Source organism: Trinickia dabaoshanensis (genome assembly GCF_002879885.1).
In the GTDB taxonomy this organism is placed as follows: domain Bacteria; phylum Pseudomonadota; class Gammaproteobacteria; order Burkholderiales; family Burkholderiaceae; genus Trinickia; species Trinickia dabaoshanensis.
Window position 1 is genome coordinate 1 of the sequence record NZ_PNYA01000014.1, and the last position, 57,671, is coordinate 57,671.

The 57,671-nt window shown below is 63.0% G+C and carries 51 protein-coding genes, 1 pseudogene and 1 riboswitch (1 of these 53 running past the window's edge); of the genes and pseudogenes, 21 read left to right on the plus strand and 31 right to left on the minus strand.

What is annotated here, in order from left to right; genetic code table 11:
- The first annotated feature begins 144 nt into the window (after positions 1–144).
- Entirely contained in the window at positions 145–531 is a 387-nt protein-coding gene (locus C0Z18_RS16235; protein ID WP_233217346.1) for an ASCH domain-containing protein, read from the plus strand.
- A 134-nt stretch (positions 532–665) separates the two neighbouring features.
- Here the strand turns inward: C0Z18_RS16235 and C0Z18_RS16240 are convergent, their stop codons facing one another.
- The 4 genes from C0Z18_RS16240 to C0Z18_RS16255 form a co-directional block, all read right to left on the minus strand.
- The gene (locus C0Z18_RS16240; RefSeq protein WP_102646451.1) at positions 666–2,015 is read right to left on the minus strand and encodes a dicarboxylate/amino acid:cation symporter; all 1,350 of its coding nucleotides are present in this window, start codon (positions 2,013–2,015) and stop codon (positions 666–668) included.
- A 108-nt stretch (positions 2,016–2,123) separates the two neighbouring features.
- Positions 2,124–2,738: a 3-isopropylmalate dehydratase small subunit gene (leuD, locus tag C0Z18_RS16245; protein ID WP_102646452.1), complete on the minus strand. Its 615-nt coding sequence runs from the start codon at positions 2,736–2,738 to the stop codon at positions 2,124–2,126.
- Entirely contained in the window at positions 2,735–4,153 is a 1,419-nt protein-coding gene (gene leuC, locus C0Z18_RS16250) for a 3-isopropylmalate dehydratase large subunit (protein WP_102646453.1), read from the minus strand. The genes leuD and leuC overlap by 4 nt, the downstream gene beginning before the upstream one ends.
- Before the next feature lie 4 nt (positions 4,154–4,157).
- A complete protein-coding gene (locus tag C0Z18_RS16255) occupies positions 4,158–5,036 on the minus strand; it encodes an alpha/beta fold hydrolase (RefSeq protein WP_102646454.1) in 879 nt (292 codons plus the stop codon).
- 116 nt (positions 5,037–5,152) lie between these two features.
- Between C0Z18_RS16255 and C0Z18_RS16260 the strand changes: the two genes are divergently transcribed.
- Positions 5,153–6,055, plus strand: coding sequence for a LysR family transcriptional regulator (locus C0Z18_RS16260; RefSeq protein WP_102646455.1), 903 nt, complete (start codon positions 5,153–5,155; stop codon positions 6,053–6,055).
- A gap of 324 nt (positions 6,056–6,379) precedes the next feature.
- A complete protein-coding gene (locus tag C0Z18_RS16265) occupies positions 6,380–6,946 on the plus strand; it encodes a GNAT family N-acetyltransferase (RefSeq protein WP_102646456.1) in 567 nt (188 codons plus the stop codon).
- 181 nt (positions 6,947–7,127) lie between these two features.
- On the opposite strand, the gene C0Z18_RS16270 is transcribed toward C0Z18_RS16265, so the two are convergent.
- Entirely contained in the window at positions 7,128–8,048 is a 921-nt protein-coding gene (locus C0Z18_RS16270) for a LysR family transcriptional regulator (RefSeq protein ID WP_102646457.1), read from the minus strand.
- Between the two features lie 81 nt (positions 8,049–8,129).
- On the opposite strand from C0Z18_RS16270, the gene C0Z18_RS16275 reads away from it, so the two are divergent.
- From C0Z18_RS16275 to aroE, 5 genes are read left to right on the plus strand one after another with little or no spacing between them, the layout of a single operon-like run.
- Positions 8,130–9,080, plus strand: a complete 951-nt coding sequence (locus C0Z18_RS16275) for a ketopantoate reductase family protein (RefSeq protein ID WP_102646569.1) — start codon at positions 8,130–8,132, stop codon at positions 9,078–9,080.
- Positions 9,077–9,469, plus strand: a complete 393-nt coding sequence (locus C0Z18_RS16280; RefSeq protein ID WP_102646458.1) for a VOC family protein — start codon at positions 9,077–9,079, stop codon at positions 9,467–9,469. The genes C0Z18_RS16275 and C0Z18_RS16280 overlap by 4 nt, the downstream gene beginning before the upstream one ends.
- Positions 9,470–9,471: 2 nt before the next feature.
- On the plus strand, positions 9,472–9,930 hold the full coding sequence (locus tag C0Z18_RS16285) for a MaoC family dehydratase (RefSeq protein ID WP_102646459.1): 459 nt from the start codon (positions 9,472–9,474) through the stop codon (positions 9,928–9,930).
- Positions 9,930–11,153, plus strand: coding sequence for a CaiB/BaiF CoA transferase family protein (locus C0Z18_RS16290; RefSeq protein WP_102646460.1), 1,224 nt, complete (start codon positions 9,930–9,932; stop codon positions 11,151–11,153). The genes C0Z18_RS16285 and C0Z18_RS16290 overlap by 1 nt, the downstream gene beginning before the upstream one ends.
- Complete coding sequence (gene aroE, locus C0Z18_RS16295; RefSeq protein ID WP_102646461.1) at positions 11,150–11,983, plus strand: shikimate dehydrogenase; 834 nt, start codon at positions 11,150–11,152, stop codon at positions 11,981–11,983. Before C0Z18_RS16290 ends, aroE begins: the two co-directional genes overlap by 4 nt.
- Before the next feature lie 25 nt (positions 11,984–12,008).
- On the opposite strand, the gene C0Z18_RS16300 is transcribed toward aroE, so the two are convergent.
- The gene (locus C0Z18_RS16300; RefSeq protein ID WP_102646462.1) at positions 12,009–12,920 is read right to left on the minus strand and encodes a LysR family transcriptional regulator; all 912 of its coding nucleotides are present in this window, start codon (positions 12,918–12,920) and stop codon (positions 12,009–12,011) included.
- A 122-nt stretch (positions 12,921–13,042) separates the two neighbouring features.
- Here C0Z18_RS16300 and C0Z18_RS16305 point away from each other — a divergent pair, with 122 nt between their 5' ends.
- Together C0Z18_RS16305 and C0Z18_RS16310 are read left to right on the plus strand one after the other, a co-directional pair.
- Entirely contained in the window at positions 13,043–14,494 is a 1,452-nt protein-coding gene (locus C0Z18_RS16305) for a M20 family metallopeptidase (RefSeq protein WP_102646463.1), read from the plus strand.
- Positions 14,495–14,578: 84 nt separating this feature from the next.
- On the plus strand, positions 14,579–15,880 hold the full coding sequence (locus C0Z18_RS16310; protein ID WP_102646464.1) for an MFS transporter: 1,302 nt from the start codon (positions 14,579–14,581) through the stop codon (positions 15,878–15,880).
- A 47-nt stretch (positions 15,881–15,927) separates the two neighbouring features.
- On the opposite strand, the gene C0Z18_RS16315 is transcribed toward C0Z18_RS16310, so the two are convergent.
- Complete coding sequence (locus C0Z18_RS16315) at positions 15,928–17,313, minus strand: TIGR00366 family protein (protein ID WP_102646465.1); 1,386 nt, start codon at positions 17,311–17,313, stop codon at positions 15,928–15,930.
- Positions 17,314–17,577: 264 nt separating this feature from the next.
- Here C0Z18_RS16315 and C0Z18_RS16320 point away from each other — a divergent pair, with 264 nt between their 5' ends.
- Positions 17,578–18,504: a choline sulfate utilization transcriptional regulator gene (locus C0Z18_RS16320; RefSeq protein ID WP_102646466.1), complete on the plus strand. Its 927-nt coding sequence runs from the start codon at positions 17,578–17,580 to the stop codon at positions 18,502–18,504.
- Positions 18,505–18,693: 189 nt separating this feature from the next.
- Here C0Z18_RS16320 and C0Z18_RS16325 read toward each other — a convergent pair whose 3' ends face one another.
- Positions 18,694–19,626: a LysR family transcriptional regulator gene (locus C0Z18_RS16325; protein WP_102646467.1), complete on the minus strand. Its 933-nt coding sequence runs from the start codon at positions 19,624–19,626 to the stop codon at positions 18,694–18,696.
- Positions 19,623–21,200 carry a methyl-accepting chemotaxis protein gene (locus C0Z18_RS16330; protein WP_102646570.1) on the minus strand — a complete coding sequence of 526 codons (1,578 nt, stop codon included), beginning with the start codon at positions 21,198–21,200 and terminating at the stop codon, positions 19,623–19,625. The genes C0Z18_RS16325 and C0Z18_RS16330 overlap by 4 nt, the downstream gene beginning before the upstream one ends.
- A 393-nt stretch (positions 21,201–21,593) precedes the next feature.
- Between C0Z18_RS16330 and C0Z18_RS16335 the strand changes: the two genes are divergently transcribed.
- Both C0Z18_RS16335 and C0Z18_RS16340 read left to right on the plus strand, forming a co-directional pair.
- Positions 21,594–22,364, plus strand: a complete 771-nt coding sequence (locus C0Z18_RS16335; protein ID WP_102646468.1) for a putative hydro-lyase — start codon at positions 21,594–21,596, stop codon at positions 22,362–22,364.
- 43 nt (positions 22,365–22,407) lie between these two features.
- The gene (locus tag C0Z18_RS16340; RefSeq protein WP_102646469.1) at positions 22,408–23,718 is read left to right on the plus strand and encodes an MFS transporter; all 1,311 of its coding nucleotides are present in this window, start codon (positions 22,408–22,410) and stop codon (positions 23,716–23,718) included.
- A 47-nt stretch (positions 23,719–23,765) separates the two neighbouring features.
- Here C0Z18_RS16340 and C0Z18_RS16345 read toward each other — a convergent pair whose 3' ends face one another.
- Both C0Z18_RS16345 and C0Z18_RS16350 read right to left on the minus strand, forming a co-directional pair.
- Positions 23,766–25,049: a D-amino acid dehydrogenase gene (locus C0Z18_RS16345; RefSeq protein WP_102646470.1), complete on the minus strand. Its 1,284-nt coding sequence runs from the start codon at positions 25,047–25,049 to the stop codon at positions 23,766–23,768.
- Between the two features lie 142 nt (positions 25,050–25,191).
- Positions 25,192–25,282, minus strand: a riboswitch (glycine riboswitch).
- Positions 25,283–25,342: 60 nt separating this feature from the next.
- A complete protein-coding gene (locus C0Z18_RS16350) occupies positions 25,343–26,389 on the minus strand; it encodes a saccharopine dehydrogenase family protein (protein ID WP_102646471.1) in 1,047 nt (348 codons plus the stop codon).
- Between the two features lie 170 nt (positions 26,390–26,559).
- Here C0Z18_RS16350 and C0Z18_RS16355 point away from each other — a divergent pair, with 170 nt between their 5' ends.
- Entirely contained in the window at positions 26,560–27,153 is a 594-nt protein-coding gene (locus C0Z18_RS16355; RefSeq protein WP_102646472.1) for a TetR/AcrR family transcriptional regulator, read from the plus strand.
- Positions 27,154–27,186: 33 nt separating this feature from the next.
- Here C0Z18_RS16355 and C0Z18_RS16360 read toward each other — a convergent pair whose 3' ends face one another.
- A complete protein-coding gene (locus tag C0Z18_RS16360; protein ID WP_102646473.1) occupies positions 27,187–27,924 on the minus strand; it encodes an SDR family oxidoreductase in 738 nt (245 codons plus the stop codon).
- A gap of 105 nt (positions 27,925–28,029) precedes the next feature.
- Between C0Z18_RS16360 and C0Z18_RS16365 the strand changes: the two genes are divergently transcribed.
- Entirely contained in the window at positions 28,030–28,941 is a 912-nt protein-coding gene (locus C0Z18_RS16365; RefSeq protein WP_102646474.1) for an AraC family transcriptional regulator, read from the plus strand.
- 34 nt (positions 28,942–28,975) lie between these two features.
- Here the strand turns inward: C0Z18_RS16365 and C0Z18_RS16370 are convergent, their stop codons facing one another.
- Positions 28,976–29,884 carry an NAD(P)/FAD-dependent oxidoreductase gene (locus C0Z18_RS16370; RefSeq protein WP_102646475.1) on the minus strand — a complete coding sequence of 303 codons (909 nt, stop codon included), beginning with the start codon at positions 29,882–29,884 and terminating at the stop codon, positions 28,976–28,978.
- A 141-nt stretch (positions 29,885–30,025) separates the two neighbouring features.
- Here C0Z18_RS16370 and C0Z18_RS16375 point away from each other — a divergent pair, with 141 nt between their 5' ends.
- The gene (locus C0Z18_RS16375) at positions 30,026–30,469 is read left to right on the plus strand and encodes an RrF2 family transcriptional regulator (RefSeq protein ID WP_102646571.1); all 444 of its coding nucleotides are present in this window, start codon (positions 30,026–30,028) and stop codon (positions 30,467–30,469) included.
- 41 nt (positions 30,470–30,510) lie between these two features.
- Here C0Z18_RS16375 and C0Z18_RS16380 read toward each other — a convergent pair whose 3' ends face one another.
- Both C0Z18_RS16380 and C0Z18_RS16385 read right to left on the minus strand, forming a co-directional pair.
- Positions 30,511–31,191: a YceH family protein gene (locus C0Z18_RS16380; RefSeq protein WP_102646476.1), complete on the minus strand. Its 681-nt coding sequence runs from the start codon at positions 31,189–31,191 to the stop codon at positions 30,511–30,513.
- Between the two features lie 91 nt (positions 31,192–31,282).
- Complete coding sequence (locus tag C0Z18_RS16385) at positions 31,283–32,581, minus strand: dienelactone hydrolase family protein (RefSeq protein WP_102646477.1); 1,299 nt, start codon at positions 32,579–32,581, stop codon at positions 31,283–31,285.
- 299 nt (positions 32,582–32,880) lie between these two features.
- Here C0Z18_RS16385 and C0Z18_RS16390 point away from each other — a divergent pair.
- A pseudogene (locus C0Z18_RS16390) lies at positions 32,881–33,049 on the plus strand (nuclear transport factor 2 family protein); the annotation flags it as partial.
- 35 nt (positions 33,050–33,084) lie between these two features.
- Complete coding sequence (locus C0Z18_RS16395) at positions 33,085–34,254, plus strand: acyltransferase family protein (RefSeq protein WP_233217334.1); 1,170 nt, start codon at positions 33,085–33,087, stop codon at positions 34,252–34,254.
- Positions 34,255–34,327: 73 nt separating this feature from the next.
- Here C0Z18_RS16395 and C0Z18_RS16400 read toward each other — a convergent pair whose 3' ends face one another.
- A complete protein-coding gene (locus tag C0Z18_RS16400) occupies positions 34,328–35,947 on the minus strand; it encodes an MFS transporter (protein ID WP_102646478.1) in 1,620 nt (539 codons plus the stop codon).
- 103 nt (positions 35,948–36,050) lie between these two features.
- On the opposite strand from C0Z18_RS16400, the gene C0Z18_RS16405 reads away from it, so the two are divergent.
- Positions 36,051–36,938 (plus strand): LysR family transcriptional regulator, encoded by an 888-nt coding sequence (locus C0Z18_RS16405; RefSeq protein ID WP_408647021.1) that lies wholly within the window; start codon positions 36,051–36,053, stop codon positions 36,936–36,938.
- Positions 36,939–36,949: 11 nt separating this feature from the next.
- Here the strand turns inward: C0Z18_RS16405 and C0Z18_RS16410 are convergent, their stop codons facing one another.
- Entirely contained in the window at positions 36,950–37,603 is a 654-nt protein-coding gene (locus C0Z18_RS16410) for a nucleoside/nucleotide kinase family protein (RefSeq protein WP_233217335.1), read from the minus strand.
- Positions 37,604–37,838: 235 nt separating this feature from the next.
- Between C0Z18_RS16410 and C0Z18_RS16415 the strand changes: the two genes are divergently transcribed.
- Positions 37,839–38,330, plus strand: a complete 492-nt coding sequence (locus C0Z18_RS16415; RefSeq protein WP_102646480.1) for an Lrp/AsnC family transcriptional regulator — start codon at positions 37,839–37,841, stop codon at positions 38,328–38,330.
- 46 nt (positions 38,331–38,376) lie between these two features.
- On the opposite strand, the gene C0Z18_RS16420 is transcribed toward C0Z18_RS16415, so the two are convergent.
- The 10 genes from C0Z18_RS16420 to C0Z18_RS16465 all read right to left on the minus strand — a co-directional run bounded on the left by C0Z18_RS16420 (position 38,377) and on the right by C0Z18_RS16465 (position 51,018).
- A complete protein-coding gene (locus C0Z18_RS16420) occupies positions 38,377–39,750 on the minus strand; it encodes a sensor domain-containing diguanylate cyclase (protein WP_146014023.1) in 1,374 nt (457 codons plus the stop codon).
- Between the two features lie 123 nt (positions 39,751–39,873).
- Complete coding sequence (locus C0Z18_RS16425; protein ID WP_102646482.1) at positions 39,874–40,986, minus strand: Rieske 2Fe-2S domain-containing protein; 1,113 nt, start codon at positions 40,984–40,986, stop codon at positions 39,874–39,876.
- Positions 40,987–41,010: 24 nt separating this feature from the next.
- The gene (locus C0Z18_RS16430) at positions 41,011–42,711 is read right to left on the minus strand and encodes an NAD(P)/FAD-dependent oxidoreductase (protein ID WP_102646483.1); all 1,701 of its coding nucleotides are present in this window, start codon (positions 42,709–42,711) and stop codon (positions 41,011–41,013) included.
- 50 nt (positions 42,712–42,761) lie between these two features.
- Positions 42,762–43,796 (minus strand): monodechloroaminopyrrolnitrin synthase PrnB family protein, encoded by a 1,035-nt coding sequence (locus C0Z18_RS16435; protein ID WP_199189473.1) that lies wholly within the window; start codon positions 43,794–43,796, stop codon positions 42,762–42,764.
- 50 nt (positions 43,797–43,846) lie between these two features.
- Positions 43,847–45,463, minus strand: a complete 1,617-nt coding sequence (locus C0Z18_RS16440; RefSeq protein ID WP_102646485.1) for a tryptophan halogenase family protein — start codon at positions 45,461–45,463, stop codon at positions 43,847–43,849.
- Between the two features lie 51 nt (positions 45,464–45,514).
- The gene (locus tag C0Z18_RS16445; RefSeq protein WP_102646486.1) at positions 45,515–46,555 is read right to left on the minus strand and encodes an oxygenase; all 1,041 of its coding nucleotides are present in this window, start codon (positions 46,553–46,555) and stop codon (positions 45,515–45,517) included.
- Positions 46,536–47,579 (minus strand): Rieske (2Fe-2S) protein, encoded by a 1,044-nt coding sequence (locus tag C0Z18_RS16450; protein WP_102646487.1) that lies wholly within the window; start codon positions 47,577–47,579, stop codon positions 46,536–46,538. Before C0Z18_RS16450 ends, C0Z18_RS16445 begins: the two co-directional genes overlap by 20 nt.
- Before the next feature lie 65 nt (positions 47,580–47,644).
- On the minus strand, positions 47,645–49,000 hold the full coding sequence (locus C0Z18_RS16455) for a cation:proton antiporter (RefSeq protein ID WP_102646488.1): 1,356 nt from the start codon (positions 48,998–49,000) through the stop codon (positions 47,645–47,647).
- Complete coding sequence (locus tag C0Z18_RS16460; RefSeq protein WP_102646489.1) at positions 48,913–50,358, minus strand: NAD(P)/FAD-dependent oxidoreductase; 1,446 nt, start codon at positions 50,356–50,358, stop codon at positions 48,913–48,915. Before C0Z18_RS16460 ends, C0Z18_RS16455 begins: the two co-directional genes overlap by 88 nt.
- 51 nt (positions 50,359–50,409) lie before the next feature.
- On the minus strand, positions 50,410–51,018 hold the full coding sequence (locus C0Z18_RS16465; RefSeq protein ID WP_102646574.1) for a hypothetical protein: 609 nt from the start codon (positions 51,016–51,018) through the stop codon (positions 50,410–50,412).
- An 855-nt stretch (positions 51,019–51,873) separates the two neighbouring features.
- On the opposite strand from C0Z18_RS16465, the gene C0Z18_RS16470 reads away from it, so the two are divergent.
- Positions 51,874–52,386: a hypothetical protein gene (locus C0Z18_RS16470; RefSeq protein WP_102646490.1), complete on the plus strand. Its 513-nt coding sequence runs from the start codon at positions 51,874–51,876 to the stop codon at positions 52,384–52,386.
- A gap of 52 nt (positions 52,387–52,438) precedes the next feature.
- On the opposite strand, the gene C0Z18_RS16475 is transcribed toward C0Z18_RS16470, so the two are convergent.
- From C0Z18_RS16475 to C0Z18_RS16490, 4 genes are all read right to left on the minus strand, one after another.
- A complete protein-coding gene (locus C0Z18_RS16475) occupies positions 52,439–53,626 on the minus strand; it encodes a Fic family protein (protein ID WP_102646491.1) in 1,188 nt (395 codons plus the stop codon).
- Positions 53,627–53,786: 160 nt separating this feature from the next.
- Positions 53,787–55,649: a dihydroxy-acid dehydratase gene (gene ilvD, locus C0Z18_RS16480; RefSeq protein WP_102646575.1), complete on the minus strand. Its 1,863-nt coding sequence runs from the start codon at positions 55,647–55,649 to the stop codon at positions 53,787–53,789.
- A gap of 187 nt (positions 55,650–55,836) precedes the next feature.
- Entirely contained in the window at positions 55,837–57,147 is a 1,311-nt protein-coding gene (locus C0Z18_RS16485; RefSeq protein ID WP_102646492.1) for an MFS transporter, read from the minus strand.
- Positions 57,148–57,211: 64 nt separating this feature from the next.
- A protein-coding gene (locus C0Z18_RS16490) for an ABC transporter substrate-binding protein (RefSeq protein WP_102646493.1) crosses the window boundary here: on the minus strand, positions 57,212–57,671 show its end. 593 nt of this gene lie beyond the right edge of the window; 460 of the gene's 1,053 nt are visible here — the last part of the coding sequence; its start codon lies off the right edge, out of view; the stop codon is at positions 57,212–57,214.

Below are 57,671 nucleotides of genomic sequence, written 5' to 3' on the forward strand. Positions count from 1 at the left end.
TACTCGTCCCGATGCTCTCGCACCATGCGCACAGCACGCTCGCGGACTTCAGCAGAAAACTTGTTCGACTTGTTCATGGCTCCATTCTCTCAAGAGTTGGAGCCTCCACCAAGTCCGGGGCGGTTCACAGGGGCCCATGTTCGAATGGGTAGCTATGGCGACTCGGAACAATCCTCTGCCCTGCTCATTTCGTTGATAAAGGCCGAGGTAAAGCGCGCCACGTGCAGCCTCCTGTGGTCGTGGGAAGTCGACGGCGAACGCCTGCCTCAGGAAGGGGACATCGAAATTGTTCTGGACTTCAGCAGTCGCCCCGTTCTCCTTCTACAGACGACGAAGGTAGAGATAGCCCCTTTCTCGAACGTCTCTAGCGAGTTCGCGGCGGCCGAAGGAGAAGGTGACCTTTCGCTCGAATACTGGCGCGCGGAGCACTGGAAATTCTTTGGCAGGGAGTGTCAGCGCATAGGCCGGCAGCCCGCAGCAACGATGCCGCTCGTTTGCGAAACGTTCCGTTTGATGGCCGATTTGGGCTAAGCGCTCGATTCGGCTGTTGCCGGCCTTTATGCAGTCGTTTTTTGTGATACTTCCAAGGGCCGCTCGTGGCTGATTCCGGAAGACCGAGCTCACCGATGATCGCGCGTCCAATTTCTAGAGCCACCCCGAAGCGGTCACCGGAGCAAATCATTGGTAAGAGACCGCTCGCGATCAATAGCGGCCGTTTCGCGCATGTCCGGGGACCAGGAATCGCCTCGAACATGCTCCTCATGGCCCAACGCCTTTGCGAGCTTCCCTCGATCGAGCTCGCCTTCCCACGCCGAAACCACGATCGTCGCTACGCCATTGCCCACGATGTTGGTCAACGCCCTGCATTCGGACATGAAGCGATCGATGCCGAGGATCAGCACCATCGCGCTGACGGGAACGGTCGGCACCACGGAAAGGCTCGCAGCGAGCGTGATGAAGCCCGCACCCGTCACGCCCGTCGATCCCTTCGAGGTCAGCATTGTGACAAGCAATAGCGTGAGTTGCTGCGCAAACGACAAATGTGTGTTGGTCGCCTGTGCGAGAAACAGCACGGCGAGGGTCATGTAGATGTTAGTGCCATCGAGATTGAACGAGTAACCGGTCGGAACGACGAGCCCCACCACGCCACGCGGGCAACCCAGGCGTTCGAGCTTGTCCATCAGTTGCGGCAACGCCGCCTCGGACGTCGATGTACCTAGCACGATCAGCAATTCGTCACGGATATAAGCAAGAAAGCGCCAAAGACTGAACCCGCACAGACGCGCGACGATGCCGAGCACGACAGCCACGAACACGAATGCGGTGAAATAGAACGTGCCGATCAGCTTCAGCATCGGCAGCAGCGAAGCGATGCCGTAACGGCCTATCGTGAAAGCCATCGCCCCGAAGGCGCCGATCGGCGCGAGACTCGTGACCATCCGCACGATGCGAAAGAATGTTTTGGACAAGGTTTCGATCATCTGCGTGACGGGTGCGGCGGGCTCGCCCATTAATGCGAGCGCAGTGCCGAACAGCATCGCGATCAGCAGCACCGGCAGGATATCGCCCTGAACCAGCGCGCCGGCAAACGTGTCGGGTATCACATGCGCGATGAATCCGGCGATGCCGTCGCCGTGCGTCGCCTGCGCCGCATAGCCCGAAACGGCGCGCGCATCGAGCGTCGCTGGATCGACATTGAAGCCCTTGCCAGGTGCAAGCACATGCGCGGCAAGCAGTCCCATCGCCAGCGCGAGCGTGGATGCAACCTCGAAATAGAGCAGCGCCTTGCCGCCGACGCGGCCGACTTTACTCATGTCCTGCATGCCCGCGATACCCGTCACGACCGTGCAAAATATCACCGGGCCAATGATCATCCGTACGAGCTTGATGAACAGATCGCCAAGTGGCTTCAATGCAACCGCCGCGTGCGGCGCGAAATGGCCGAGCAGCACGCCGGCGACAATGGCTGCAAGCACCTGCACATAGAGAATTCTGTAAAACGGTTTGCGCTTCATGTGTCTCCTCCATTTTCGAGGCAAAGGGATGCCTTTCCCTTCTTCGGTCGGAAGGGAATCGGCCCTACTACACGACGGAACCCGCCGCGTCGCGCGGCGGTTCGGCGCTTACATCGCTTGCGCCCAGGGATGCCGCGCGAAATGCGCCTGTTCGAAGGCTTCGATTGCGCAGAGGGAGTCGAGCGTCAGATCGACGGTATCGATGCCTTCGATCACCATGCGCTTGTGGCGCGCGCCAAGCGGATATGCGTATTGCTGGTCCGATGCGGACTTCACCGTCTGCTGTTCGAGATCAATCGAGATCGATGTGCCGGGCGTTGCGATCGCCTCGCGGGTCAACGCATCGACGGCATCGCGATCCAGTTGTACGAGCAGCAAGCCGTTGTTCATCGCGTTGGAATAGAAAATTTCCGCGAAGCTCGGCGCGATCACCGCCTGAAATCCGTATTGTTGCAAGCCCCAGACCGCGTGCTCGCGGCTCGATCCGCAGCCGAAATTCGCGCCGCCGATCAGAATTCGAGCGTTCGCGTAACCGCTCTGGTTCAGCACGCAGTCAGCGCGGGGTGTGCCTCGCCCGTCGAAGCGCAGGTCGTACAGCAGACCGTCGGCGAGACCCGCCTTGTCGATAATGCGCAGGAACTGCTTCGGCATAATCTGGTCGGTGTCGAGGTTGTCGATCGGCAACGGAGCGGCGCTGCCTTGGATGGTGGTAAGCCTGGTCACGATGTGGATGCCTCCAGCGTGCGGACATCGGTGATGCAGCCGGCCATCGCGGCAGCCGCCGCCATGGCCGGACTCATCAGATGCGTGCGGCCGCCGCGTCCCTGGCGGCCTTCGAAATTGCGGTTGGTGGTGGACGCGCAGCGTTCGCCGGCTTCGAGCACGTCGTCGTTCATCGCGAGACACATCGAGCAGCCGGGCTCCCGCCATTCGAAGCCCGCATCGATCAGCGTCTTCGCTGTGCCTTCCAGTTCGGCGGCACGGCGCACGCTGCCCGAACCCGGCACGACCATCGCGCGCACGCCTGGCGCGACGCGCTTGCCGCGCACGATCGCGGCCGCCGCGCGCAAGTCTTCGATGCGCCCGTTGGTGCACGAGCCGATGAACACACGGTCGATACGCGTGCCGGCAATCAGCCGGTTGGGCGTGAGTCCCATGTAGTCGAGCGCGCGGCGCAGCGAGGCCGCAGCTTCCGGTGTCGGTTGCGCGGTTTCGTCGGGAATCGGCTGATCGATGGCGACAGCCTGATCGGGACTCGTGCCCCAGGTGACGAACGGCGCGATGTCCCGAGCATCGAAGCGGTGTTCGGCGTCGAAGTGCGCGCTTGGGTCGGAACGCAAGTCGCGCCAGTCTTCGAGCGCAGCTTCCCAGGCTGCTCCGTCGAGTGAAGACGCGTGGGCGCGCACGTAGTCGAACGTGGTCGCGTCAGGTGCGATCAGCGCAGCGCGCGCGCCCGCTTCGACCGTCATGTTGCACAAGGTCATGCGCGCCTCGGCCGACAACGATTCGATCGTTGAACCGGCGAATTCCACGGCATAACCGCGCGCGCCTTGCGCGCCGATCCTGCTGATGATCCAGATGACGACGTCTTTCGACGACGTGCCGTACGGCAATGCGCCATCGATCGTGATGCGCATGGTGCACGCAAGTCGATACACAAGCGTTTGCGTCGCGAGCACGTGCTCGACTTCCGACGTGCCGATGCCGAAGCCCAATGCGCCGAGCGCGCCGTATGTGGTGGTGTGGCTGTCGCCGCACAGCACGACCATGCCGGGGCGAATCAGCCCGAGTTCCGGCGCGACGATATGTTCGATGCCTTGCAGCGGATCGTCCGCGGCAAAGAGCCGGATGCCCGCGCGTTCGCAATTGCGCGCCAGATTCTGCGCCTGCAATAGCGACGCCGCATCGCGAATCACGCGCGGCGACTCCGCATGCGTGGGAATGATGTGGCTCACGACGGCGAGCTGCTGACGCGGACGGCGCACGACGCGGCCACGCGCACCGAGTGCGCTGAACGCTTGCGGGCTGGTGTACTCGTTCATCAGATGCAGATCGGCGTACAGGAGCACGTTTTGTTCGTCGATACGCGCGACGGTGTGTGAATCGACGAGCTTCTGGTAAAAGGTTCGGTTGGACATCGGCTCACTCGCTGAGAAAAGGTAGCACGCGTTCAAGCAACAACCCCGGGGCCTCTTCGGGGATGTAGTGGCCGCAAGGCAGCGCTTCGCCCTGCACGTTCGACGCATATGCCTGCCACTCGGCGAGCGGCTTGAAGCATTGCTCGATCACGCCTTGCGCGCCCCACAACGCCATGAACGGGCAGACGATGCGCTGCTGTGAAGCGAGCGTCGCGCGGTCGTGCTCAAGGTCGATCGCGACGCTCGCGCGATAGTCCTCGCAGATGCCATGCGCCGTTTCGGGATCGGACAGGCAACGCAGATATTCTGCGTAAGCGTCGGCCGTGAACGGTGCAAGGCCGGCGCTGCGCGCGCCGATCGTCTGTTTGAGATAGAGATCGGGATCCGCACGGATCAGCGTCTCCGGAAACGGCGCGGGACGCACCAGCATGAACCAGTGCCAATAGGCGCGCGCGAAGTCGAATGAAGTCTGCTCGTACATCGCGAGTGTCGGCGCGACATCCAGCGTCACGAGGCGCGTCACCGCATGCGGATGATCGAGCGCCATGCGCACCGCGACCCGCCCGCCCCGATCATGGCCGATCACCGCGAAGGTTGCATGCCCAAGGCGGCGCATCAGTTCGATCTGATCGAGCGCCATGCGGCGCTTCGCGTAGTTCGCGTGATCGGCAGTGCCCGGCGGCTTGCCGCTATCGCCGTAGCCGCGCAAATCGGCGGCGATCACCGTGAAATGCTCCGCCAGCGCGGGCGCGACCTTGTGCCAGATCACATGCGTTTGCGGATGCCCGTGCAGGAGCAGGAGCGCGGGACCGCGCCCGCCCCGAATAGCGTGAATGCGTACCTCGTCGACAGTCGCCGACACGTGACGGAAGCCTTCAAACATGCTTGTCTCCTGAACTTGCTTCGAGTCTAATTGATGAATCGTGCGATTTGGTTTCCTGAAATGCATTCCAGTCGTAACTTTTAGGAATGAATAACGAAGAACCGGAGCATCGAAAAATGGATGGTTTCTCGGACTTGAATCTGTTCGCGCTCGTGGCGCGGCATCGAAATCTGGCGGCTACCGCGCGCGAACTGGGCGTGACACCGCCCGCGATAAGCAAGCGGCTTGCGCAACTTGAACGGCGCCTCGGCGTGCGCCTGATGAACCGCACGACGCGGCGTCTGAGCCTCACGCCGGAAGGCGAGCTATATCTGTCGAACGGCTCACGCATTCTCGACGAGTTGTCGGAACTGGAGCACCTCGTCACCCAAAGCCGCGGCGAGCCGACGGGACTGCTGCGCGTGAATGCGTCGTTTGGATTTGGCCGCGCGCGCATTGCGCCGGCGGTGTCGGAATTCGTCGCACGTTATCCGGCGATGAAGATTCTGCTGCATCTGACTGACCGCCCGATGAGTCTTCAGGACGAGGGCTTCGATCTCGGTATTCGCTTCGGCGCGGTGCCGGATGCGCGCATCAACGCGCGGCTGCTGCTCGAAAACAGGCGTCTGGTGTGCGCGTCACCCGGCTATGTGGCGCGGCATGGCGTGCCTTCGGTGCCGCACGATCTGACACGGCATGCGTGCATCGTATTGCGCGAGAACGAGTCGGCGTACGGCACGTGGCATTTTTCCCGTGGCAAGCGCGCGGAGACTGTCAAGGTGGATGGCGCATTGTCGAGCAACGACGGTAGCGTCGTGCTGCATTGGGCGCTCGAAGGGCGCGGGATTGTCGTGCGATCGCAGTGGGAGATCGAGGGGCACCTAGCGAGCGGCGAACTCGTTTCGTTGCTCCCGGACTGGGCATTGCCGGACGCCGATATCCACGCGATCTATCTGGAGCGCAACCAGCTTTCGGTCAAGCTCAGGACATTTGTTGACTTCCTGGGCGAGTATTTGCGCAGGCCAGCGAACCTTGTCTGACACGCCATCGTTGTGAGCAACGAACCGGGCTCACACGTGGCGAATCTAACGTTGGGGGGCCGTTTTCGAAGGTTGACGGGACATCCGAACGGCGCCTTAGGGCTGGCATCGAACGACGCTTGATGGCGCGCAGTGCGCCCTTCGATTCAGTCATAGTACGACAATGCGACCAAAGCGGCCCCATGCCCGCGCGTACGACGCCAGTTCACGAAAGCGCACGCGTCTTGCAAAGCCTCGAATAAGTCTGGACAGCGCCTCCTGAAACTGATGACAGCACCAAGCTCTATGTAATATCCCCGCTAAAACGATTTCTGGACCAAGCACATGCCAATCGAATCAGAGCGCTTAATCTTGCGACCTTGGAAAGAAGCCGACAGGCAGCCCTTCGCGGATATGTCAGCTGACAAAGACGTTATGCAGTATCTGCTGCCGCTTACGCCACATGACGCGTATCACACATGGATCGACCGCCAAATCGAGAACCACGAAAGGCGCGGCATGTGCTTCTGGGCGGTCGAGGCCAAACAAGATGGTGCGTTTGTCGGCGCCGTCGGACTACTCCCCGTCACTTATGAAGCCCATTTCACGCCGGCAGTGGAAGTCGGCTGGCGTATTGCACGGCCCTTCTGGGGCCTAGGCTACGCCCCCGAAGCTGCCGCAGCCGCAATCCGCTTCGGCTTCGAGTCGCTTCAGTTGCCCGAGATTGTGTCCAACGCGGGCGTAGCCAATGAGAAATCCATGCGGGTCATGGCGAAGCTCGGAATGCTACGCGACCTAGACGGCGATTTCGACCATCCGCTGGTCCCCGAAGGAAATCCACTGCGCCGCCAAGTTCTGTACCGGCTTACGCGGAGCCGATGGCTCGCACAGTCTGCGGCTCCCGGCGTTTGAGGTTCAGTCGCCCCTTACGGCGTCGTCATTCACGCGTGTTCGTCGCCACGCACGACGTAAGCGGTTCGGCAACTCACCTTGAGGTCGCTGAAGCGCTTGCTAGTATCGTGTCGACTTAACGAACAAGCAGACACCTACGCGTTAGAACTGCGGCGCCTATCGCAAACCCCAAACCCGCACGTCAATGCGTTCCCCCGAACAATCGAATCACGACACCACGCAGCCATCGGTTGCCCGCCTCCTGGTGATACCGCGCATGCCAATGCTGTCGTACCGCGAAGCCGTCGACCGGGATCGGGCATGCATGAACCGTCAGATCGTTCGCCTGAGCCAATGTCTGGCCGATATGACGAGGCAGTGTCGTGATCAGGTCGGTCGTCTGAATGATCGCACCCAAACCTAAAAAACCCGGCAACTCCAGCACCGTGTCTCGCTCGATGCGCGCCTGCCGCAACGCTTGTTCGAGGAGTTGCGCTCCTGTTCCTGCGGTAATGGCGACATGTCCTTCCGAACGATACTGCTTTGCCCCGAGGCGGCCGCGAATCCTCGGATGATGCCGGTTGGCCAGGCATACCCAGTCCTGGTCGTACAGCTTCTGCTGATAAATCCCTCCACCCAGCCACGGCACATAGCCGATCGCAAGATCGGCCTCGCCGGATTCCAGCGCGCGCTCCGTATTGCCGTCGATCCGCGCAACTTCCAGACGGACGCCGGGCGCCTGCGCCCGGACATGGGCCAGTAGCCGCGGAAGCAAGGTGATGTGGCTCGCGTCGGTCATGCAGATGCGAAAACGGCGCTGGGCCGTCGCAGGATCGAACGCGATCTCCCATGCCGCGAAGCGCCGCAAAGATTCGAGAATTTCCCGGCATGGCCCGATCAACGCGTCGGCTTGCGGGGTCGGCGCCATGCCGCCGGGTGTCCGGATGAAGAGCGGATCGTGCAGATAATCCCGCAAGTGTCCGAGCCAGATACTGACCGTCGGCTGGCTCTGGCCCAATTGCTCGGCGACGCGCGTGACGCTGCGCACGTCGTACAGGAGATCGAAAAGCTGAAGCAGCTTCAGGTCGGGCAGATCGGCGGGCATCATGGCGTTATTGTCCATCGCAATGATGCCATTGTATCCATTGCATTGCCGGCATGACCGGCGACTCCTATCGTGATGCCATACGTCAAGGAGAAGCCATTGAAAATAGCGATTCTGGGGGCGGGCGCACTGGGCTGTGCGATCGGCGCCACCCTCACCCAAGGCGGCCATGAGACCTGGCTGATCGACCGCTCTGCCGCGCACGTCGATGCGATGCGCCGCGACGGCCTGCGCGTCGACGACGCGAGCGGCACCCGCCTCGTCCGCGTCCAAGCCACGACTCGGCCCGCCGACGTCGGCATAGCCGATCTGGTGGTGGTGCTGGTCAAATCATTCCACACCGATGCGGCCATCCGCGGCGCCCAATCGCTGGTGGGGCCGGATACCGCGGTGCTGTCGCTCCAAAACGGCCTCGGACATGAAGACATCCTCGTCGATGCCGTCGGCCGCGAGCGCGTACTCGCGGGCAAAACCTACGTCGGCGGCGTGCTGCGCGGCGCGGGCCATATCGAATCCGGCATCACCGGCAAGTACACCTATATCGGCGAGCTCGACGGCCGCATCACGCCGCGCGTGCAGGCGATCGCCGCCGCGTTCGATGCCGCCGGCCTCGCCACGACGATCAGCGACAACATCGTCGGCACGATGTGGGACAAGCTGCTGGTGAATGTCGCGACGGGCGCGCTGACGGGCCTTACCGGCCTCACCTACGGGCAGCTTTACGATGAGCCGCTGCTGAAGGCGACGTCGCTCGCGGCCGTGGCCGAGGCGATCGCGGCGGCGCAGGCGGCCGGCGTCAAGCTGTCGATGACCGATCCCGAACAAGCATGGACGCTCGCCGCCGAGGGTCTGCCCACGAGCTTCAAAACGTCGATGCTGCAAAGCCTGGAGAAAGGCTCGGTCACCGAAATCGACTTCATCAACGGTTCGGTCGTGCGCTGGGGGAAACGCTACGGCGTGCCGACCCCGATCAATGCAACGCTCGTCGCTTGCATCAAGGGGCTCGAGCGTGCGATGGCCGACCGCCAGCGCGAGGAGGCCGCCGCATGAGCGTCCCGAAAGCCTATCTCGAACATGTCGCGATCTGGGTGAAGGACATCCGGTGGCACATCCGCTTCTTCGAGGACGTGCTCGGCATGACCCTACGCGAAGTGGACGGCACGCTCGACGCACCGAGGCAGTACTGGACACTCGGCGGCTTGCAGTTCATCCATGCGCCGGAATACGACGGCCCGGAAGGCCGGCTCGCCCATCTCGGCGTGATGTGCGAAGACCTGGAAGCCGCGCTAACCGCGGCACGGCGATTCGGCGTGACGGAGATGCCCCAAGGGCGGAACTGGCTTCGCCTGCCCGACGGGCTTGCCGTCGAACTGATCCAGGCCAGACCGGCTTCTTGCGTCGCGCAGGCGCTGGCACTCAATCCGCGCGCGGAGGCATGACCATGACGATCATCGAAAAATACTGGGACGACGCCCACGAGGGCGACACGTGCACGAGCCCGAGTTACACCGTGACGCGTGAGCGCATTCTCGCGTACGCCGACCTCACCGGCGACCATACGCCCGTTCACGTGGACGAGGAATACGCAAACGCGAGCCATTTCGGGTGCCTCGTCGCGCACGGGCTGTTCGGCTTGTCGATCGCCGACGGCCTGAAAACACAGAGCGACTATCGCTTTCTGCCGGGTATGTCGCTCGGCTGGACCTGGGATTTTCTGCTGCCGATCAAGGTCGGCGACGTGCTTCACGTCGAGTTTCGCGTCGGCTCGATGCGGGCCAGCAAGAGTCGCCCGGGTTGGGGCATCGTCGTGCTGCCGTCGGAGCTGATCAATCAGGACGGTCAGGTCGTTCAACACGGCGAGCATCGACTGATGGTGCCGCGCCGCCCGGAGGCCATGTAATGCAGGCTCGTCCACTCGAAGGCATTCGCGTAGTCGACTACAGTCACTTCCTTGCCGGTCCGTATGTCGGGCGTTGTCTCGCGGCGCTCGGCGCCGAAGTGATCAAGGTCGAGCGCCCCGGGTCGGGCGACGCCGGACGCCAGCACGCGACCGTGCTCGACGATCAGCAAAGCGGCTACTTCCTGCAGCTCAACATGGGCAAGCGCGGCGTGAGCGTCAACATGAAAGACGCGCGCGGCAAGGCGTTCATGCAGCGGCTGTGCGACTCTGCCGACGTCTTCATCGAGAACTATCGTCCCGGCTCGCTCGATAAGCTCGGACTCGGCTACGCCGAATTGTCGGCGCGCAATCCACGCCTCGTCTACTGTTCGATTTCGGCGTACGGGCATACCGGTCCCGATGCGCATCGCGCAGGCTTCGGGCTGATCGCGGAAGCCAAGAGCGGAATCATGCAGATGGTGGGCACACCGGGCGAACGGCCACCGCTGCTGCGCATCTCGCTCGGCGACATGTACACCGGCATTCATGCGGTCGCGGCCATCAACGCCGCGCTGCTGGGGCGCGTGAAGAGCGGCCGCGGACAACACATCGACATGGCGCTGTACGACACGCTGGTATCGATGCACGAATACGCGGTGCAGTGCTACACGCTTCAGGGCGTGCTGCCTGAGCAAACGGGGCACGACATGCCCACCTCGACGCTCTACGGCGTATTTCGTGCCGCGGACGGCGATCTCGTGATCGCCGCGCAAGTCGACGACGCGTGGAAGCGCTTCGCCGGTCTGATCGCGACGCAGGGCGGTCCGGCGGATTTCGGCGCCGATACGCGGTTTCACGACAGCGTCGGGCGCAACGCGCACCGCGCGGAGATTCTGACGGTGGTCGAGCCGTGGGTGGCCGCGCGTTCCGTCACGTCGGTATTGGCACTGCTGGACGGTATCGACGTTCCCTGTGCGAAGGTGCAACGCATCGACGAAGTGTTGGACGATCCTCAGATCCGGGCCAGAGGCATGGTCGTCGAGCAACGGCATCCGCGCTACGGGACGCTGCGCCTGCCCAACCTGCCGTTCCGTTTTTCCGATTGCGACACGACGATTCGCGATGTCGCGCCCGATCTCGGACAGCACAACGCGGAGATTGCGCGTTCGCTCGGATTCGGTGCGGCCGAAATCGACGCAATGCAGGTAGACGGCGTTCTCTATTCAAAAGCGAGCCAACGATGACTGACCAATACGCGGTGATCGGCAATCCGATCGGGCACACGAAATCCCCCCTGATTCACGGCCTCTTCGCACAGGAGACTCGGCAAGACATCAGCTATACGGCCATCGAGGGGCCAACCGGGCCGGCAGGCGCTTTCGCTGCCTCGGTTCGAGCGTTTTTCGAGGGCGGCGGCAAGGGCATCAACGTCACCGCGCCGTTCAAGCTCGAGGCATTCGCGATGTCGGACGAATGCAGCGATCGTGCGCAGCTTGCGGGCGCGGTCAACGCGCTCAAGTTCGACGGCGGCCGCATCTTTGCGGACAACTTCGACGGCATCGGGCTGGTTCGCGATATCGAAGCGAATCTCAATCTCCCGATGGCCGGCAAGCGGGTACTGATGCTCGGTGCGGGCGGCGCGGCACGCGGCGCGCTTTTGCCGTTCCTCGAAGCCCGGCCGGCTGAACTCGTCATCGCGAATCGCGACGTCGACAAGGCCCGCACATTGGCCGCGCAGGTTGCCGGACGCGGTTCGCTCTTGGCGTGCGGGTACGCGGAACTCGCACGGATGGGCCGTTTCGACCTGGTCGTCAACGCGACATCGGCCAGCCTGACCGGCGACCTTCCGCCCGTCCCGCCGAGCGTGTTCAGTCCCAAGGGAGCCGCCTATGAACTGGCCTATGGCAAGCGTCTGACGCCGTTCCTCCGGCTCGCCAAAAACGCGGGCGTACACGGAATGGCGGATGGCGTCGGCATGCTGGTCGAACAGGCCGCCGAAGCGTTCGCATGGTGGCGCGGCGTACGCCCCGAGACCGGTTCGGTGATCGATAGGCTGGCGGTACCGTTCGATTGAACGCGCTCCGGCCGCGCGAGCACCGCTAAGCGTGCTCGATCATGTCCACGATCGTATCGACGAACGTTTTGACGACCGCGGGCAAGCGCCGGTCGCGCATCGTCGTCACTTGCAGCGTGCGCTGGCTGAAGAGCGGTTCGTCGATGGGCCGAGACACGAGTGCGCTCTCGCCCGACAGCCCTTTGAGCGCGACCGAACTGCCTAGCGTAATAGCGCCCGTCAACGCGGCGAAGGCGTGCAGCGCCGCCGAGTTGTTGCTGCTCATGACCGGCTCGATCCGGACGCCGCGCGTCGAGCAGCACAGATCGAACAACTGCCGCACGGTGGTGCCGCGCTCGAGCAGCGCCACGGGATACGCTTGCAGATCGGCCAGCGTGAGCGACGCGCGCGACGCCAGCGGATGGTCCGCGCCAAGCAGCGCGCAGACCGGCATGACGCTCGAATGCACGACATTCAACGCGGACGTATTGCCGCTGCCGCTTGAGCCGCTCGAGAACGCTAGCCCGACATCCATCTCGCCCACCGTGATCCAATGCTCGACTTGCGAGGGCGTGCCCGAGCGCAACGCATAGCGTGCGTTGGGCGCCGCTTCACGATGGCGGGCCAGCACGGCGGGAAGGAACGAGCGCGTGAAACCCTCCGTGCAGGCGACACGCACGAGCGTCCCGCCGCGCGCCTCGCTTGCCGATATTTCGCCCAGCACCGCGTCGGCGTCGAGCAACGTCCGTCGCGCGTGCTCGGCGAGCAGCTCGCCCGCCTCGGTCAACACCATGCCGCGCGGCAATCGCTCGAACAGCGGCGCGCCCACGTCCTCCTCGAGCTTGCCGATCTGACGGCTAATGGCCGACACGGCCACGTGCAGGTTTTCCGATGCGGCGGCCAGGGAGCCGGAGCGGGCCACCTCGACGAAGTAACGCAGTGCGATGCCGTGCAGCATGTGCCGCTCCTGTGACGTGGGCGTGGTTGCATTGCCTTTTCGGCAAGCCTAATCGACAAAATTGAAATTGTTGCGAATTTTTGGCCTCCCTACCCTGGCTTAACGACTCGAAGGGAGGTGCCATGACTGCCTGTCCGTCCATCGAACCGTCTCGCACGGAGGCGATCGAGCGCGCGTTCGCGCTCTACGATTCCGGCCGTTTGCTAGAGGATCTGCAGCGGCGGGTGGGGTTTCGCACCGAAAGCCAGAACCCGGAACGGGCGGCGGCCTTGCGGGCCTATCTCGCCGACGAGATCGGCCCAACGCTGGCTCGCCTCGGCTTCGCTTGCCGTATCGTGGCCAATCCCGTTGCCCCGCGCGCCCCATTTCTCATCGCCGAGCGACTCGAGGATCCCGCGCTGCCGACTGTGCTGACCTACGGCCACGGCGATGTCGTGCGCGGCTATGACGATCAGTGGCGCGATGGCCTGGCGCCGTGGCGGATCACGATCGAAGGCGACCGTTGGTACGGCCGCGGCAGCGCCGACAACAAAGGACAGCACTCGATCAACTTTGCCGCGCTCGAAGCGGTGCTGCAGGCTCGCCGAGGCACACTCGGCTACAACGTGAAGGTCATTTTCGAAATGGGCGAGGAAATCGGCTCGCCCGGCCTCGCCGAAATCTGCGCGCGCGAGCGTGAAGCCCTCGCGTCGGACGTGTTCATTGCATCCGACGGCCCGCGGGTCAGCGCGGAACGCCCAACGGTTTTCCTCGGCTCGCGCGGCGGCGTGAACTTCGATCTGACCGTCGATCTGCGCGAAGGCGCTCATCATTCCGGCAACTGGGGCGGCGCCCTGCGCAATCCCGCGATCGTGCTCGCGCATGCGATCGCGAGCCTCGTCGATAGTCGAGGCGCGATCGTCGTCGACGGATTGCGCCCCCCGCCCATCAGCGATGCCGTACGCCGCGCGCTGGCCGACATCGAATTGGGCGGCGACCCGAGCGCACCGGCGATCGATCCCGGCTGGGGCGAGCCGGGCCTTTCGCCGGCCGAGCGCGTCATCGGATGGAACACGCTGGAAGTACTGGCATTCAAGGCCGGTAATCCGGAGGCCCCCGTCAACGCTATTCCGCCGCGCGCCCGTGCGACTTGCCAGTTGCGTCATGTGGTCGGCACCGACAGTGCCAATGTGGCGCAATACCTGATCGAGCACTTCGCGAGGCAGGCCCTGTCCGATGTCCAGGTGTCGATCCAGAGCCATGCCGCCGCCACGCGGCTGGACCCGGAAGACCCCTGGGTTACGTGGGCGCTCGCCTCGATCGGCACCACCACCGGCAAAAAGCCCGCGCTGCTGCCGAACCTCGGCGGAACCGTGCCGAACGACGTCTTCGCCGAAACGCTCGGCCTGCCCACGCTCTGGGTCCCGCATTCTTATCCCGCGTGCTCGCAGCACGCGCCGAACGAACACACGTTGGGCTCGCTCGCGCGCGAAGCACTCGGCACCATGGCCGGCCTCTGGTGGGATCTCGGCGACGATGCGCACCGTATCGCACGCCTGCGAGCGTCGCGCGCACCGTCGGCGGTCATCGAATAAAGGGCAGCGCACACGCCCAGCGTCCGGAGTGCCGCACGTTGCGGCATCTCTTTCGTCACCGCGAGCCACCGATCGAGGGTCGCCATGAAGCACAGCCAGTCTCTATCCTTGCCGGAACGCCAGCCGTTGAGTTTGTTCCAGATCGTCGTCGCGACATCGGCCGGCAACGCGCTCGAATGGTTCGACATCGCGATCTACGGTTTCTTCGCCGTCTACATCGGCAAGCATTTCTTCCCGACAGCCAATCCGAGCGCGTCGCTGCTGCTCACGTTCGGCACGTTCGGGGCGTCCTATCTCGTTCGCCCCATCGGCGGCATCGTGCTGGGTGCCTATGCGGACAGGCGCGGGCGCAAGGCAGCGTTGATGATGTCGGTCGGGTTGATGATGCTTGGTACCGCGATCGTCGCCCTGATTCCCGCCTATGAGACGATCGGGCTGGCCGCCCCATTGGGTGTCTTCGCCGCACGGCTGATTCAGGGATTCTCGGCAGGCGGCGAGTTCGGCGCGTCCACGGCGATGCTGATCGAGCACGCACCGCATCGCCGCGGCTTTCTCGCCAGTTGGCAGTTCGCGACGCAAGGCCTGTCGATTTTGATGGCAGCCATGTTCGGCTTCGCCCTCGCCCGGTTACTGCCGCATGCGGCGCTCGACGCTTGGGGGTGGCGGGTGCCGTTCTTCTTCGGATTGCTGATCGGGCCGCTCGGGCTGTACCTGCGGCGCTTTCTCGAAGATGCGCCCGATTTCACCGAAGCCGCGCGAACCGAGACTCCGGTCCGCGACGTGTTCGCCACACAAAAGCGGATGGTGCTCGCGGCAGCCGGCGCCCTGGCCATCTCGACCTCGGTCAACTACCTGCTGCAATACGTGCCGACGTATGCGATCCGCGAACTCCATTTGCCGGCCTCGACGAGCTTCGCCGCCACGATCGTGGGCGGCGTCATTTTGACTTGCGTCACCCCACTGGCCGGGTACCTGTCGGATCGAATCGGACGGCTGATTCAAATGACGACGGTAGCCGTGTTGTTCGTCGTCACCGCGTATCCCGCGTTCTCTTACACCGTCGATCATCTGTCGAAGCTCACGCTCTTTGCACTCGTCGCGTGGCTCGCACTGCTCAAGGCGATTTATTTCGGCGCGTTGCCGGCGTTGATGTCCGAGATGTTTCCGGCCGCGACCCGCTCGACCGGCATGTCGGTGGCCTACAACATCGGCGTGACCGTGTTCGGCGGGTTCACGCCCGCCGTGGTGACCTGGCTCATCAGTGCGACGGCGAACCGCAGCGCACCGAGCTTCTACGTCATGGTGACGGCGATGATCAGCCTCGCCGCGCTGGCATCGGTGAGTCGCGTGCAGCGCGTGAAGACGGACCGGCCGGCGGTAGCGTAACGGCGTCGTGCCGGTTCGTTGGCCGTGGCTGCGCGAATTCGATCAACTCAAAGCAGCCACAGGGCCAACGCGTAGATAACGAGCGACACCGCGAACGTCACAGCCGTATAGCCCATGACGCGCTGGATCTTGATGCCCGCGATGGCGACGACAGGCACTGCCCAGAACGGCTGCAGCATATTCGACACGTTCTCGGCCATGGCCACGCCCATCGCCGTGTGCGGCAGCGATGCATGCAGGCTCAGCGCCGCGGGCAATACAAAGGGGCCTTGCACCGCCCAATGGCCACCCGCGCTCGGAATCAGCAGCGTGATGATGAGCGAGCTCAAGTAGCTCCACAGCGGCAGCGAGGCGGGCGTCGCGATCGTGACGAAGCGCTCGGCGATCGTCGATGCCAAGCCCGTACCGATCATGATGCCCATGATCCCGCCGTAGATCGGATATTGCAGCAGCATGGAGCCGGTCTGGCGTGCCGCCCGGCGAATGGCATCGGCATAGGCGATCGGCGAGCGTTGCAGCGCGAGGCCGATGAGCAGGAAGAGCAGGATCGTCGTGTCGATGTCGAGCTCGAACCCTTTCTTGTACCAGGTGGTCGCAAGGTAGCCGCAGCCCAGCGCCAGCAGCACGAGCGTGCCGAGCACGGAACGTTCGGCGCGTGCCGCGAACGAGGCGGACGGTGCGTTGCGCGCGTGCGAGTCGGGCTCCGCGGCGTCCTCGGGGGCCGCGTGCGAAAAGGCGACGACGTCTTCGGGCTTCGGATGCATGCGCACGAAAATGAACGCCATGACCACCACGACGAGTACGCTCGGCACGTAGACGAACGGAGCGAAGATGGTCTGTGTGAGGCCGATCACCTGCCCCGTCGCCTTTTCGACAAGATTGAGCGCGTTGCCATGCGAAGCCTGCGACAGCGCGATCGAGCTCGACAGGCCGCTGTTGCAGATCGACCAGGCCGAGTAGCTGCCGGCCACGAGCCAGGCGAAGTCCACCTTCACGCGCCGGGCGATTTCGCGCGCGAGCAGCGCGCCCACCACGAGACCGAGGCCCCAGTTCAGCCAAGCGGCGAATCCGACCACAGGAAAAATCAGCATGGCGGCCCGCGCGGGCGTGCGCACGCCCGAGGCCACGGCGCGCAGCATCCGTTGCACGATCGGGGCATCGGCAATGGCGTAGCCGGTCGCGAGAATCAGGATCATCTGCAGCGCGAAGGCGAGGATCTTAAAGGTGCCGCCGTACCACGAATCGAGGATCGTTTCGAACGAATGCTTCGGCGCAATGCCGAGAGCGAGAAGGACAACGACCAAGGTCAGTCCCAACGAAAGGACGAAGGGGTCAGGCATCAATCGCTCGAAGGCATAGACGAGCGCGGCAACGATGCCGCGCTGCGGCGCGACCGAAGGCGCCGAGTCGATTTTGACTGTGGTTGGTTTCATGTCTCCTACCGCTTATGTTCGATGTCCGAACGATGAGTCGCTTATCGGCCAATGAATGTAGGACAGCGGCCGCCGCTGCGTCAATCCGGTGCCATGAAATTGCGTGCGGTGATCGAACGCGTTCGGACCATCGCTTGACGATGCATGCCCGAGACACGGCCCCAACAATCGAGCTGAGTTTCAATGCGCCGGAGGCTCCTCGTCTATCGATCGATGAAATGTGTGACACTGCGTGTCTGAGCCCCCTTATCCCAAGGCACGCTTATGTCCGACCAAGGTCGTTTGCCGCCGCTGCAGATGCTGTCGGTGTTCGAGTCCGCGGCGCGGCTCGCGAGCTTCACGGCTGCCGCGCGCGAGCTCGGCTCGACTCAGCCGGCCGTGAGCCAACGCATCGTGCAACTCGAAGCGGAACTCGGCACGCCGCTCTTCGAGCGAGGGCATCGCGGCGTGACGCTCACGACGGACGGCCGGCGTCTTTACGAAGCCGTGCGCCAAAGCATGGCAACCATACGCGATGCGGTTTCGGAAATACGCGCGGCCCGTGCCAAGGGCGCCTTGACGATCTTGACCGATGCCGGCTTCGCTACGTATTGGCTCGTGCCGCGACTTATGGATTTGAGGCGGCATTTGCCCGATGTCAACGTGAAGGTCGTGACATCGCAACTCGCATTCGACCCGCGCCGGGATCATGCGGACGTGGCCATCGCATTCGGCGACGGAGATTGGGCGCCTTGCACCGCCACGCGCTTGTTTCCCGAGGAAGTCGTTCCCGTCTGCTCGCCGCAATTTCGCGCGGCGCATTCCCAAATCGCCGAGCCGGCCGATTTGTATGCGGCGCACTTGTTGCACGTGCAGCCCACCGAACCGGAGCGTTGGCTAGGTTGGAACGGTTGGTTCGGGGCGCACGGCCTCAGCGCGCCGCCCGATCATCACGGTTCGACGTTCAACAGCTATGCGCTCGTGATGAACGCGGCGTTGACCCATCAGGGCGTTGCGCTCGGCTGGCTGCCGCTCGTCGACGAACTCATCGCGAGCGGACAGTTGGTGGCGTTGTTCGAGGAGCCCGTCAGCACGGCCCGCGGTTATTTTCTGGTTTGCCCGCCCGCGCGGCCGGAGACGCCCGCCGCGCCGGCTTTCCGCCGCTGGCTCTTTTCGGCGTGCGCGCCGGGGGTCTCGACAGCGATGCCCTGAGCGATCGAACGCTAGCCGCCGCCGCGAAACGACTCATTGCTTGCGGCGCCGAACCCATTCGGCGAACGCTTCGTCCTCGCAGCTCCAGATTCCGGGTATCGGCAAGTATCATCGAGAACGAGAAGTATCAAAACCGATGATACATTTTGATACCGACACGTACCGCCGGGCCGCTCCACGCGAGCCCTCTCAAAGCGCCTCGATCAAATCGCGCCGCTTCGTGCGGCAATAGGCCGTGCAAGCAATATGGGCCGCATTCGCGGCCGCGTTGACCATTGCATTGGCATTGGCCGGCTTGCAGACGGACACCACGATCGGCGGCGGCACCGGCTTGAGCGGCAATTCGACGAACTCGCCCGTGCGTAGCTCGTCCGTCACGAAAAGGCTCGGGATACAGGCCACGCCGTAACCGTCGCGCACGAGCTGCACGATCGCCGCCACGGACGGCGAGCAGGTCACCCGTGTTTGTTCGGGACGCATGTTCTCTTGACGCGCGAGCGTCAGCACGATGCTTTGCAAGGCGACTTGAGGGGCCGTGCCGCGCCCGAAGGTCAAGATCGGACGTTGCAGCACCCGCGAGGCGAGGCCCGCGGTACGCCGCGACAGCAGACCGCGCTTCGCGATCCAGCGCACGGGATAACTCGCGATCGCGCTGGAGGCGATCTTGGTGCTGTCGATTCCCTCGACGCGGATGACCAAATCGAGTTCTCCCGCCAGCAATCGCTGCTGCAGCACGGCGCTCGAATCGACCGTCAGATCGACATCGAGTTGCGGGAATTTCGTATTGAGGTGCGTGACGTAGTGCGCCAGCCAGGAATGCACGAGCGTCTCGATCACGCCCAAGCGCAACTTGCCGCCCACGACCACTTCCTGTCCCGCAGCCTCACGCAGCGCGCGCGCCGCGTCCACGAGGTTGCGCGCGAGCCCGAGCAGGCTTTCGCCCGCCGGGGTCAGACGAAATTGGGTCGTGGATCGATCGACGAGTTCGGTGCGCAACTCGTCCTCGAGCGATTTGATTCGTAACGAAATCGTCGCCGGCGTGGCATGCAGCACGCGCGCCGTGGCGCGAAAACTCTCCAGCTCCGCCAAGGTCACGAACGTTTCGACGAATCGCGTATTCATCGCCTAGCGGGCGAGGCCCTCTCTTCGGTCACGCGAAACACTTGCATCGCTTCGCCGAGTTGTTGGGCCTGCTCGTTCAGCGACATCGCCGCCGCCGCGGCTTGCTCCACCAGGGCCGCGTTTTGCTGCGTCGCGCCGTCCATCTGCGAGATGGCGCGATTGACCTCGTCGATGCCGATGCTCTGCTGGCTTGAAGCCGTGGCGATTTCGCCGACGATCGTCGTCACGCGCTTGACCGCCGCGACGATGCCTTCCATCGCCCCGCCCGCGCTTTCCGCGAGCGCCGCCCCGCTTTCGACTTGCGCGATCGACGTATCGACGAGCACACGGATCTCCTTCGCGGCCGCCGCGCTGCGCTGGGCCAAACTGCGCACCTCGCTCGCGACCACGGCGAAACCCCGGCCGTGCTCGCCCGCGCGCGCAGCCTCGACCGCCGCGTTCAGCGCAAGGATATTGGTTTGGAACGCGATGCTGTCGATCACCGACGTGATGTCCGCCACCTTTTTCGAACTCTCGGCGATGGCCCTGACCTTGCTGACGACATCGCCGACCACACCGCCACCGCGCTCGGCCTCCGACGAGGCGCTCGCCGCCACCTCGGTTGCCCGCGATGCGTTTTCCGCGTTTTGCTTGACCGTCGAGGTCAGCTCGTCCATTGCGGCTGCCGTTTCCTCGAGCGAAGCGGCCTGCTGCTCCGTGCGGCTCGACAGATCTCCGTTGCCAGTGGCGATCTCGGCCGCCGCGCCGCGAATCGTCTCGGCCGCCGACTTCACGCGCGATACCGTGCCCGCGAGCGTGTCCCGCGTATAAGCGATGGCGGACACGATGCTGTCGTCGTCGCCATGGGCTACTTCGATGTGCCCCGTCAAATCGCCCGACGCGATTTGACGCGCCAGTTCGGCGGCCTTAGCGGGCTCCCCGCCCACCGAGCGGCGCACGCTCTTGATCGCAAGCGAGGTCAACAGCGAAAGCGCCGCGCCCAAGACGATCAGGACTGCGAAGGACATGCCGAGCGTGTGATAGAAGGCCGCTTGAATATCGTCCTGGTAGACCCCCGCGATGAAATCCCAATTCCACGGCTTGTAGCGTTTGACGAAACCAAGCTTCGAACTAGGTTCGGTTTCGCCCGGCTTCGGCCACCAGTATTCGACGTAACCCATGCCACTCGGCGAAGCCCCGGCCGCCGCGATGTCTCTATAGAGCAGATTGCCTTTCGAATCCTTCCATTGCGACATGTCCTTGCCGTCGAGCTTCGGCGCCATCGGATGCATGACCACCACCGAATCCGCGCCGACGACGGTCACGTACCCATTGCCGCTATAGCGAAGATCGGCGATGCGCGCGAGTGCTTGCTGCTTCGCGGCATCGGCGGCGATCTTGCCCGCCTGGGCATCGCGATCGAGACCGGAGGCGATCGAATAGGCCATCTCGGTCACGTCGGCGAGTGCATGCTTGCGCTCCTTCAACTGCATGTCGCGCATCTGCATGGCATGCCAGACGGTCAGCGTCAGCAATCCGACCCAAGTCAGGAGCAGCGGAATCCAAAGTTTTTGTCGTAGGGATAGGCGAGACATGATGTTTTCTTTATTCAGACGAAATGGGCTATTCGCATCGTGGGCATCACGCGGCGGACGCCACTCGCTGCCCTCCTGCATAACGGCATCCATACGCGAATGTTAAGTGAACCAAAAAGCCCCAGCCTCCACTTCGATGCATCGATTCGATCGCTAAGCGCGGTATCTGTCAATCCGGTCGCGAGCCGAGCGGGGCATGCTCATCGCGCCGAATCCCTTGTCCGGTCTCGATCAGCGCGCTTTATCAAACCGCCTCACCGACGTCGATTCCGGGAAAACCCGCATGAAAGCGTTAAGAGAAACTTGACAGCGGTGCGCGGAATAACTTGCTGGCTTGTCATTTGATTCAAACCTAATCTGCTCACCAAGCCATCGTCATCGAGGAATGTCGTTATGCCGTACCGATTCCGCCAACGCGTTCGCCATAAGGACTTCAAAGGTCCGACCGCCGGCCAATGCGGCGAATACGCCCAGGCCAATCTCGTCATCGTTCCAAGCGCCTATGCCGAGGATTTCCTGCGGTTTTGCATTAGGAATCCCAAAGCTTGTCCGCTGCTGGGCGTGGGCGAGCGAGGACAATGGAACGTGCCGGCGCTCGGCCAAGACATCGATCTGCGCACCGACGTGCCGGGCTACAACGTTTATCGCGACGGCGAATTGCAAGCGCAGCCCGACGACATCCTCTCGCTCTGGAGCGACGACCTCGTCGCGTTCGCGATCGGCTGCTCGTTCTCTTTCGAGCAAATGCTGACCCATGAACATATCGGCCTGCGCCATGTGGAAGAAGGCGTCAACGTGCCGATGTATCGCACCGATATCGAGAACGCCCCGGCGGGACCGTTCGGCGGCCGACTCGTCGTGTCGATGCGGCCGATGACGGGCGCGCACGCGATTCGCGCCGTGCAGGTGACGAGCCGCTTTCCCTCCGTGCACGGCGCGCCGGTGCATTTGGGAAGCCCTCGCGCGATCGGCATCGCCGATCTCGGCCGTCCCGACTATGGCGACGCCGTTACCGTTCGCGAAGACGAAGTGCCCGTGTTCTGGGCATGCGGTGTGACGCCGCAAAGCGCGCTCGAAGCCGCGCGGCTGCCGTTCGCCATCGCCCATCGTCCAGGCCACATGCTCGTGACCGACATTCCCAACGCATCGCTCGCCGTCCTCTGACGCGACCTGTGCATTGAACGCTCGTGGTAGTGAGGAGATTCGAATGAATACCGAAGCACGTTATCCCGACCTGGAGAGCGCCGGCGACGCCGCAAAGAACGGCTCCGGCGGCCATGCCCTATTCGGCTGGTACGGCCACTTGCGCGCCAACGAACGCCGCGCATTCTGGAGTTGCAAAGCCGGCTACGCGCTCGACGCGATGGACACGCAGTTCCTCAGCTTCGTCATCCCCGCACTGATCGCGACGTGGGGATTGACTTCCGGCCAAGCGGGCCTCATCGGGACGGTGACATTGCTGATGTCGGCGCTCGGCGGATGGGTTGCCGGAATCCTGTCCGATCGAGTCGGACGCGTCCGCACGCTACAGATCACGATCGTTTGGTTCGCGGTGTTTACGCTTGCCTGCGCGTTCGCGCAGAACTTCACGCAGTTGCTCGTCGCGCGCGGCCTGATGGGGCTGGGCTTCGGCGGCGAATGGACGGCGGGCGCCGTCTTGATGGGCGAAGTGATCCGCGCCCGCGACCGCGGCAAGGCGGTCGGCATGGTGCAGGCCGGCTGGGCGATCGGCTGGGCGGTGTCCGCCGGACTCTATACGCTCGTATTCTCGCTATTGCCCGCGGAAAGCGCATGGCGCGTGCTGTTCGCGCTCGGCATCGCGCCCGCTCCGTTCGTCATCTTCATCCGCCGTCTCGTGGAAGAGCCCGAGGTGCACCGCCTCGCCAAAGCGCAAGAGCGCGATACGCAAGCCTCGCACTCGTTCATGGAAATATTCGGCGCCGATATGTGGTTCACGACGTTGCGCACGGCCTTGCTCGCCATGGGCGCACAAGGCGGCTATTACGCGATCACCACGTGGCTGCCGACCTACCTCAAGACCGAGCAACACCTGAGCGTCGTCGGCACCGGCGGCTATCTGGCCGTCATCATCGTCGGTTCGTACGCGGGCTATTTGTTCGGCGCATGGCTGTCCGACCGTGTGGGCCGCAAGCTCACGTTCATCGTCTACGCCCTGGCGTCGATGGTCATCGCGCTGGCTTACACGCATGTGACGCTCGACAACACACTCTTGCTGATCCTCGGTTTCCCGCTCGGCTTTTTCGCGTCGGGCATCTTCTCCGGGATGGGCGCGTTCATGTCGGAACTATTCCCCACCCGCATACGCGGCTCCGGCCAGGGCTTTTGCTACAACTTCGGCCGCGCCGTAGGCGCAGCCTTCCCGTTCCTCATCGGCTACGTTGCTCAGAAAATGACGCTCGGTGCCGCGATCGGCACCTTCGCCGCCTGCGCCTACGGCGTCGTCATCCTCGCCGCCCTCACGCTGCCCGAAACGCGCGGCGCGCAACTGAAGCACTGAGTTCGGATGCACGAAGGCGCAAAGACACGAAGCACCCCGGCTCGGCACTAGCCCTGATGCACCGACCCGACGCTATGCGCGCCGATCTGGCTGAACCGCAAGCGCGACGAGGCCAGATCGCCGACCAGTAAATCGGCGACGCTTTCGGCCGTCGCGGCGGATAGCGTCCAGCCCAAATGGCCGTGCCCCGTGTTGTAAAACACGTTGCGCCGCCTGCCTCTACCCACCTTCGGCAGCATGCTCGGCAACATGGGGCGCAGCCCGGCCCATGGCACGACGCGCGCCGTCGATATCTCGGGAAAATGCCCTCGTACCCACCGAACGAGCGGCTCGATGCGATCCGATCGAATATCGCGGTTCTCGCCGTTCAACTCGGCCGTACCGGCCACGCGGAACCGATCGGCGCCAAGCCGGCTCGTCACGATCTTCGCGCGATCGTCCAGCAAGCTGACCCACGGCGCCGCCTCCCGGCTCCTTGTGTCGTCGAGCGACACGGTGATCGAGTAGCCCTTGACGGGGTAGACGTTGACATGATCGCCCACGGCCGCCGCCAACGCGCGGCTTCCAACGCCTGCACACACGACGACGCGATCGAACGTTTCCGCTTCCATCCGCCCCTCGGTCAGCAAGCCGACCGAGACTTGGCCCTCGCCCGTTTCGTCGATCGATTGCACCGACGTGTCATAGCGAAAGCGCACGCCGAGCCGCTCGCAAGCTTGCGCCAAACCACGCGTGAATTTGTGAATATCGCCCGTGGAATCGGATTCGGTAAAGAAACCGCCGTAAAACTCGCCGCGCAGCGTAGGCTCGATTGCGCGAATCTCGTCGGGGGTCACCGTTCGACGCGCCAACCCGCCCTCGCGCAACAGCGCATTGACCTTCGAGGCCGCCTCGAATTCGCCTCGCGTCGCGTAGAAATGCAAAATGCCGCGTTGTTCGAGATCGAAGTCGATGGCCTCGCGCTTCGCAATCGAAAACAAATGCTCGCGCGCGGCAATCGCCAGCCGGACCGTTTCGATCGTGTTATCGCGGTAGTGCGGAATTTGCCGCAAGAATTCGCCGATCCAACTGTATTTGTGCCACGTGGGGCGCGGATTCATCAGAAGCGGCGCATCGCGCTTGAACATCCAGCGCAGGCCTTTGAGCACGGTCGCCCGGCTGTTCCATACTTCCGCATTGCTCGCCGAGAGCTGTCCGCCGTTGGCGAACGACGTTTCCATGGCGGCATAGCGATGGCGTTCGATGACGGTGACGTCGCAACCGCGACGGGCGAGCGCATAGGCAGTGGTGACGCCGGTGATACCGGCGCCGATGACGGCAATTCTTGACATGACATGGTCCAGAGTTCGTTGAGCATCGCCGGCCGATCTTCACCGGCGCCGATGCCCCATCTGTCCATGTACCTGAGAGTTTCGTCGCGATGCCCGCGACTCCCCTTCGGTGGGCGCTGAGCTAGCGCCGCTCTCCAGATGTTCCTGCTGCGCGGTCCTTTTGCCTGAGAGTTTCCGGGGCGGTTGCTCCGTCGGCGTCGTTCCTCTCGAACGATCTCTCCCGTGCAGCATGGTGGAACGCGCTTAGACTAGCCGCGCTCGATAAAGTCGGCAAGCGTTTTTTTAAATCCGATTTATCGAGCCTTCGCGCGAAGCGCCGGCGCGGTAAGGACCTCGCGCGTCACTTGCACCGTATCGAGCGCCGACAAAAAATCGGCCGCATCGAAGATCTCGCCGAGACTCGCGACACCCCCCTTCGTCGAATGCATTCCCCTGAGCAAACGCTCGGCCGCTTCGACGACGATCGGCGCGCTGACCGCGTAAATGTCGCAGCCCGTTGCGCGGATGCGGCGTAGCTCGCCACTTTGCGCGACCACCACGTCCATCACGAATTGCTGGGCGGAGCGGCCCAATTCGTCGTCGGCTTTCGGCGGCGGCGTGTTCGGATCGCGAAGCTCGCGCAAGGCCGAGGTAGCGAACCAAGATTCGATCGTATCGGCGCGCAGATGCCGGGATACGGTCATCACTTCGGTGAACGGAAGCATCACGACCTCTTGCGCGCCCATGTCCTCACCGAACGACCATACCCCTTCCTGTACCGGCTGCGGCAATGCGGTGAGCTTTGCGCCTCGTTGAATCATGCGCGTCGCGCGGTTGCGTTCGCCCGTCACGCGCGTGCCGCGCGTCGGATGCCAACTGTCGAGACCGACGGCGATATCCGCACGATCGATCGGCGCTTGCGGGTTTGCCGCCGCCGTCACGAGCAGGTCGGCCAGGCCGCCATAAAACGCCGCGGCGGGAATCAGCGTGACCCCGGCCGCGCGGGCACGCGCATCGCGCTGCTCGACGAGCGACTGAAACGCCGGCTGTTCGGCGGTCACGTCGAGATACGGAATCCCCGCACGCAGCGCCGCATCGGCTATCGGCAACGCCGTATCGAGGAACGGCCCCGCGCAGTTGATGACCGCATCCGTGCCGCGAAGCGCGGCGTCGAGTTGAGCGCTGTCGTCGATCGAGGCAACGCGCCACGGTGCCTCGTCGTGCGCAGCGCGTTCACTTAGCCGGCCCGCATCCCTTCCCACCCGAACCACGCCATGGCCGCGCCGCTTCAGTTCATCGACCACGAAGCGGCCCGTGTGCCCCGCCGCGCCGTATACCGCAACCGTGATTCGCTCCGTCATGATCCGTCTCCTCGTTGGAATGTTCGACTTTATAGTACAGATCTGTAGCGTCGTCAATACAGATCTGTAGCGTCAACGAAACCGACCTGTATCGAATCGAGCGTGGCACGCCACGCGGTGCTATCATCGCCGCCACTGCTTGAGATGCAAAACGACAGAGGTTGAACGCAATGAAGAAGGGAGAATCCGCTCAAAGCCCCGTCCTCGATACGCGTGAGCGAATCCTGCGAACGGCTAGCGAACTCTTCTATCGGGAGGGCACGCGCGCGGTGGGCGTCGACCTGATCGTGGCACAGTCGGGCGTGGCGAAGACAAGCCTGTATCGCCATTTCGCAACGAAGGACGACCTGATCGAAGCCTTTCTTCTGCGAGAGGACGAAGACTTCTGGCGGCACTGGGACACCGTGGCCGCCGAGCATAAAGGCGCGCCTCGCGAGGAGTTGGACGCGCAGCTTCAATGGCTGGGTGAGCGCATCGCCCGCCCCGGTTATCGCGGCTGCCCGCAGATCAACATCGCCGCCGAGTACGCCGACGACAAACACCCGGCTCGCAAGGTCGCCGTCGCGCACAAGAAGGAGATGCGCCGGCGCCTAGCCGAGCTCGCGCGCGCGATGCGCCTCGACGATCCCGAAACGTTCGCGCTGCGGCTGGGCACGATCATCGACGGCGCGCTGAGCAGCGGGCGCGCGCTTCATGCGCACGGGCCCGCTCGTTTTTTGCAGGAGCTGGCGCAGATGCTGATTCCCAAGAAAGGCAGGAAGTGAGGCAGGCATTGCGCCTGCGCATCGCAGTTGTATCTAACTCAGCAAGGCAACGGCATCCTCGCCGGCTGCGAGGCGCATCGGGCACGATGCATCGTTCGCTGCGCGCCACACGGCCTCGGCAACGTCGATCGAGCGCGTGATCGCCGTCGATTGCTCCCACTCCTTGAAAATGCGCTGCGCCAAATCGGCATACGGCTCCGGGAATCCGTTGCGCATCCGCGGCTGGGCGTTTTCGCCGAAACGCGTCTCCGGCGCACGGCCGGGCAGCACCAAGGTCGCCCTGACATTGAACGGTGCGAGTTCGAGCGCGAGCGATTCCGTGAACGCATTGACTGCCGCCTTGCTCGCCGTATAGACCGACAGCAACGGCAGAGACCGCAGCGTGACGCTCGACGTGACGTTGACGATGACCCCCGCTTTTCGCTGCCGGAACTGAGGAAGGAAAGCTTGCGTCATCGCAATGGTTCCGAGCGTGTTCGTTTCGAACACTTCACGCGCGATCTCCATCGACGTGCCCTCCAGCGCATTGAGCACCCCGATCCCGGCGTTGTTGACGAGGACATCGATCGGCCCCGCCGCTTCCACGACACGGCGGATACTTTCGGCGTTCGCGACGTCGAGCGGAAGGACGCGCAAATTTTCGGAAGGCGGCAATGCGTCCTCGCGCGGCGTACGCATGGTGGCCACGACCTTCCAATCGCGCGCGAGAAAATAGCGCGCTATTTCGAGGCCGAAACCGGACGAGCAACCCGTGATCAAAACGGTTTTCATGAAACGTTCAACTCCTATCAATCGTTAGCGGTAGCTGAACGATAGGCGCTGCCAACCGGATTCGCTACAATCGAACGTCCAAGTTTCATTTGCGATAGTCCAGTCATGGTCGATCCACTCTCCGAAGTCGTGACGCTGCTCCAACCGAGGGCATCCGTTTCGAAAGTCGTGAATGGCTCGGGCCGGTGGCGCGTTCGCCGGTACCGTGCGCCAGAGCCCCTCTATTTCGTCATCGTCGAGGGGATGTGCACGCTGACCGTCGATGAACGCGCCCCGATCGAGCTACAAGCGGACGACTTCGTACTCATTCCCTCGTCGTCGAGCCTGACGATGACGAGCCTCGAGCCGCCGCTATCCGACGACTTGAACAGCCCACCCACGGTGCTGCCCAATGGCGAGCTCAGTCTCGGCACCGAAGGCGCCTCTCCCGACGTGCGATATTTGGTCGGCCATTGCATCTTCGGGTCGCCCGACGCCGCCTTACTGATCTCCCTGCTGCCACGGTTCGTTCATATACGCGGCGAACGACGGTTGACCACGCTCGTTCAACTCGTGGTCGATGAATTTCGATCGGCCCGCCCCGCGCGCGACGTCGTGTTGGGTCGGTTGCTCGACGTACTATTCATCGAGGCGTTTCGATCGAGCACCGGTGCCGCGCTATCGCCGGGATTGTTGCGCGGGCTCGGCGACGATCGGCTGGCCGCGGCCATCCGCGCCATGCACGCCAGCCCGACACACGCATGGACCGTTGCTCAACTGGCGAAGCAAGCCGCGCTATCGCGCTCGTCGTTCTTCGACAGATTCACGCGCGCGGTGGGGATGGCGCCGATGGAGTACTTGCACGCCTGGCGCATGGCGATGGCCAAGAAGATGTTGCTGCATAACGAAGGAAGCGTCGCGGAAGTGGCGGAGCGTGTCGGCTACGGCTCGGCGAGCGCGTTCAGCGTTGCGTTCGCTCGCTTCGTCGGATTGCCGCCGTCGCAATACGCGCAAGCGCGGATGGCAACGGAGCAATGATCGCGTCGAGCGAACCTATCGGCCGAAGTTCGAATCAGTCCGCAAAGATCAGAGAGCGATGGGCCGCGACGCCCGCCGCCACACCCGATGCCGATGCAAACGTTGCGTTCGTCATCGCCGTGGATGCATCGCCCGCTACATAGACACCGGGCACGCTCGACTCTTTCCACTCGCCGACGCGAACCACGGGGCCCAAGGGCCCCTCGTCGATGGCGCACCCCAGTTGGCGAGCAAGGTCGCTGGCCAATTCCGTGCGCGCGCCGACGAACAGCGCGTCGAGCGGGACTTCACGCCCGTCGATCAGACGCAAGGCGCTCATGCCCGGTGCGTCGCCTAATATCTCGGCCACCGGCGTCGTTTCGATCGTCACGCCACGCGCACGCAACTGCGCGGCCTCTTGTTCAGTAGGCACGACAATGCCTTGCGTGAACCAGGTGGTAGGCCCCCAATCCGGGATCAACATCGCTTGATGAAACGAGAGCGGATGCGTGGCAAGCACGCCAAGCCGCCGGTCACGCACTTCGTATCCGTGGCAGTAAGGGCAATGCAGCACGCTCACGCCCCAGCGTGGAACGAGGCCGGGCAACGCCTCCGGCAGTTCGTCGCGGATGCCGGTGGCTAGGATCAACCGTCTGGCTCGCGCGTCGGAGCCATCGGCAAGCTCGACCTCGAAACCATCCGCCACGCTATGCGCCCGCTTCGCCTCGCCCTTGACCAGCGATACGGTGGGGTATTGGAGCAATTGACGCGTGGCGGCCGCCACGACCTCCGACGGCGAGATCCCATCCTGACCGAAGAAACCGTGCGCATGCGAAGCGAAGCGATTCCGTGGCTGCCCCGCATCGATCAATCGAACGCGGCGCCGAGCACGCGCGAGTTGCATCGCGGCGGAGAGCCCCGCGAAACTGCCGCCGACGACGATGACATCGTAGTGTTCTTGCATGTCTGCATTCCCGCATCAAAGAGGAAGGACGAGGCGCGCTACTCGGGCAATGCGCACCCTCTCACGAAACATCACGAGTTACATGATAGGCCGGATGATATCATCACGCAACTTTTGATGTTTCGAGAGAGCGTTGCCGAGATGAGAACGGATAGCCGGTTGTCCCGCCTATTGCATGCGCTGCTGCACATGGAGCATGCCGAGCGGCCTTTGACGTCGGATGCGATGGCCGAGATGCTTTGCACCAATCCCGTGGTGGTGCGCCGGCTGCTCTCGGGCTTGCGCGAGAGCGGTTATGTCCAATCGGAAAAAGGGCATGGCGGCGGGTGGGTGCTGACGGTGCCGCTCGACGACATCACCCTCTTGGACGTCTATCGCAGCGCCGGTGAGCCCGCGCTATTTTCGACGCTCGTGACCGAGGACGACCCGCAATGTCTCGTCGAGCAAGCCGTGAACGCGCATCTCGCGGCCACGGTGCGGGAAGCGGAAAAAGCGTTGCTCGCAAAGCTCGGCAAGGTGACGTTGGGCGACTTGTCGCGAGAGATCAAGAAGAAGGGCAAGCGGATGAATCCGTCGCGCGCTTAACGCTTCGTCGCTTCGTCCCTTCGTCTCGTGCGGACGCTCGCTCAATCCTGCGCGGGTCCATCCGTCGGCATTCCAAGCTCTGCGGCCATTCGTTCCACGAGCGCCCGCAGTTGCACCACTTCGGCGGCCAACCGTTTTTGCTCCGCTTTCAACGCCTCGAGTTCGGCCGGCGCGATCGACTCTTGCCCCGATTCCCGCGCAATCGTCAGCGCTTCGATGTCGACCTCGCCGCACATCAAATGCGTCCAGCGATTTTCGCGTTCCCCCGGCGCACAAGGCAGCTTGACCACCAGCGCGGGCGTGCGCGCGGCGAGTTCGTCGAGGAAGGCCTCGACCGACGAGTTATCGGCGAACCCGTGCAAACGGGCGGCATTCATCCGCAATTCGGCGGCCGTTTGCGGGCCTCTCAACAGCAGCACCGTCAGCAGCGCGGCGGATTGGCTCGGAATGCCCAACACGCGATTCATGTTGTGCTCGAAGCGCGTCACGCGGCTGCTGCTGGCCTCCATGACAAGACTCAAACGCTTCAGGCCGTCGATTGCGCTTTGTACGTCGGGCTCCGTCACGCTCATGACCGGCGAGCGCGCCGTTTTCTGATTGCAGCCCGCCGTCAGCGCGTTCAGCGACAACGGGTAGGTATCGGGAACCGTGTGCTGCTTTTCAACGAGCACGCCAAGGACACGGGCTTCGAGGGGAGTGAGCTCACGCAGAGGTTGAGTCATGAGGCGACGGCTTACGGTGGAGATGGGTGGATATGATATCCCGGCGGCAGCCCGCGCTCACCGATGCGACATGCATCGGCAACGCGCCAGGCTACTTCGCCGCCCAGACCACGTCGCCATCGACGGAATAAAGGCGGCAACCGGTGTGTCCGTTCGCGCACCGCGCCAAGGCGTCGTCGATCGGATCGATGCCGGACGCCGCGCCCCATGCGCCGTCCGGCGCAATCGCGAACGCGCGCGGCCGGTGCCCCGCGAGATATCGCGTGTAGGCATGACGTCCGTCGGCGCGCAGATACGGGACGGCTTTGACGTCCTGGAGCGGCGCAAAGTGTGTGGGAGGCGGAGCCGAGTCCTGGCGCGGCCATACGACGGTGTCGTCGACCGCATAGAGTTGGCAATACTTCGAGCGCGACCAACATTGCCGCATCGCGCCGCGCGCCGGATCGAAACTACCGGAAACCCACGCGCCATCGGTACTGCCGATCGCCAGCGCTTTAGGCGCCGGCGCGCTTAGATAGGTGGCGTACAGTCCGGCTTTTTGCGCGTCGTTGAGGTACGGCACCGCGTTCGCATTGCCGATCGTTGCATATCCACTAGGCTTCGGCTCGGGACGAGGCAGATATTCCGTATCGACTTGCCCGCTCGGCATGCCGATGCTCGCCAAAAACGCGTCGGCTTTGGCGACCCAGAGCGGAAGGCCCGCTCCGGAAGCCGTCATCGCGTGAGCGTCTTGCTGGAATGGCCCGTAATCGACCAATTCGGCTCGCGCTCCCCCGCCCGTATAGCGATCGTACATACCGCGCCACGTGGACACCGGGAAAATCTTGTCGTTATCCCCGTAGAACCAAATCGATGGGAGTCGCGTGTGCGCGCCCAATTCGGCGGCGGCCGAAATGAGGCTCGCGTCGGGCTGCTTGCAATCGGATTCTTTGACGCCGCCCGCGAAATTGAGCAAGCCTTTTACATCGGGAGGGTTGCTCGCGCCGAACACCAGCGTGTTCCATCCGCCCATGCTTTTGCCCGCCACGACGATCTTGGTCGTATCGATGCCCGGCAGATCTTTCACGGCGTCGAGGGCTTTACGGATATCTTTAGCGGCGTCGCCGCCGATGGCGAGCACGTCGCACCCGTGCGACATCGTATGGCCATAGGAGTGCGCATAGCCACGCATCATCGGCATGGCGACGGCATAACCTCGCGACAGGAAATACCACGGAATGAATGGGTCGCCCACGCGCGGTGCGTTGGCGGGATCGTGCGACGCCCCGTGATTGATCAGTGCGAGCGGGAAAAATCCGCCGCCCGCGGAGTGAGCCGGCATATAGACCGTCACCTCCAGACTGATCGGCGGTGACGCCTGAACCGGCACACGGATGATGCGCTCGTTCATCGGTGCCTCGGGTTCGTCGATGTTCTCACCCGATGACAGCGCGATCCGCGGTAGTGCCGTAAGTAAAACGAAGACGCCTAAAACGAGGGGAACCCGGTACCGACTACGTTGCGCCATGTGTCCGTTTCTTGTTCATTGGAGGATCGGCTGGGCGTCGCTCTCTCGACATCGCACCAGCACGCCCTGGTCAACGGCAAATCCATGTAAAACTTTAGCGGCGGCACAGACCAGCGGATGAATGCCGGCGTCGAGAGGCGATCAGGCACAATGTGGGAACCATGCGATTCACGTGCCTTGCCCGGGTTGCATCGAACTTCGTCTACGACGGGGGCCATCAAGAATGGCAGTGCGGTGCGTTTCGAGTGCGTGGATGTGTTCGAATTCGATGAAGACGGCGCGATCGCCAAGATGACGATCGTCTACGATACCTACCCCATTCACAGCACGGTGGGCGATAAGTACGCGTAGAGGGTATCGCGCCCCTCGCGCCATGGAGAGGTGAAGTGACGATAACGGAGAATGACCTCGCGCATCGCATCGACAGCTCCGTGCCCGCGTTCGGTCGGGACGGCCGAAACGCCGGCCTGGACGCATTGCGCGCGTTCACCACGCTCCTAGTGGTGTTTCACCATTGCGCCATCACCTATGGCGCAATCGGGGGTTGGTATTACCACGAAATCGCGCCCGCTCGGACTGTCGAGTCCATCGCTCTCATCCTGTTTTGCACGGTCAACCAGGCCTTTTTCATGGGCTTGTTCTTTCTCTTGGCGGGCTATTACACATTGCCGTCGCTCGCCGCGAAGGGCCCCGTTCGCTTTCTCGCGGAGCGCTTCGCAAGACTAGGACTACCGCTGCTGTTTTACGGATGGGTCCTCGGACCCGCCACGATTGCATTGGAGCGAACGCGCGGCGGGGCTTCGTTCGGTGCGACGTTCAAAGAGCTGCTCATTGGGGGAACATTCGACTCCGGACCGATGTGGTTCGCTCAAGCGTTGCTGATTTTCACTACGCTGCTGACTGTCGGCCTCGCCTTCGGCCTTTGGCGTCGCCGCGATTGGCGATTTACGCTGCATGCAATGTCATTCCCAACCAATTCAATGCTGGCTGGAGCCGCGTTGGTCACGGGCGGCGCAGCATTGCTTCTGAGAATCAAATGGCCGGTCGGCGTGAACGTTTGGGGGCTTCAACTCGGATACTTCGCCAGCTATGTCGTTCTTTTCGCTGCTGGATTCGTTGCTGCGAATTCCCGATTGCTGGAGTGCCTGCCTGAAAAGGAAACGACACTTTGGTGGCGCATCGCTCTGCTGACGATGCCGCTTCTACCGCTCGCTTACTTCATCCCTGGGCTCCCAACGAGATGGCATCGCGTTTGGACCGAGGCCGTCTACGCGCTATGGGAGCCGTTCGTCGCGTGGGGCGTCATCATGTTTCTGCTCCAACACTTTCAACGCAGATACACGAAGCTGCACGCCTTCGGTCAACGTCTAACGAAGCGGGCCTACACGATTTATATCGTGCATCCTCCGGTCCTGGTAGGGATCGCGCTGCTATGGAAAGACGTGCATGTCGATCAATTGATCAAGTTCGCGGTGACCGGTTCGCTAAGCTGCGTCGTGTGTTACTTGATCGCGGGCGCGATTCTTCGCATTCCGGGAACGAAACGCATTCTCTGAGATCGGCTCCGCCGGAGATCGAAGCGAGTATACCCATACGCACTTCAACATGATTATTTGGCGGCCACGGCTTTTAGCGGATCGCCGCTGACATGCGTCCCCCGCCGAGCAGCCGAATCGCAATTGCGATCGCCAGCGCCAGAAAGCCGGCGACCGTCAACGCCGAAGCGAATCCGCTAGCAAATCCGGCCCGCGCGATCGGCGCCAGCGCCCGCTGTAAATCGGGGGCGAGCCGAGAAAACGCATGGCTCAAATCGCCCGCCAGCAAGTCGGACATAAATCGCGCATCCACACACGCATCGCCAGCCTTTTGGCAATGCATCGCGCTATCGATTGAAACGCGCGTCCGCGAAGCCAGTACGGCACCGAGCACGCCGACCGACGTAACGATCGCCGTAAAGCGGGTTGTCGTACTGATGCCCGATGCCATGCCGGTACGGTTCGGCGGAACGCACGCCATGATGGCTTTTTGCGTATCGCCATTCAACACGCCCGCCCCCAAGCCCGTGACGATCATGGCAAGGGCCACGTAAGGGTATTGTGCGGACGGCGCAACAGCAGCCGTCAGCAGGTTACCGATGCCGACGAGCCCCAACCCCAGAGAAAGCGTCGAAGTGGGTCCGCTCAACTGCCGCCCAAGCCGCGCACCGAGAAATGGGCCGACGATCATCGAAACGGCGAACGGCAACATCCCGAACCCCGCGCGCGTCGGCGCCCATTGAAACGCATTTTGCAAGTACAGCGGCAAGAACGTCATCATCACCTGCGCGCAGGCCGCGTAACCGAACATTCCCAGCACGGCCGCAACGAAGCGCGCCCTCATGAATAGCGATAAGTCGATCACCGCGTGAGCCAGTCGTCTCTCGACCTTGACGAATGCCCCGATCAACAGCACGCACATCGCGAAGCGCGACGCGGTTGCCGCGCTCTGCCATCCGGCGTCCTGCGCGCCGATAAGCGCCCAGATGCCGAACGCGAGTCCGGTGCCGAACAGCACGCTACCGGCGAAGTCCGTGCGCAGTGCGTGTGGGTTCCGCGACTCCGGCACCGCGCGGGCCGTGCACATCATCAACACGGCGCACACGGGCAGATTGAGCAAAAAGATCCAGCGCCAACCGGCCCATTGCGTGATTACGCCTCCGACGAGCGGCGCGACGGTGGTCGTGATGCCCATGGCCATGCCCCAAATCGCCCATGCCCGCGCACGCTCGAGCGGCCCCGGAAACGCGTTGGCAATCACGGCTAGCGCAGCGGTCAGTAGCATCGATGCCCCGATTCCCTTTACCGCACGCGAAATGTTCAAAACGGCGACGCTCGGGGCCAGGCCGCAACCGAGCGAGGCAAGCGAGAACAGGCATAACCCGAACATCATCAGCTTTTTGCGCCCGTAGCGGTCGGCGATCCCTCCCATCGGCAACAGGCACGATGCGAACGAGACCATGTAGGCGCTGACCACCCACTCGAGATCCGCGAATCCCGCGTGCAGCGACCGTGCGATCGACGGCAATGAAACGGCGACGATGTTCGTATCGAGCGAAATCAGCCCGCATGTCGCGCACGCGGTGGCCAGCAGGAAGCCCTTTCGAAGAGCAGGCGTAACCGGTTGCACCGTCGCACGAGCCGTGGCCCCGGCCGCCGGGTCATGCGCCTGCGCTTCTATCGTTTCTTGAACCACATCGCTATCGATCGACATTTCGCCTCTTCCTCGACTTCATAGTCGGATCGAATGCTAGCGCCGTTACTGTTTAGAATCGATAGCACGAAACATCACATTGATTCATTATCGGATGAACAAAATGACACTTGAATTGCGTCATCTTCGCTGCATCCTCGCGGTTGCCCGCCACTTGCATTTCGCCCGTGCGGCGGATGAACTCGGGCTTCCGCCTCCCTCTTTGACGAAGCAAATCCAAGACGCCGAACGCTTGCTCGGGTTTCGGTTGTTTCATCGGACGCGCCGCGCTGTCTCGCTGACCGCAGCAGGCGAAGCCTATATTCCGCAGGCGGCCGCGGTGCTGGCACAACTCGAGCGAGCGCACGAGTTGGGGCTGCTCGCCGAACGCGGACAGTTGGGACGAATCCGGATCGGATATGTCGCTTCCGCCGCGTTCGCCGATGTCATGCGCGGCACGGTCGCGAAATTCCGCCAACTGCATCCGCGCATCGAGGTAGCGCTGTTGGAGGTTCCGATGAGTGAGATTCCGGCTCGCGTGGTCGAAGGCGAGCTCGACGTAGCGTATGTGAGGCCCCCGATGTCATATCCGGAAGACTTACAGGCCCTGCGCGTGCATCGGGACGAATTCGTCATCGCGCTCCCGGAGGACTCGGCGCTCACGACGTTGGGAGCAATCGCCGCGCACCAGTTGCGCGGCGCTCGCTTTGCCGTGCCGGAGCAAGAGTTCGGCACCTTGGAGGTGGCGAGGCGCGGACGCTTTGCGCCGCTCATCGATTCGCGTCCCGGCCCTTTGGTCGCCGTGTTGGCGAGCGTATCGCTCGGCAATTGCGTAGCCGTGGTGCCGGGTACGCTTTGCCATTGTGTCGCGCTACCGGGCGTCGTCTATCGCCCTCTCGCGGGCAAACCGGTTCCGTCAGAAATCGCGCTTTTATACCGCAAGCATGAGCGCTCGGCGGCAGTGCGCGCGTTTTTAAGGCATGCTCGCGAATCGCAGGCGAAAGACGCTTGATGTGCGGCCGCTTAGCAATTCGTCACAACATACCGCGCTGCCACGCTTCGCGAGAGCACGAGATCGGCGTTCAGCAGATCGTTTCCGTCCAGCTTCTCGCGCACCGCGGCCTCGTCCATCCCGTACCCGCGCCAACGTGCCGCTAAACGCTCGACCAACACGTCGCGCGGCACCTCGAGCATGACGGTGACGTCGAAGAATCGGCGCAGCGGCGCCCAGGCCGGATCGTCGAGCAATAGATAATTGCCCTCGACCAATATGAGCCGTGCCGAGGCGGGAACGATCCGCGCACCCGCGCGCGCGATCTCCAGCGACCGATCGAAGATGGGAACGGCGATGTCCTTGCCGCTATCGGCACTCAGCCGCTCGAGCATCGACTCGAGCCCGCCCACGTCGAACGTATGCGGCGCGCCTTTGCGGGCCCGATCGCCGCGCGCCTCCAACACCCAATCGTCGAAGTGATAGCCGTCCATCGCGAGCACGCAAGCGAAGCCGGGCCGGTCCCGATTGAGACCATCGCGCAGCGTTTCGACAAACGTACTTTTACCCGAGCCCGGCGCACCGGCGATCGCAACGACCTTGCGCCGTTCGACATCCATCTCCAACAGATGTCCAATCAACTGCTCAAGATCGACACGATCTTGATTACGCGATGTGCTATCCAAAGCAAACGACTCCGTTCAACGCGGCGCAAGGTCCGCTTTCTCGATCACTCCAGACAATAGCAGAAACCGCCCGGTGCAATCAGGGCCACCGCAACCACGTGCCCTTCTCGACGCTGCCCACATTCGATCGATAACGCGTTCTTCGAACGCTTGCGGGCCGCGCTCGATCGTAAGACACGCGCGATCGCGTGCTAAAGTAACCGCTCGTTAGCGGCACGACTCGGGCGACAAAACGATGAGCGGAGATTGCAAGCTTGACCGGATCGATCTACGGATCCTTTCGCAACTTCAAAGGCGTGGACGGATCACGAACGTCGAACTCGCCGATGCCGTCGGCTTATCGCCGAGCCCCTGTTTGATTCGAGTCAAGCGCCTGGAGAAGGCCGGCTATATCGTCGGCTACGGCGCGCAGATTCAACTCGAGAAACTAGGCGACGTTCAAATCGTCTTCACGGAAGTCACGCTCGCCGATCACCGCCGTGAGGATTTCATCCGCTTCGTGGCCGCGATCAAAGACGTCGATGAAATCATCGAATGCCATCTGGCCAGCGGCGGATACGACTATCTGCTCAAGTTCGTGACCCGCAGCGTCAGCCACTATCAAAGCGTGATCGAAGGCTTGCTCGAACGTGATATCGGCATCGAAAAGTATTTCAGCTACGTCATCATCAAATCGCCTTTTGTTAAAACGCACTATCCGCTGGAGGTGCTGTTTCCGCAGCAGTAAAGCGTTCTCATTCGTGTGCGAGCGAACCCCCGCGGGCACGCCATCCTTACGCCGCGCATACCTCGACACGATTTCTGCCGGCGCGCTTCGCGCGATAGAGCCCGCGATCGGCTTGCTCCACCAAGTCGCCCGGCGCTGCGGGCATTTGCGCCGTCGAAGTGGCCGCGCCGATCGAGATCGTCACTCGCCCCGCGGGCGAGTGCGGCGCTGAGATATCGAGCGTTTCCACGGTGCGGCGCAACGACTCCGCGATACCGCTTGCCGCAGCCGAATCGCAGTTCGGCAACACCACAACGAACTCCTCGCCACCGAAGCGCGCGACGAAGTCCCAAGGCCGCCTGAGCCCGCCTTGCAGCGCCGCCGCCACGGCTTGCAAGCAATCGTCGCCGGCGCGATGCCCAAAGTTGTCGTTGTATTGCTTGAAATAGTCGATGTCGATCATCAACAGCGAAAGCGGCTGCCCCGCATTGGCCGATACGCCAAGCAGTTCGGGATACTGCGTGTCGAAGTATTGGCGGTTGAAAGTTTTCGTCAACCCGTCGCGCAACGACGATTGGATCAACGATTCGTGCGCGCGATGCAAGTTTCGGTAGAGATGACTGATCTCGCGCAGCAACATGCCGAGCACGGCGCTCGACGCGCACACGGCCGCGATCCGCGCGGCATACCAGCCCACGCTGTAACGCGCCCCGGCATGGATTGTCAGCACGGCGTCCACCGAGCCGGCCAGCAGAGCGATCGCCAGCCAGAGTTCGAGCATCGTGCGCAGGCGCGTCGTCGCCACGATGCCGGCGAAGGTACCGGCATTGATACACACGACGGCCACGGCAATGGGGTTATCGGCCAACGCCCGATACGAGCTTCCGGCGATCAGGTCCGGCAGCCACGTCACGTGTTCGATACTGAGGTACGAAGCGGCGGCAGCGATGAGCGCGGCGCCTCCCATCAGCGAGGCGCCAATGAGACGTTTATATACTTTGCGCTGCGACCCGCGCGGAAACACACGGCGAAGCGCCAACGAAGCCGCAACGAGCGTTGGAAAACCGCCGTGCCAACATACCCAAATCCATACGGCCGATTGAGCGCCCGCCCCTAGCAATCCCGTAGGGGAAAAGACGCCGGGAAACGCGAGCATCTGGACCGCGACGGAGATGGCCGCGAACAAGTACGCGCCGCTCAAAGCCGCGTAGACCGGACGCCCCGATACCGAGTACTGCGTGTAGAGCAGATGGGCCGTCAGGCTTTCGGTCAAGAAAACAGCCATGCCGAACATCGGTAAGAACGCCTGAACGACGGCTGCTTGCCTACCGGCCAGCGGCCATACGAAGATGGCGCCGAGCACGAGAACGAGACCGAGGACGGCAGCGATGACGCGATGCCGTGACGTGGACGGCGCGTTGAGCAAATAACTTGTCGTCAAGATAGCGATCGCAATAAGAAGCGGTGCCTAAAAAAGCGCATCGATCCTATCACCGATCGCGTAGGCCACTCTATCCCGACGAACCCAGCCTCCACGATTCCCGCGGCGGCTCACACCTCGCCCTCATTCGCGGCGGTGCGGCCGAGCGGCCGCTTCGTTGACGCAGTCGACCCAGCCGCGGTAGAACGCGCGGTACTTCAGCACGAGTTTGTCGTACCTGCTGTACGCGCCGCCGCCGTCGGCCTTCATCCCGTTCCAGATCTTGACGTCGTACCCCGCGGCCTGCCGGGTCTGCAACCCGAACAGCACGAAGTCGATCGCACGGCGCAAAGGGCCGCCCGCCTTCTTGATCGAGATGAGCATGTGCATGACGTTCTTGCCGTCGCTCACCGGCGTCACGCACTGGAGCAGCTTGTATTTCGCGTCCCCGTCCAGAGCGACGGTCATGACACACCCGCCGGGGTAGCCGTCGAAGTGCAGGTTCATCTGCGACATACTCAAGCCCAGCGCGCGCGAGACCATCCCCATCGGCCCGAAGTACCGGTCCACGGTGAAGTCGATCCCGGCACCGAACCACGCGCCCGCCCGGGCCAGCGGCTCGAGTTCCGGCCATGGGCGCCAATCGTCGAATAGCTTGAGTTCGAAGGCCGAGATCGGAAGCTCGTGAACGGGGTTCGCGTGCTGCGCGTCGTAAAAGTTTTCGACGATCCGCAAGACCGCCGTCGTCGTCTCGAACGCGATGTGCAGGTGCATGAAGTCGTCGTTGTCGACGTCGGCCGCGGCGATTTCAGGCAGCGGGTGCAGCGGCTGCGGGGAGCCGTACCAGACCCACACATAGCCGTATCGCTCGGCGGTGACCAACGTCGGCTGGCGCGCCGCGCGCGGGACGGGCTCCAGCCGGCGCACCGCCGGACTGTGGCCCGGGATGTGAACGCACTGGCCGTGCTCGTCGTACCGCCAGTGATGAAACGGGCATTGGATGCATCCGTCCTTGACCCGCCCGTCGGCCAGGTTCGCGCCGAGGTGCGAGCAGTAGCGGTCCATTACGACGACCCGCCCCGTCGCGCCGCGCCACGCCACGCACGGACGGCCGAACAGCGTCAACTCCGTCGGCTTGTCCTTGAGGTCGTCCGAGCGCATCGCGACGTACCAGCTCGCGGCCAAGCGCGTGGTCGGGTCGTACGCCCCCGGGGAATGCTCCTTGGCGGCCACTTGATCGAATTGAACGTCGTCCATCGTTTTTGTTCCTTGGTGGGCCGGCTACTTCAGCGCCAAGCCGATGCGCGTCGTGACGTACGCTCTGAGCAGCGCGAACATCGGGTTGTAGTCGAAATACTTTTTCACCTCTGCCGGCGCACTGGTTTGCGTCCAGTGCAGCAGCTTCATCGCCGGCATGAGGCTGTACTTCGAGTTGTTGAGTTGCGGCTTGGTCCCGTTGATGCAGTACCCGAAGCCGAACATCGGCCTGGCGAACTCCCGTTCGTCGATGAGCGCATGAATCCGCGCCGCGGCCTCCTCGGCCGGCTTGCGCCCGGCACTCACGGCCTCGACCTCGGCTTTGGCATCGTTGAACAACTGGTAGTACCCCTCCATGTCCGCGCACAAGTACCCGAGGTACGGGGGATCGTCGTCGAGGTGATCGAGATCGCCCTCGTCACGCGACGCGCGGAACCTCGCGTGGGCTTGCACGAGCCGGAACTGCCCGAGGATCGTGCCGACCGCCCACAGCCTATGGAACGCGTCCCATAGGCGGAAGTCCGAGAACGCCGTGTAGCAGCAACTGACGAAGTCGTCGTTGTGGTCCAACAGCTTTTGCTGCAAGCGCTCGATGTACTCGAAGCGCTCGGGGGAGAAGTCGTCGTCGCGCAGCGCCTTGATCAGACGAGCCGCGAGCGCGTGGATCGTCACCGCGGTGTTCTCGAGCCCCCGGGAGAAGAGCGGGTCGATGAATCCGTTCGCGTGCAGCATCAAGCAATAGCGGTCGCCGACGCAGGTCTTCGACGAGAATTGCAGGCGGTCAGTCTTGACCCAGTCGCGCACCGGGATGGCGTCCTCGAACTGCGCCGCGATGCTCGGGAACCGCGCGAGGAACTCGTCGAATTCCTGCTGCGCGGAGATGTCCGTTTTCGGGTAGACACGCGGGTCGAGCTGCAGGCCGACGCTCACCAGGTTGTTGGTCGATCGAGGATGATTGTTGAACGGAATCACCCAGAGCCAACCGCCCTCGAACATGTGGTGCAACGTCCCCTCGTGCCAGCGCCAGCGCTGCCCTTTGACCTTGAAGATGTCGTCGAACGGCTTGACCCCGAGCATGTGCGTGTAGAGGCTGCGCGAGTGCGTCTTGAAGCGGCACGGCTCTTCGCGCAGCTTGAACTTGGTTGCGAGCGGCGCGCGAGGTCCTCCGCAGTCGATCATGTACCGGCCGGTGTAACGATCGCCCTGAGCCGTGGTCACCGCGACGCCGTCTTGGCCGGCGTGGTATTCGGTCACGCTCGTCTTCTGGCGAACCGTGCAGCCGTATTTAATGGCCGCTTGCAACAGGTAGGCATCGACGTCTTGCCGGAAATAATGGCTCTCCGGCCCCCACGGCAGCTCGGGAATGACGCACTGCGTGAACTCCTTCGGATCGTGCTCCTGACCGGGCTTGTGGAACACGAAGCCGAAGTTGCGCTTGATGCCCGTGCTCGACGCGACGTAACGCTGCGTCGCGTAGAACGAGGTGATGTGATCGAGCTCCGGAATGTCGTAGCGATCCGCGATGATGCGGTTCATCAGAGACGTCTCGGGGATCGACGATTCGCCGATCGTGAATCGCGGGTGCGACGACTCCTCGATGATCAGCACCCGGAACTGTTGTCTGGCCAGGATCGCCCCCATCTGCGTACCGGACATGCCCGAGCCGAGGATGATCACATCGAAGTGGTTGCTATCGTGCCCGTTCGCGGGGCTCTGTTGTGTCATGGGGCAAATTCTCCTTGTGAGATCGAACAGGTCGCCGCGCGCGTCGAGCCTCAAGGCCCGTCGAGCGCGGCACGCAAGCGAGACCGCGCGGCACGCGTGAGCGCGAGTAGATCGCCGAGCATGCTGGGCGCGTACCCCCCGCTGCCGATGGCGGGACCGCTTCGCCCGGCTTCGTACGCTCGCTCGGCCAATTTGAGGTGAGGCGCCCGGAAGCGCAGCAAAACGTCGAAGACCCGGTCGAGGGCCGCCAGCCCGGCCAAAACGGGTCCGCTCCGGGCATCGGCCGCTTGCGCCTCGGCGAGCGCACGGTCGACGAGCGCAGGCTCCCCGGCGAACCGAGCGTAGACGGCCCTGAACTCCGGAAGCACATAGGGCAAGTACGTCTCCTTGAATTCCCGATAATCCTGGTGGTCCGATTGCGAGCCCCACAGGACGTGCTCCAGTACGAACAGGGGCATTTCGACGGCACCGGGGCCGAGATAACTCTGCCCCCCGACTCGAATCGGCTCGTAGAAGGGGCGAAGCTCGTCGTAGAAGACCTGCACCGAGATGAAGCGGTAGGCGTAGACGATCGACTCGACCATCTTGTGGAGATAGGCCGCTAGCTCGTCGCACCCTTGCGCGTACGCGGGCGAGCGCAGGGGCACGTCGGTCAGATCGACCGTCAGCGCGATAGCCGCCTCGAGGGCCGCCATCGAGATGCGCACGCTCTCGAGCAAGTGCGCTTCGTCGGGAAGCCCCGTGTAGCTGCGCTGGGCGTCGGCCGCCGCGGGATTCCAGACCGTCACGTGCAAGAGCGTCTCGCGCGGCGGCAGGTCGGTCGCACGCGCCAAGTCGAGCAGCACCGGCTCGAGCCCTGGCACCACGTCCGCGGGCTCGTATCCGTGCCGCTTGAGCGACCCGAGGAAGAACCCGATGTCCCGCATCGCGGCGGCGGCTTCGACGAAGCCCCAGCCGGAGGGCACGCCGCGCGCCGGGAGGACCTCTCGCAACAGGCCGACGATGCCGGGCACGTCCTTTTTACGGTTCAGGCCCGGCAGCCGCAGAACGAACGCGCGCGCTCGCAGCGGATCGCAGGCCGCCACCTCGGCGTGCGTGGCCGCGAATACGCCTACCCGGTCAAGAGTGCGCTCCACTACAGGATTTCCGGCGCGGCGAGCGTCGGCCCCGGCTGATTGCGAGCGAGCCCCGCGCCGCCGTCACGCAGCGAACGCAGGTAATCGTAGTTCGTCGGCAAGCTCGTGCGCAGACGCTCGGCCTCGCGCCGGATACGGGCGAACATCGCCTCGGCCTTATCGATCGATTCCGGCCGGTGCCGCAAGAGCGGTAGCGACCGGTCGGGCAGCATGCCCAAGCCGGCGAAGATGCAGTAGTAGTTCCCGTTCAACCAGAAGTTCTTGAACTCGTAGTCGAAGGTCTCGTAGTAGGTGGAATCGTCGAACGACGTGGTGGTCAGCGGCAGCCCCGCCTTGTAGCGCTCCACCTTCTCCTTGATCGCGTCCGAGAGCCGCAGGTCGTGCCGGTTCGCGCGCCAGAACGGCGTGTCTTCGCGCGGCGTCATGAAATAGTGCGCCTGCACGAAATCCCGGCAGTCGTCGAACATGTGGACGATCTCGGCGTTGAACGCGTCGGTCAACCGAGCATCGAACGAGGTATCGGGAAAGTGTTTGACGAGTTGGTAAAGCGCCGCATAGATGAAGTAGATTCCCGTCGATTCCAGCGGCTCCAAAAAGCACGACGACAGCCCGATAGCAACGCAGTTGTTGACCCATGCCCGCCCATTGCGCCCGACCCGGAACTTGATCTGGTTGAGCGGCTGCTTGTCGGAGAGGCCCCAGAGGTCGAGGAAGTCCGCCGTGGCCTGGTCGCGCGAGGTGAACTTGCTCGAAAAGACGTAGCCGCTGCCGAACCTGCCGAGCATCGGAATCTTCCAGGTCCACCCCGAGTTCATGGCGATCGACGAGGTGTACGGCTCGACCCCGACGTGCGCATCGTCGTTGGGCACGGCGCTGGCAACCGCGCTATCGCACAGCAGGTAGTCGGACATGTCGATGAAGGGCTCCTTCAGCGCCTGATTGATCAACAGCCCCCGCATGCCGGAGCAATCGATGAACAGGTCCGCCTCCAGCGTCCGCCCCTCCTTGGTGGACAGACTGGAGATGAAGCCGCGGTCGTCGAGGTGAACCTGCACGACCTCGTCGACGACGCGGGTCACTCCGCGTTCGGTGGCCCAGCGCTTCAAGAAGTCGGCCACCAGGTGCGCATCGAAGTGCCACGCGTGGGACATCTGGCGGGTGCCGTCGGGCAGGCACGGGGCGAGGTTGCGGTCCAGCGCATCGGGCTGCGGGTAGCAGGCGTACTCCATCGGCTGCTTGAAGCCGTGTTCGCGCTTGCGCAGCCAGTAGTGGGTCAGCGGCACGCCGTCGCAGTTCGGCACGTTGCCGAACAAATGGTAGAAATGATCGTCGCGCGAGCCGTCGGGCGCTTTCCTCCAGTTCACGAACTTGATGGCGGCCTTGAACGCGCCGTTCACGTGGGGCATCCACTCGCGCTCCGGTATCCCGAGGAAGTCGAAGAACACCTTCTGCAAACTCGGGATGGTGGCCTCGCCCACGCCTATCCGCGGAATCGCCGCGGACTCGATGAGCGTGATGTTCGCCTGCTGTTCGAGCGCCCTGACGAGGTACGAGGCGGACATCCAGCCCGCCGTGCCGCCGCCCACGATGACGATATTCTTGATCGGTTTGCTCATAACCCTCTTCTCATAGGATTTGAATCTCAAAGGAGATCGCAGGGGCGGTTGCTAGCCCCGCATACCCAACAATTCGCGTACGTCGCGGCCCGGCTGCGCGTCGGCCGCATACGCGAAATCGCCCGCTCGTTGTCGCTGGGCGATCCGCTGCACGAGGTGTCGATAGCGCGCGCCGGCGCTGTCGAACCGCGAGAACAGATCGAGTCGTGACGAAGGTTGGGCGTACCGGCCGCTTTGAGGCCCCACCATGACGTTGTCTTGCGGCCCGACGACGTACGGCGTCAGCGGCATCAAATAGCGCAGCGGAAACGACACCGAACGCGAGTTCAGCGTGAAATTGAGCCGGCACCGGTCGCGCGACTCTGGGATGCACGGATGAAACAACTGCAAATCGATACCGGGCGAGTAGCGGCCGTAGGCAAGCGCGACCGAGCTGCGGACATGAACGTGAATCACCGCCCTCACATCCTGATACTTCGCTCGGACGCCGCCGAACCAGCGCATGATCGGCGCAACCGATTTGTTGACGCAGTTGCGTATCATCGTGACCGTTTCCGAGGTGTAGATCACCTCGATCCGATCTTCGTCGGCATGCTCGTCGCCGAGCACCCCCGCATGCAGGAAGTCCGCATGCGTCAGGTCGAGCAGATTCTCGATCAGTAGGCCTGAACAGCAGTCGAAGCGCACGGTGCCGTGCATATACGCCGGCAAATTCCCATCGAGCGGCAGGTACGGCACGTCGGGAACGAGCGACGCGTGGGCGCGGGGCGGATCGCCGAACCATACCCACACGTACCCGTAGCGTTCGAGCACCGGATAGTCGTTTTCGATCGCGGGCGCGCTCGCGCAATCGGGCGATCCACGCCGTATCCCAGCCCGATCGGGGTGGCGCCGGCACGCATGCAAGTGCCCTTTCGCCCTCCACAGGTAGCAAGGCTCGGAATGGACGTGCCGGCACACGACGTTTTCGCCGACATCGCGTACGTGCGCGATCGGCTGCCACGCATCGCGCAAAACGAACCGGTTCGGCATCCAATCGCGCTCGAGGGCACGCTGCCCGGTCGCCCCTTCGTCAAACGCTGTATTCGCCATCGATCGTCCCCTTGCGAAGCGCACGAACCGGCTCGGCGGCCGCCACCGTTGTCACGCTTTGCCAATGCCGAAGCCATTGATCCGAGTAAAGACGCTCGAGCCGCGCGAGCGCATGGCCGTCCACGTAGGACAGCATCCGGAAAGGCGAACGCCGCGCACCCGCCCACGCGCGCAGCAAGGCGGCGCCCCCTCCCCGTGCGCTCGCCGACACGGCGCCGCGCCAATGAACGGCCGTCGCACCACGCGCCGCGGGCGCAATCCCCACGGTCGCGACGATCGCGGGCGCTTCATCTCGCGTGAGCAGTTCGACCGAGACAGTCGTCCCGTTGCCTTCGCATGCAAGCCTGAGCGTCCATGGGTAATCGGTCACGAAGCGATGATTGCGCCGCCGTGCGGCCCATACCACGCCGCGTTCCATCGTGACGCGCCCCTCTCGCGCGGCCGGATCGGCGCAGACGTAATTCGTGATGCGCACGAGCGCGATGCGCATCAACAAATGAGGCCCGTCGGCCAACGCGGCCAGGTAGTCGTCGTACGCCATACCGACCGTCACGCTGCCTTGAAAACGCCGCCCCACGTCCAATCTGGGTGGTGAAACATCGAGCGGCGCGTTCTCATCCGTCCCCGCCTTCCGAATGAAGACGAAACCGCCGCATTCGACAACGCGATACGATTGAACGGCGTAATGGGCGGGCACGCGTTCATCGGCGGAAAGGTTCGGAATCGCGGTACACATTCCCGATGCGCCGTCGTAGGTCCAGCCGTGGTACCCGCACTGCAGTTCGCCATTCGCGGTGATCCGGCCGAGCGACAGCGGCGCTCGCCGATGGCGGCAGCGGTCTTCGAGGGCACGCACCTGACCGGCAGGGTCTCGGTAGAGCACGGCGCACTCGCCGTTACAGACGACACCGAGCGGAGTCTTCCCGCCAACCTGCTCAGAGAGCGCCACGGGCCACCACGGTGTGCGCACGCTGTGCGTGGACAGGCTTGCAATAGGTACGCGCGATTCGTTGACGACTTCCATTGATTCGTTCTCCTAAATGAATAGGAATCGCTCTGTGAATAGGAATCGCTCCGGCGGCAATGACGTTATCCGGTGTTGACCGCCATCGTTTGCCGAGCCGCACCTCGCTCGCCTCGCGCCCATTTATGAGTGAGTTGCGCGCTCGCCGCCGTCATCGCCAACGTCGCCACGAGCAAGATCGTGTAGATCGAGGCCGAAATCAATTGCAGTTGCAACCCGATGCTGAGCACCATCAGTTCGACCGTGCCGCGGGTGTTCATCAGTACGCCGATCACGCGCGCCTGCATAGGGTCGATACGACATAGCCGCGCCCCGAGATAGCATCCGCCGAACTTGCCCCCAATGCCGGCCACCAGAAACAACACCAACCATCCCCAGAGCACCGCCGAATTCAACGCCGAAGCCGATGCTTGGAGCCCCGCGCTGACGAAAAACAGGGGAGTCAGGACAAGCTCCGCGAGCCCCGAAAACGTGCGCTGCCAAACCCTCAGCAAATCACGCCGCCCCGCCATGTTGACTGCCGCGATCAGCGCGCCGAATGCGCTATGAAAACCGAGTGCCGTCGCCCCCCACGCCGAAAGCAGCACATAACACAGCGCGCAAACGAGCATCGCCGAATTCCCGCTCCATCGCTTGGCCGTATCGAGCAGCGCATGCACGGCGAAACGGACGATCGTCAGCGAGGCGCCGAAGAAGGCGGCCAACAGCAACAGGCTGCGCACCGCCGGAGAGGCGGAGAACCCCGACGTGGCGATCGCGCCCACACTGGCCAGCATGAACCAACCCGCCGCATCGGTAATCGTGGCCGCGATGATTGCCACTCTCGCGCACGGGTGCTCGGCGATGCCCGCTTCCGCCACGATGCGGGCCATGACGGGCAGCGCCGAAACCGACAGCGCGATGCCGCAGAACAGCACCGAGGCCAGACGCGGCACGTTCGGCGCCGCGAACGCCGTATCGCCGAAGTAGGCGAGCCCACAGCCCATCGCAAACGGAAAGGCCATACCCAGGGCGGCGATACCGATCGGCGCCCACGCGGTCGAGTTCGACTTACGCAAATCGCCGGCGATATGCGCGCCCGTCTGAAACATCAAAAACACGAGGCCCAGTTCGCCGAGCTTCGCGAGCACGGCAGCGGCCGCGGGGCTGAACAGCGCGTGATAGCCTGGCCCGCCGATCGAACCCAGCACGGACGGACCGAGCAACAGACCGGCGACGAGTTCGCCGACGACCTTGCCCTGACCGAGCCTGCGGGCCAGCGCGCCGCACGCCGACGTCGCAACGATCGCGACGCACAGCGGCAGCATCCAGTTGCCCACGAGCGCCGCCACCCCTAAACCGCCGCCGCGACGCGCTTCAAACCGAGCCGTGGCCGCGTCGCCACGTATAGCCCGTCGAGCGCCATCTCCTCCGATAGGCATGGCAGCCCCTCGATAGCATCGAAGAAGCGCGCGTTGTCCGCCGCCTGCTGCGATCCGATCGCCGTCGTCAGCGTGCTTTTGTCCTTGCGCATCGCCAGGTTTTCGTCGACGCGCCGCGCCATTTCGCCCATCAAGTGCGTGGTGACCTGCTCCGCATCGGCGATATCCTCCAGCCCCGAGACGAGATTGAGGAAGGCCCGCCGGATATCGCCGGTGCTCACGGTGTAATGACTGAGTTCGTCCGCCTTGCTGTAATAGCCGAGCTTGCCGTGCGCCTGATAGAAGGTCTGTACGAAGACGAGAAACCGCAGATACGCCTGGTGATAGCTGTTCGCGTAGTAGACGCTGGCTTCGTCCTCGGTGACCTCCCCGCGCAAAATGCTGGCGATGGAGGCCGCGGAGAGCATGCCGCTGTACATCGCCAAATGAACGCCGGTGGAAAGCAGCGGATCGAGAAAGCACGCCGAATCGCCCGCGATGAAGAAGCCAGGGCCCGCAAACTGGTCGCTCGTGTACGAATAGTCTTGCTCGGCCTTCAGTGGCGTCGCCAGCCGGGCATGTTGCGTCAGCTTCGTGACGACCGGGCTTTGGGTGATGGCCTCGCGATAGAACTCATCGAGCGAGCGGCTTTTCCTTGCCTCGACAAAGGCATCGCGGTGGATGACGACGCCCACGCTCACCCGCCCGTCCGACAACGGGATACCCCACCACCAGCCGTCCGGAATCGAACTGACGATAATGGCGCCTTCGGCACAGTCCGCGGGCCAGGCGACATCCTCCCAGTACCCCCATACGGCGACGTTGCGGAAGATATCGTGGTATTGCCGATTGTCGAGGTAACGCGTCGACATGATCCCGTTTCGGCCGGAAGCATCGACTAGAAAGTCGAACTCGATCGTCGTGCTCGCATCGCTGCCTTTCCGGGTACAGACGGCGCGCCGCGGACGCCCCTCGTCGAACTGGAGTTCCTGAACCGTCACGCCCTCATGCACGCTCGCCCCTTGCGAGCGCGCGTGACGCAGCAGCAGATGGTCGAAGTCCTCGCGCCGCACCTGGTAGCTGTATCGATACGAGCCGCCAAGCTCGCCGAAATCGAGCGTCCACGTCTCGCCCTTCCAATTGAAATAGGCGCCCGGCTTACGCTGAAAACCGTAGCTGTCGAAAAGCTTGCGGGCGCCCATCAACCCGAGAATCTCCAGACACGAAGGCAATAACGATTCGCCGATGTGGTATCGCGGGAACACCTCGCGATCGACGAGCGTTACCTCGACACCCTCCCTCGCCAGGAAGCCGGCGGTCGTGGCACCGGCGGGGCCGCCGCCGATAACGAGAACCTTCGTGCGATGCGGTAAGGACATACTTCCTCCCTGTGAATTCGATTGGACAGAAGCTACGAGGCGACCCAGCCGTTACGCGGCCTGCAGATCGCCGAGCGCGATCTTGTTGATCTCGTATTTGCGATCGAGGAATTCGCGGAAGCTCGCGAAGTGGTCGTCGACGATCTCCACGGCATGCATCCTCATCTCATCGGATAGGACCTGCTTGAGAAACACGGAGGAATCGATCGAGTGATCGAGTTCGTCGTCGATATGCTCGGCGCCGAGATAGCGCAAGGTGTTGCCCGTATCGGTCTCGTACATCGCCGCGAGCTTGCGCGAGGTGGTGAAGAACACTTTCGACGTGGCCTCTCCCGCCTCCATCTGTGCCATCTTGAGCAGCGGATCGTTGCCGCACCGGCGTGCGCGTGAAATGAGCGAGTACATATACTTGCGCACCGTATAGCCCAGATCGTCCCAAATGATCCCGATCGCGCTCTCGCAATCGGTCGCCCGATCGTTCACGCCCAGCGTCTTGATATCCGAAATCATCATTCGCCAATGCTCGGCATCCACGTTCACGTGAGCATTGATGGCAAGCTCGAGCTCGGTTTGGGGATTATCGTAGTGGTAGTACATCCTATTGATATCGCGAAAGGTCATCGCCAGATGAATCAATAACGGCGACCATATACGCATCAACTCCTTGATTTGCGGCACGGAAATATCCTCGAGCTGACCGAATACAGGGTGACTCGAAAGCGCGGCTTTTTCAACACGAATTCGATCAAAAATCTTCTTCACGGGTATACCTCCTATATCTGGTAGCGGGATGAACGAATTACTACATTTGATACCTACGAGGGAACCGATTTGCTTACCGCCCAAAAGTAATAGGCGTGCTTAATCCTTGGCGCGGACGACCTTAAGCCCTCGCACGAAGCGCGAGCATGACCTACTAGTTCTTGCAGGACGGAAGCGATTCTCGCCAAATCCGAAACAGCATCACCGCCGATCGGAACGACGTTCAATCGAATAAGAACCCAGTCTAGCTAAAGATATGGCGAAGTCAAATAAGGAATAAACGATCGATCTCGATTTCCCATAACACGGCGAGCACATGATCCATCCGTTGATCCCGACCCGTTATTCACATCGATTAAACATACCAAAAATGATAGGTGCTCATTTGATGAAACGAGATTTTTAAAGCGCACTACGAATATGCCTTACATTAAAAATTCCATTTCGAGCGGTCGACTCAAGAGATGCAGGATCGCTTGGAAATTCTGAACGGCAGAAGGCAAAAGAATGCTCGCCTGCGGCGCGGTTTCATACCCGTGACAAGTCGCAGGTAAAAACCTTCGTTCTCGTTACGCTCGCTCCCCATATAACAAAGAGAGCCGCTTACCCGACATCCTCACCGTCAGGGGGCGCGCGCTGCTTTTAATCTTCGTTTAAGCCTGCCCTCGCATAGTTTCGACTGACTCCCTCCGGGAGCCGCATGCTTTTCCCAAGTGAGTTGTTAGAGTCCTATCGTTCGATGGAGATACGACTATGCGATTCCGTTCGTACATGGCGGCGGGTGCCTTGGCGCTGATCCCGGTATTCGGGTTGGCGACTCAGGCCAGCGCCGAATCCGCCGCGCAGGCGATGTTCGTCAACGTCAACGGCCAAGCCGTACCGGTAAAAGCCGAGACGCGCGTCGTCCAAACCGCCGCGGGTCCGATGAAGGTCAGTACTTGGAGTTGGCACAGCCCGCAAGGCGGCGCAAGCTTCGAGGTGCAATCGAGCACGGGCGGCGTCCCCCCCGCACTCGCGTTGCAACAAATGCGGGCGATGCAGTACCAGATGCGAGCCGCCCAAGTGCAAATGATGGCCATGCAGCAGCAAATGCTCGCGCTTCAGCAAGCGGCATTCGCAGGCACGTTCGCGATGCCGGCCCAACGAGCCGTGGTCTTTGCCGCACCGATGTGGACGATGCCCGAACCGGTCGTCGTCGTGGTGCCCGCGCAGCGCGCCGTTCCCCCGGCAATGGCACCTGCGAAGCCAGCCGGTATCAAGGCTTAACGCTTAAAGAGGACCCGTCTTCGGACCGTGCGCAGCGCGCGAGGCATCGTCGTTACGACCGATCCTCGCCCTGCGCCGGGCCGTCTTGCGCAGCACGCACCGGATCGGCGGGTCCCCATCCAACGATGTTCAGGTAGTAGCGGGTCGAGCGCCCGGCGCCGACTCGACATACCAGCCCCATCTCCTCGAGTTCGATCAGCTCTCGAGAGGCCGTAGCCCGCGAGGTGCCGGCAATGCTCTCGTACTTTTTGGTGCTCATGCCGCCTTCGAAGCCGCCGGGCCCGGCATCGAGAAGAAGATTGACGACTTTGCGCTGCCGAGCAGTCAGGACGTTGTCGCGATGATTCGTCCAGAACATCGCTTTCGCAAGCGCCGTGTCGATCGCCACCGATGCTTGTTCGCTTGCCACTCTCACCTGTGTCACGAACCACAAAACCCATTCGGTTACGTCTAGCTCGCCGTGCTGCGCGCGCTCGAGTTGCGCGTAGTATTCGTCCCTGTTATCCAGCAAGCGCTGCGAGATTGGAATAAGACGCCCCACCTCACCGCTATCGCGCGCCAGAACGAGGTCGATCAACACCCTACCGATGCGACCGTTCCCATCCTCGAACGGGTGAATCGATTCGAACCAGAGATGAGCGAGCGCCGCTTTGACAAGGCTGTCGTGCTCGGTCTCCGCATTGAACCACGCGACGAAGTTATCCATCTCGTCCGGTACGCGCTCGGAGGGCGGGGCCTCGTAGTGAATCGTTTCCCTGCCCACCCGCCCACTGATGATTTGCATGGGTTCGGCGTGGCGGCGATACGCCCCGACGACAATCTTCGACATACCCGAGTAGCCGGTGGGAAAAAGCGCCGCCTGCCAGGCGTACATGCGCTCGTGCGTCAGCGCCGCGTCTCGCTCGCGCACGGCGTCATCCATGGCGTCGAGCAGCCCCTCCACGCTTCGGGGTGCAGCGGGACCGATCTTATTGCCGACGCCCAAGCGCCGCCCCACGGAGGAACGTACGGAGATGAGATCGATCCGCTCCCCTTCGATGGCTGCCGTGGCGACGGCATCCTGACTCCAAGCTTCCGCGGCGAGCTCGAGCCGCTGTTCGAAGCCGAGGCCAGCCAGCTTCCCTTCTACAACGCCCTGGGCGCGGTGTGCCCGCGCCAACTCGCCGGTCACAGGGATCGGTTCATAGTGCATGGCAGGCCAAGTGGGCGCTTGCCAAATGAGCGGAAGATTCGTGGACATCGCGCCTTCGATACGTTGAGGCGATTAGTCGTCCTATTCGACTCATCGCGTGAGTCGAATAAGTATATCGGGCGCTGAGGCGATTAGCCATCTAATCGCCTCAAATCATGAGTCGATTCTACCCTCGTGCGCCGAGCGATTCCGCTGCCTCTTCGCGCGATTACTTGCGCTTGAGTTGCGAAATATCGCGCACGGCACCGCGATCGGCCGACGTCGCCAGCGCGGCATACGCTTGCAACGCTTGCGAAACGACGCGTTCGCGGTTCTCCGGCTGCCACGCCTTATCGCCGCGCGCTTCCATGGCCGCGCGGCGGCGCGCCAGTTCCTCATCGCTAACCGCCAAGTGCATCTTGCGCTGCGGGATATCGATCTCGATCACGTCACCCTCTTGCACGAGCCCGATGGTGCCGCCCTCCGCCGCTTCCGGCGATGCGTGCCCGATCACGAGCCCCGAGGAGCCGCCCGAGAAACGGCCGTCGGTGAAGAGCGCGCAGCTCTTGCCCAGGCCCTTCGACTTCAGATACGACGTGGGGTACAGCATTTCCTGCATGCCCGGACCGCCCTTGGGCCCTTCGTAACGGATCACGACGACATCGCCCGGCACCACCTGGTCACCGAGGATGGCTTCGACGGCCGCGTCTTGGCTCTCGAACACGCGCGCGCGCCCCGAGAACACCCACTGCGATTCATCCACACCGGCCGTCTTGACGATGCACCCCTTCTCGGCGAGGTTGCCGTACAGCACGGCCAGACCGCCGTCCTTCGAATAGGCATGCGCCTTGTCGCGGATGCACCCCTTCTCGCGATCGGTATCGAGCGCCGTGTACGTGGCCTCTTGGCTGAACGCAACGGTCGTCGGAATACCGCCCGGCGCAGCGCGATAGAACTTGTGCGCCGCTTCGTCCGCGCCGCCCTTGACGTCCCACTTGGCCAGCGCATCGCCCAGCGTGCCGCTATGCACGTTGCCGCACGACAAGTCGAGCAAGTCGGCCCGCGCCAGTTCGCCGAGGATGCCCATGATGCCGCCGGCGCGATGCACGTCTTCGATATGGAATTTGTCGGTGGCGGGCGCGACCTTGCACAAGCACGGCACCTTGCGCGAGATGCGATCGATGTCGGCCATCGTAAAGTCGGCGCCGGCTTCCTGCGCGGCGGCCAGCAAGTGCAGCACGGTGTTGGTCGAACCGCCCATGGCCACGTCGAGCGCCATCGCGTTCTCGAACGCACGCTTCGTGGCGATGCTGCGCGGCAGCACCGAAGCGTCTTCTTCCTGGTAGTAGCGCCGGCACAGATCGACGACGAGGCGCCCGGCCTGCTCGAACAAGCCCTTACGCCAAGCATGCGTAGCCACGATCGTCCCGTTGCCCGGCAGCGCGAGGCCGATCGCCTCGGTCAAGCAGTTCATCGAATTCGCCGTGAACATACCTGAGCACGAACCGCACGTGGGGCATGCGCTACGCTCGATTTCCGCCACTTCGGCGTCGCTGACCTTCGGGTCGGCCGCCTTGATCATGGCGTCGATCAGATCGATCTTCGCGATGACCTGGCCGTCGGTAGGCGATTTGACCTTGCCCGCTTCCATCGGGCCGCCCGAGACGAACACCACGGGGATGTTCAGGCGCATAGCGGCCATCAACATACCCGGCGTGATCTTGTCGCAATTGGAGATGCATACCATCGCATCGGCGCAATGCGCGTTGACCATGTACTCCACCGAATCGGCGATCAACTCGCGCGACGGCAGCGAATAGAGCATGCCGCCATGGCCCATGGCGATGCCGTCATCCACGGCGATCGTGTTGAATTCCTTCGCGACGCCGCCCGCCGCTTCGATTTCCTTCGCCACCAACGCGCCCAGATCGCGCAGATGAACGTGCCCCGGCACGAACTGCGTGAAGGAGTTCACGACGGCGATAATCGGCTTGCCGAAATCGTCGTCCTTCATTCCCGTGGCGCGCCACAAGGCGCGGGCGCCGGCCATGTTGCGGCCGTGCGTCGAAGTGCGTGAGCGGTAATTGGGCATCTGCATCCTCAGGTATTGCGGTCGTCGACGTTTGAATTTGCGTCAGGCCCGCGGAAATCGACGCCGCGGGCCGTGACGGTCTCCCGGCGCTCACGCGCGCGGGATACCTATTGAACGACGGAATACTGAAAGATTATCGGTAAGACGTCCAATATATTTTTTGTAAGGAACTAAGTCTTTTTTAATATCAAGCAGGAACGGCCGCGACGGCGCGTTCCGAACGAAGCCATGCCACGCCGGCACCCACGCCCAGTGTCGCCAGACAGACGATCGGCACGATCATCGGGCCGAACGCCGATGCGGTGGCCTTGCCCGCGAACGGCATCAGGTTTTGGCCAAAGAAGCCGCCCAGGTTGCCGATCGAATTGATCGCCGCCACGCTTGCCGCGGCGCGCGCGCCCGTGAAGTAGCGCGGAGGCATGGACCAAAAACACGGATAAAGCAGAGGAATGCAGGCGCCGCCCAGCACGAGCGCTACGAAGCGAAGCGGCGTGGACGGTAGTAGCAGGCTCAGCAAAAAGCCGACGACACCGCAAGCCGCAACGATGGCGATCGCTTTCAACAGACTCTTCGCGCGGCGCAACTTCGCGGGCAGATACACGAGAAGCACCACCGACAGGGCCCATGGCAGCATGCTCAGCAAGCCGTTCGTGGTGCTCGATACGCCAAACGATTTGACGAGCGTCGGTAGCCAGTAGGTCACGCCGTAGAGCGATGTCGACATCAACATATACGTCGCGGCGAACAGCATGACGCGCGGATCGAGCAGCGCCTTCCACGGTTGGGCATGCTCGGCGTGCTCGGGCTTTTCGCGCTCGAGGGCCGCGGCGACGAGTTGCTTTTCCTTTTCGCTCAAGAAACGCGCCTCCCGGTACGACGCGGGCAGCACCTTGAACACCGTTACGGCGATGAGCACCGCCGGCAGCCCCGTCGCGATGAATACCCACTGCCAGCCCGCTAGCCCCAAGACGCCGTTCAAGCTGAGCAGCCATCCGCCCACGAGCGAGCCGAGCATGTTCGCAAGCGCGCTGCCGAGCGTGAAGATGCCGAGCACCCGAGCGCGATAGCTCTGCGGAAACCAAAGTGTCAGGTAGTAGATGACGCCGGGATAAAACCCGGCCTCCGCCACGCCCAAGGCAAAGCGGAGCCCGCAAAACGCCTGCATCGACGTCGTGAAGCCCATCAACACCGTAATCGCGCCCCAAGTGAGCATGATGCGAGCAAGCCACAAGCGAGCCCCGAACCGATGCAGCGCCAGGGTACTCGGCACTTCGAACAGCAAGTAGCCGATAAAGAACAGCGACGAAGCAAGACCGAACGCCGTTTCGGTCATATGCAGGCTGTGCACCATTTGCAGCTTCGCGAAGCCGACGTTTTGGCGATCGATGAACGCAACCAAGAACATCACCACGAGAATCGGCAATAAGCGCCGGGCGATCTTCGACATGACCGCGCGTTCGTGCACGGATTGCGATTCGAATTGCATGCTTTCACTCATTTAGTACTCCTCAATTTCTTCACTACTCGATACTTCAATAGACGCCGTCCTCGACATCCGTGGGCTACGACGCGCTGAAACGACTCAATTCGGCCACGAACATCTCGTTCCAGGTGCGCGGCTTGGCTTTGATCGTGCCCACGCGGTACAGAAAGTCGACAAAATCCATCATCTGGCCCGGGTGGACGGAAAATCGTGTTTGCGGCATCGCGAGCATTTGCATCACTGCCTTCGGCGACAAGCCAAGATTCGATGCGGTCACATAGATCTGTGCCGCCGCGAGAGGATCGTCCGCGATCATGCGGTTCGCCTCGTCCAGCGCGCCGATGAACGCGCGAGCCAGCAGCGGCTGCGCATCGACGATCCGCCTCGGCGCGAACACGACATCGAGCGTCAACGGGCCCAGCACATCGAGCGAATCGGCAACGCGGTGAATCCCCGGCTCGCGCAGTTCGAGCGAGGAAAACGGCGGCGACCCGAAGTGCGCGGTCACGCCCCCTTCCAGGCGGATCAGTGCTTGCATC

Coding starts and splice junctions, on each gene's coding strand:
- C0Z18_RS16235 (WP_233217346.1), top strand. CDS start 145: ATGGGTAGCTATGGCGACTCGGAACAATCCTCTGCCCTGCTCATTTCG.
- C0Z18_RS16240 (WP_102646451.1), bottom strand. CDS start 2,015: ATGAAGCGCAAACCGTTTTACAGAATTCTCTATGTGCAGGTGCTTGCA.
- leuC (WP_102646453.1), bottom strand. CDS start 4,153: ATGTCCAACCGAACCTTTTACCAGAAGCTCGTCGATTCACACACCGTC.
- C0Z18_RS16255 (WP_102646454.1), bottom strand. CDS start 5,036: ATGTTTGAAGGCTTCCGTCACGTGTCGGCGACTGTCGACGAGGTACGC.
- C0Z18_RS16260 (WP_102646455.1), top strand. CDS start 5,153: ATGGATGGTTTCTCGGACTTGAATCTGTTCGCGCTCGTGGCGCGGCAT.
- C0Z18_RS16265 (WP_102646456.1), top strand. CDS start 6,380: ATGCCAATCGAATCAGAGCGCTTAATCTTGCGACCTTGGAAAGAAGCC.
- C0Z18_RS16270 (WP_102646457.1), bottom strand. CDS start 8,048: ATGGACAATAACGCCATGATGCCCGCCGATCTGCCCGACCTGAAGCTG.
- C0Z18_RS16280 (WP_102646458.1), top strand. CDS start 9,077: ATGAGCGTCCCGAAAGCCTATCTCGAACATGTCGCGATCTGGGTGAAG.
- C0Z18_RS16285 (WP_102646459.1), top strand. CDS start 9,472: ATGACGATCATCGAAAAATACTGGGACGACGCCCACGAGGGCGACACG.
- C0Z18_RS16290 (WP_102646460.1), top strand. CDS start 9,930: ATGCAGGCTCGTCCACTCGAAGGCATTCGCGTAGTCGACTACAGTCAC.
- aroE (WP_102646461.1), top strand. CDS start 11,150: ATGACTGACCAATACGCGGTGATCGGCAATCCGATCGGGCACACGAAA.
- C0Z18_RS16300 (WP_102646462.1), bottom strand. CDS start 12,920: ATGCTGCACGGCATCGCACTGCGTTACTTCGTCGAGGTGGCCCGCTCC.
- C0Z18_RS16305 (WP_102646463.1), top strand. CDS start 13,043: ATGACTGCCTGTCCGTCCATCGAACCGTCTCGCACGGAGGCGATCGAG.
- C0Z18_RS16310 (WP_102646464.1), top strand. CDS start 14,579: ATGAAGCACAGCCAGTCTCTATCCTTGCCGGAACGCCAGCCGTTGAGT.
- C0Z18_RS16315 (WP_102646465.1), bottom strand. CDS start 17,313: ATGAAACCAACCACAGTCAAAATCGACTCGGCGCCTTCGGTCGCGCCG.
- C0Z18_RS16320 (WP_102646466.1), top strand. CDS start 17,578: ATGTCCGACCAAGGTCGTTTGCCGCCGCTGCAGATGCTGTCGGTGTTC.
- C0Z18_RS16325 (WP_102646467.1), bottom strand. CDS start 19,626: ATGAATACGCGATTCGTCGAAACGTTCGTGACCTTGGCGGAGCTGGAG.
- C0Z18_RS16330 (WP_102646570.1), bottom strand. CDS start 21,200: ATGTCTCGCCTATCCCTACGACAAAAACTTTGGATTCCGCTGCTCCTG.
- C0Z18_RS16335 (WP_102646468.1), top strand. CDS start 21,594: ATGCCGTACCGATTCCGCCAACGCGTTCGCCATAAGGACTTCAAAGGT.
- C0Z18_RS16340 (WP_102646469.1), top strand. CDS start 22,408: ATGAATACCGAAGCACGTTATCCCGACCTGGAGAGCGCCGGCGACGCC.
- C0Z18_RS16345 (WP_102646470.1), bottom strand. CDS start 25,049: ATGTCAAGAATTGCCGTCATCGGCGCCGGTATCACCGGCGTCACCACT.
- C0Z18_RS16350 (WP_102646471.1), bottom strand. CDS start 26,389: ATGACGGAGCGAATCACGGTTGCGGTATACGGCGCGGCGGGGCACACG.
- C0Z18_RS16355 (WP_102646472.1), top strand. CDS start 26,560: ATGAAGAAGGGAGAATCCGCTCAAAGCCCCGTCCTCGATACGCGTGAG.
- C0Z18_RS16360 (WP_102646473.1), bottom strand. CDS start 27,924: ATGAAAACCGTTTTGATCACGGGTTGCTCGTCCGGTTTCGGCCTCGAA.
- C0Z18_RS16365 (WP_102646474.1), top strand. CDS start 28,030: ATGGTCGATCCACTCTCCGAAGTCGTGACGCTGCTCCAACCGAGGGCA.
- C0Z18_RS16370 (WP_102646475.1), bottom strand. CDS start 29,884: ATGCAAGAACACTACGATGTCATCGTCGTCGGCGGCAGTTTCGCGGGG.
- C0Z18_RS16375 (WP_102646571.1), top strand. CDS start 30,026: ATGAGAACGGATAGCCGGTTGTCCCGCCTATTGCATGCGCTGCTGCAC.
- C0Z18_RS16380 (WP_102646476.1), bottom strand. CDS start 31,191: ATGACTCAACCTCTGCGTGAGCTCACTCCCCTCGAAGCCCGTGTCCTT.
- C0Z18_RS16385 (WP_102646477.1), bottom strand. CDS start 32,581: ATGAACGAGCGCATCATCCGTGTGCCGGTTCAGGCGTCACCGCCGATC.
- C0Z18_RS16400 (WP_102646478.1), bottom strand. CDS start 35,947: ATGTCGATCGATAGCGATGTGGTTCAAGAAACGATAGAAGCGCAGGCG.
- C0Z18_RS16405 (WP_408647021.1), top strand. CDS start 36,051: ATGACACTTGAATTGCGTCATCTTCGCTGCATCCTCGCGGTTGCCCGC.
- C0Z18_RS16415 (WP_102646480.1), top strand. CDS start 37,839: ATGAGCGGAGATTGCAAGCTTGACCGGATCGATCTACGGATCCTTTCG.
- C0Z18_RS16425 (WP_102646482.1), bottom strand. CDS start 40,986: ATGGACGACGTTCAATTCGATCAAGTGGCCGCCAAGGAGCATTCCCCG.
- C0Z18_RS16430 (WP_102646483.1), bottom strand. CDS start 42,711: ATGACACAACAGAGCCCCGCGAACGGGCACGATAGCAACCACTTCGAT.
- C0Z18_RS16440 (WP_102646485.1), bottom strand. CDS start 45,463: ATGAGCAAACCGATCAAGAATATCGTCATCGTGGGCGGCGGCACGGCG.
- C0Z18_RS16445 (WP_102646486.1), bottom strand. CDS start 46,555: ATGGCGAATACAGCGTTTGACGAAGGGGCGACCGGGCAGCGTGCCCTC.
- C0Z18_RS16450 (WP_102646487.1), bottom strand. CDS start 47,579: ATGGAAGTCGTCAACGAATCGCGCGTACCTATTGCAAGCCTGTCCACG.
- C0Z18_RS16455 (WP_102646488.1), bottom strand. CDS start 49,000: ATGCCTATCGGAGGAGATGGCGCTCGACGGGCTATACGTGGCGACGCG.
- C0Z18_RS16460 (WP_102646489.1), bottom strand. CDS start 50,358: ATGTCCTTACCGCATCGCACGAAGGTTCTCGTTATCGGCGGCGGCCCC.
- C0Z18_RS16470 (WP_102646490.1), top strand. CDS start 51,874: ATGCGATTCCGTTCGTACATGGCGGCGGGTGCCTTGGCGCTGATCCCG.
- C0Z18_RS16475 (WP_102646491.1), bottom strand. CDS start 53,626: ATGTCCACGAATCTTCCGCTCATTTGGCAAGCGCCCACTTGGCCTGCC.
- ilvD (WP_102646575.1), bottom strand. CDS start 55,649: ATGCCCAATTACCGCTCACGCACTTCGACGCACGGCCGCAACATGGCC.
- C0Z18_RS16485 (WP_102646492.1), bottom strand. CDS start 57,147: ATGAGTGAAAGCATGCAATTCGAATCGCAATCCGTGCACGAACGCGCG.